Here is a 55,831-nt window from a genome sequence, read left to right as displayed (position 1 = left end):
GCCTCCCCTTATGCCGGAACGCTCAGCCCCAGGGCCTCCCGCAACTCGGCGTGGGTGTGCAGGATGCGGGACGCGCCCGCCGAGCGCAGCGCCGCCTCCCCGTCCGGGTGGATGTGACCGCCCGCCAGCAGGCCCCAGACGGTTGCGCCTGCCGCCACGCCCGCCGTTACCCCGGTCACGCTGTCCTCGACGACGAGCGCGCGGGTGGGGGAGACGCCCAGGGCCTCCGCCGCGTGCGCGTACAGGTCGGGGAGGGGCTTGCCGCGCCCGCCGACGTGGGCCGGGTCGAAGGCGCGGTCCCCCACGAGCCCGGCCAGGCCCGCCGCCTCCAACTTCAGGTGCAGGCGCGAGCGCAGGCTGTTGCTCGCCACCGCGAAGGGAATTCCGGCTGCCGCGAGGGCCCGCAGCGTGTCCTGGGCCCCCTCGATAGCTGGGGTCTCGGCAAAGGCCCGCGCCAGCCGGGCGTCAAGGTCAGTCACGAACCCCTCGGGCCTCTCCCAGCCGTAGTCCGCCCGCAGCCAGGCGAAGAGGGCCGCGTGGGTGCCCCCCACCGCCCGCGCCAGGAAGGCCGCGCGGTCGAGCGTCAGGCCGTGTTCCCCCAGCAACTCCACCCACACGGAGTTCGCCAGCAGCTCGCTGTCCACCAGCACGCCGTCGAGGTCGAAGAGGACGGCGTCGAAAGGACGATCGGTCACTGAGTATCGCTTTCCGGCCCGTTCTCCCACCCGGCGAGGATGTGGACATGGGTGTGGAAGACCATCTGCCCCCCGCCGGGGCCGCAGTTCACCAGGAGGCGGTAATCCTGGGCGTGCTGCCGGGCGACCTTGATCGCGGTCAGCCACAGCTCGCCCATCTCGGCGGGGTCGGTGATCTCGTCCACCCGGGTGGTCACCTTTTTGGGGATCACGAGGAGGTGGATGGGCGCCTTGGGGGCGATGTCACGGATGGCGATGTAGCGGTCGTCCTCGTACACCACGTCTGCGGGAATCTCGCGGGCGATGATGCGCTCAAACAGGGTGGGGGCGGCATTGTCCATGCCTTCACTCTAAGGATTCTCGGGGCGTGGGGCGGGCAGACTCGGGATATGCGACTTCCCAAGCGTCTGATCCTGGCGGCCGGACTCGGGGCGATGGCAGCCCGGAACGTCCTGAAGTCCCCCTACGACCTCGGCGGCAAGAGCGTGCTGATTACGGGCGGGTCGCGTGGGCTGGGCCTGGCCCTCACCCGCGAGTTCTCGGCCCGGGGGGCGCGGCTCATGCTCGTGGCGCGGGACACGGAGGAGCTTGACCGCGCCGCCGCCAGCCTGCGCGCCTCGGGCGCCACCGTCCACACCGTCAGCGGCGACCTGACCCTCCAGGCCGACATCGAGCGCATCGTCGAGGAGGCCGCGCGGGTGTACGGCGGCCTGGACGTACTCGTGAACAACGCGGGCCTGATCCAGGTGGGACCGCTGGAGAACATGACGGAGGCCGACTTCCGCGAGATCATGGAGATCAACGCCTTCGCGCCGCTGCGCCTCACCCGCGCCGCCCTGCCGCTGCTGCGCGCCCGCCGGGGCCGGGTCCTCATCGTCTCGTCCATCGGGGGCAAGGTGGCCGTCCCGCACCTCGCGCCGTACTCCATGAGCAAGTTCGCCGTGACCGGGCTGGGCCAGGCCCTGCGGGCCGAACTCGCCCGCGAGGGGGTGGGCGTCACCACCGTCTGCCCCTGGCTGATGCGGACGGGCAGCCCCCGCCACGCCGAGGTCAAGGGCCAGCAGGCCAAGGAGTACGCCCTCTTCGCCACGATGGACAACCTGCCCGTCCTCTCGCTGGACGCGGGGACGGCGGCCCGCCGGATGGTGACGGCCCTCGTGCGCGGCGAGGCCGAGGTGATGGTGGGCGGTTTCGCCCTGCTGCTGCGCTACGCGCAGGCGCTGGCGCCGGGGCTGACCGCGGATATGCTCGCCCTCGGGAACCGCTTCCTGCCCGGCCCCACCACAAGCAGCGGGAGCGTGAGGGGCGCTGAGGTGGAGACGCCCCTCACCCGCAACAATCCCGTCAAGCGCGCGGCGGAACAGGAGTACAACGAGGGGTGAGGCGGGGAGGAAACTTCTTTTCACCCGTGGACGACCTCAAGCCACAGAGGTCTCTTCTGGCCGAGGAGGAAGGCCCGGCTGTGTGAGGTTATCGCCAGGGAAAAGACGTCTATATCGGGAACTTGAAGTCCTGCGGTCTCAGAGGCACTGCTCAACTCGGGGGTTGTCTCCTGGGAAAAAAGGAGCCCGCCCCTCTTCACCGCCTCTCGAACTGCCGCCCGACCCCACTCACTCCCGCCACCACCCGTCGAACGGCGTTACCGGCAGCGCCCGCTTGTGCCGGGTGGCGAGGTAGAGCGCCTCGATGCGGGTCGCGGCTTCCGGTGCCACCTCCCGGCCCTCCAGGTAGGCGTCGATCTGCGCGTAGGTCACCCCCAGGGCCGCCTCGTCGGGGAGGCCGGGGCGGTTGTCCTCCAGGTCGGCGGTCGGCACCTTGCGCCAGGTGGACTCCGGGGCGCCGAGGTGCCCGAGAAGCTGCGCCCCCTGCCGTTTGGTCAGCCCGGTCAGGGGAGTGAGGTCCACGCCGCCGTCCCCGTACTTAGTGAAAAAGCCCGTCACCGCCTCCGCCGCGTGGTCGGTGCCCACCACGAGCAGGTTCTCCTGCCCGGCGAGGGCGTACTGGGCGACCATCCGCTCGCGCGCCTTGATGTTGCCCCGCACGAAGTCGCGCAGGGGGTCGTGGGGTCCGGCCTCGACATCCGGCGAGTTGTGCAGGGGCTCCCGCAGGGCCCGCGCCGCTGCCCGGGCGCTCGCGTCCGCCGCCTCCTTGATGTTCACGGTCACCGTCCGGTCGGGGCGGATGAAGGCCAGGGCCACCTGGGCGTCGGCCTCGTCGGCCTGCGCGCCGTAGGGGAGGCGGACGGCCATGAAGGTGGCCTCGCCGCCCTGCGCCCGCACCCGCTGCGCGGCGAGTTGGCACAGCCGCCCGGTCAGGGTGCTGTCCTGGCCCCCGCTGATCCCCAGGACGAAGCCTTTGGCCGGGGTGCTTCGCAGGTACTCCGCCAGGAAGGTCACGCGGCGCTCGATCTCGGCGGCGGGATCGATCTCGGGCTGAACGTGGAGGTCGCGGCGGATCTGGTCGCGGAGGGTGGGCATGGGGGGAGTATTTCACGGGGGGTGTGGAGGGATTTTGGGAGGGGCAGGGCAACTTGCTGCGGCTTGCCCCCGCCCCCCCTGCCCCCCTACCCCCACCGGGGGCGACGACTCCGCCGCGCGGGGCGGCCCACGCGTTGACGCCAAGCTCGCCTACGTGTCTCTCCTCTTGGTGGAGGGGGGAGCTTTCCGCTGCGCTCGGCAAGGGGCTCGGCCCGCCGCGCCCGTGGTCGCATCTTTCTGCGCGGAATGTTTGATCTTGTTGCTTCCCAAGCCGCGTGCCCACCGTCTCGCTGCGCGAGCCGACGTGGTGAAGGCAGTGCGAGTGCGAGCCGAGGGTAGGAATGGGCCGTCCACAATAGACGGTTTTGAAAACAGAAGCTTCGGCGTTGTTGCTCCCTCTCCCCTTGCGGGAGAGGGTTGGGGAGAGGGGTGGCAAGCAACGCTTGCCTTGTCCCCTATTGCCCGGACGTACCTATTGCCCAGGGAGAGCGGGGGACAACGTTCCTCCTGAACATGCCTTAACGCGCTTGAACCTGTGGATCGCAGCACTTCAGCTCAGTCCGGCTCCCCCCTGTTCCCCCCCAGGTTCCTCCTTCCTCGTGCCAACTCTCACGTACACTCGCCGGGTTATGACTGCGATACCACGGGCGGCTGTCCCCCTCGATGACGCGATTGACCGGCTGGGGTTGGGGCCTTTCCAGTGGCGGCTCCTGGCGATCTGCGGCCTGACGTGGGCGGCGGACGCGATGGAGGTGTTGCTCATGGGCTTCGCGCTGCCGGGCATCAGCGCCGCGTTCGGGCTGGCGCGGGGCTCGGCGGAGGCCACGCTGCTGCTCAGCGCCACCTTTGCCGGGATGCTGGTCGGCGCCCTGTTCTGGGGTTGGCTGGCCGACCAGATTGGGCGCCGGGCGGTGTTCCTGACGACGGTGAGCCTGGGGCTGATCTTTGGCCTGCTCGGCGCCTTTGCCCCCACCGCCTCACTGCTCCTGGCCGCGCGCTTCCTGACGGGCTTCGCCATCGGGGGCACCCTGCCGGTGGACTACGCGATGATGGCCGAGTTCGTGCCGACCGCGTGGCGGGGGCGCTTCCTGGTGTACCTGGAGAGCTTCTGGGCGCTGGGGACGGTGGCGGTGGCGGCGCTGGCGTGGTGGCTGAGCACCGTCTTTGAGCCCGCGGAGGCGTGGCGCTGGCTGCTGGGCCTGACCGCGCTGCCGGGGGTGATCGGGCTGATCGCCCGCTTCGGCATTCCCGACTCGCCCCGGTCGCTGCTCGTGCGGGGGCAGGAGGTACAGGCGCGGGCTGCTCTCACGCGGGTCGCGCGGGCGAACAAGACCGCGCTGTCCGACGCGCCGCTGGCTGTTCCGCCCCCCGCCCCCCGGGTCACCCCCGCCTCCCTCTTCACCGGCCTGCTGCGCCGCCGCACCGTTCTGCTCGCCCTGGTGTGGTTCGGCCTGAGCCTGGGGTACTACGGCATCTTCTCGTGGTTGCCCTCGTACCTGCGGGCGCAGGGGCTGGAGTTGGGCGCCGTGTACCGCACCTCGCTGCTGCTGGCGCTCGCGCAGATTCCGGGGTATGTGCTGGCGGCGTACCTGGTCGAGAAGGTCGGGCGCCGGGCCACGCTCGTCGGTTACCTGGTCGTCTCGGCGCTGGGCCTGGGGGCGTACCTCTTCCTGCTGGCGGGGACGCCGGGCGCGGTGCTCGTCACCTCGGCGCTGCTGTCGTTCGCGCTGCTGGGCGCGTGGGGGGCGCTGTACGCCTACACGCCGGAACTCTTCCCCACGCCGCTGCGGACGACGGGCATGGGCTTCGTGAGCGGCATGGCCCGCCTCGCCAGCGTCCTGTCGCCCAGCGTGGGGGCGCTGCTGCTCACCGGGCGGCTGGACGCGGCCCTCACCCTCTTCGCCGGGTGCTTCGCGGTGGCGGCGCTGTGCGGCTGGGCCATCGGGGTCGAGACGCGCGGGCGGAAGTTGCCGGAGACGACCCTGCCGGAGAATGGGGCGTGACCGTTTCTTCCCCCCTCTTCACCGACCTGTATCAACTCACGATGATGCAGGGCTACCACGCCCACGGCCTGCACCGGGAGGAGGCGGTCTTCGACCTCTACTTCCGCAAGCCGCCCTTTCGCGGGGGCTTCGCGGTCTGGGCGGGGCTGGAACCGGCCCTCGACCTGCTGGAGGGGCTGCACTTCTCGGAGGATGACCTCGCCTACCTGGACTCGCTGGGGCTCTTCAGGCCGGACTTTCTGGACGCCCTGCGCGGCTGGAGGTTCCGGGGCCGGGTGACGGCGTTCCGCGAGGGGAGCGTCGTCTTTCCCCATGAGCCCCTGCTGACCGTCAAGGCGCCGCTGTGGGAGGCGCAGCTTGTCGAGACGGCGCTGCTGAACGTGCTGAACTTCCAGACGCTGGTGGCGACGAAGGCGGCCCGCTGCGTCCTCGCCGCTGAGGCCAGCCCGTATGGCGGGCAGATTGTCGAGTTCGGGGCGCGGCGCGCGCAGGGACCGGATGGGGCCGTCAGCGCAGCGCGGGCAGCCTTTGTGGGGGGCGCCGTCGGCACGAGCAACGTGGAGTCGGGGCGGCTATTCGGCCTGCCCCTCACTGGAACCCACGCGCACGCCTGGGTCGAGAGTTTCCCGGACGAGCTGACTGCCTTCCGTGCCTACGCGGCCCTCTACCCCGACGCGACCACGCTGCTCCTCGACACGGTGGACACGCTGCGGAGTGGCCTGCCCAACGCGCTGAAGGTGGCGCGGGAACTGCGGGCGGCGGGGCACGAGCTGCGCGGCGTGCGGCTCGACAGCGGCGACCTCGCGTACCTGTCCTGCCGCATCCGGGCGGCCCTCGACGAGGCGGGGTTCCCGGAGGTGAAGATCGTGGCGAGCAACGACCTGTCCGAGTCCGTCATCGCCTCGGTGATCGCCGAGGGCGGGCGGGTGGACGTGTACGGGGTGGGCACCCAGCTTGCCACGGCGGGCGGGGAGGGCGGCGGGGCCCTTGGGGGCGTCTTCAAGCTCGCCCAGCTTGGCGGCGTGCCCAAAATGAAGCTGACGGGCGACCCCGCCAAGTCCAGCCTCCCCGGCGAGAAGCGGGTGTGGCGGGCGGCGGACGGGGACGGCACCTTCGCGCTCGACGTGCTGACACTGGGGGAGAAGCCCCGCGCGGGCCAGCAGGTCAGCGACCCGACCAACCCGCTGCGGTCCTCCCGGCTGCCGGAGGGCCTGACCTGGGCGGACGCGCGGGAGGTGGTGCTGGAGGACGGGCGGCGCACCGGCCCCGCCGAGACGTTGGGGGAGGCCCAGGCCCGCGCCCGCGCCGACCTCGCCCGGCTTCCGGCGGGCACCCGGCGCCCCCTCAACCCGCACCTCTACCGGGTGAGCCTGGGCGAGGACGTGGCCGCGCTGCGCGACCGGATCGCGGGCGAGCTCCGGGCCCACCTGGGCGCATGAGCGGGCCCGCCGCCGTCTACGTGGGCCGCTTCCAGCCGCCGCACGTGGCGCACGTGGGGACGGTGCTGCACGCCCTGGAACACGCCCCCCGGGTCCTCGTGCTGCTGGGGAGCGCGAACCTCGCCCGCTCGGTGCGGAACCCGTTCGGCGAGAGGGAACGGGCAGCGATGTTCGGGGCGGCCCTGCGGGAGGCGGGCGTGCGGCGCGACCGGGTCATCTTCCGCCCCCTTCCCGACCGCTTCGACGCGGACGCCTGGGCGGCGGACGTGCGGGGGGCGGCCCGCGGGGTGTTCGGGGAGGGGCCGCCCATCTCGCTCGTCGGCTTCGAGAAGGACGCCAGCACGAGCTACCTGCGCTGGTTCCCCGGCTGGGCGCGTCTGGTCACGCCCCACCGGCCCGGCCTGAACGCGACCGACCTGCGCGCGGCGTTCCTGACCGGGCGGCCCCTCCCGCAGGGTGTCCCGGGGCCCGTCCGCGCCTTCCTCACCCGTTTTGCCCTTACGCCCGCCTTCGCCCGCTTGCAGGCCGAGTGGGTGGCGGTGGAGGCGGCCCGCGCGAGCCTCCCGCCCGGCGCCCACCTGCACGAGGAACGCTGGCTGGACGTGCGGGCGGGACAGGTGTGGCTGAATACCCGGATGGGGGCGATTGGGCGCGGGCTGTGGGAGTTACCCGGACGTGTCCTGCCTCCCGGGGAACAGCCCGTTCCTGCTGGCGCCGTGTTCGACCACCCCGCCCGTGCCCTCGTCGCCCCCACCGCTGCCCACGTGGCCCTGGGTCCGCCGCCCGCCGTCTTCCCGGCCCGCCCGGTGCCCCTCGCCCGCGCGCTCGCTCTGCCGCGCCGCTTTCACGAGGATCACCACGTCATCCTCACGCGGCTGCTGCGAGGGAGCTGATGCCAAGCCTATTCCCGACGGAAGAAACGGGCCAGGGCTTTGGCGGCCCCTTCACCAAAAATTGAGCAAAGGGTTGCAATTGGGTCCCATTATGTTCTAAACTAAATCAGTCGAAGGAGATTTAAAGTCACCTAAGTTCACCCGCTTGACCTGAGCGGCACGTCGTTTTCCCCTCCGGGAGGTCTCCATGAGGAAGGGTCCCGCCGTCCTGTTCCTTTCCCACGGCGGCTCGGCCTGACCCGCGGGTGCTGAGAGGGCACCTCACGCTCTTCAACAGGGGGAGGCTCGCTGACCGGGAAGCCGCCCAGGCCCACGTCGTTGATCCAGCAGGGGGAATGGGATGAAGAACCGGCCATCTAAAGACCAGGTTTGCCAGGACAGGGCCGAGTGGTCCCCCGGCAACGCGCGCGACGAGGTTCGGCGCGGGCCCGGTGGCCCGGCAAGTGGAGGAGCAGGAGATGACGGACGGCCAGAAGGTTCCAGAGCAGGCGAGCAATTTTCCAACCGGACTGTCCCAACCCGCCCGGCGGGCGCTCCGTGCTGCGGGATTTACCTCCCTTGAGGAGCTGAGGACGGTTCGCGCGGCCGACCTCCTCCGCCTCCACGGGATGGGGCCGAAGGCCCTGGCGCAACTCCGCGCCGCCCTCGCCGAGAGAGGCCTCGCGTTGGCGGACGAGGACGGCAAGAACGACCCGAGCAGGTGAAGCCCTACCTGGCAGGAAAGAGGTCCCACGTGACGCACCCCGCCCAGCCCCATCCCCTGGCCCCCCGCGACCGCGCCGTGATCGCCATCCTGCTCGTCGCCACCTTCGTGGTCATCCTGAACGAGACGATCATGAACGTGGCCCTGCCCCGGCTGATGGCCGAACTGCGGGTGGACGCCCCCACCGTGCAGTGGCTCTCCACCGCCTTCATGCTGACCATGGCCGTGGTGATCCCCGTCACCGGGTTCCTGCTCCAGCGCCTGAGCACCCGCCGCGTGTTCTTCGCCGCCATGATCCTCTTCAGCGCCGGGACGCTGCTGGCGGGCCTGGCCCCCGGCTTCCCCGTGCTGCTGCTGGCGCGCATCGTGCAGGCCTCGGGCACGGCGATCATGCTGCCGCTGCTCATGACGACTGTTCTGACGCTCGTGCCGCCCGAGCGCCGCGGGGCCGTGATGGGCAACATCAGCATCGTGATCTCGGTCGCCCCGGCGATTGGGCCGACCCTCTCGGGCCTGATCCTCCAGGCGCTCTCCTGGCGCTTCCTGTTCCTGTTCGTGCTGCCGGTCGCGCTGGCGGTGCTGGCCTACGGGGCACGGGCGCTGGTAAACATCGGCGAGCCGCGGCGCCTGACCCTCGACGTTCTCTCTGTGCCGCTCTCCGCGCTGGGCTTCGGCGGGGTCGTGTATGCCCTGAGCCGTGTGGGGGAGACCCCGGCGGGGCTGGGGAGTCCGGCGGTCAGCGTTCCGCTGCTGGTGGGGGGCCTGTCCCTCGTGCTGTTCACCTGGCGGCAACTCGCCCTGCAACGGCGTGACGCTCCGCTGCTGGACCTCCGGGCCTTCCGCGCGCCGCAGTTCACGCTGGCCGTCCTGCTGATGATGGTCGCCATGCTGGCCCTGTTCGGCGGCGCGATCCTGCTGCCCCTCTACCTCCAGAACATTCGCGGCCTGAATTCGCTCCAGACCGGGCTGCTGCTCCTGCCGGGTGGCCTGCTGATGGGCCTGCTGGCACCCACCGTCGGGCGGCTCTTCGACCGCTACGGCCCGGCGTGGCTGGCCCCTCCCGGCGCGGCGCTGCTGACCTTCACCCTCTGGCAACTGGGCGGCATCACGGCGGATACCCCGGTCTGGACGCTGCTGACCCTGCACCTCGTGCTCAGCGTGGGCCTGGCTCTGCTCTTCACCCCCGTGTTCACCAGCGGGCTGGGCGCCCTGCCCATGTCCCTCTACTCGCACGGCAGCGCGATCCTCAGCACGCTGCAACAGGTGGCGGGTGCTGCCGGAACCGCCCTCCTGGTCACGGTGATGACGGGCCGCGCGGCTGGACTGCTGCGCGAGGGCGTCACGCCCCTGCTCGCGCAGACGGCGGGGTTGCAGGCCGCGTTCCTCGTGGGAGCGGGTATCGCCGTCCTCGCGGTCATCCTCGCCCTGTTCCTGCGCCGCCCCGCACAGGGGCCAGAAGAGGCCCCGTCCCACGCCGAAGGTGAGGCACCCGCCGCCCTCCCCACGCCCTGAAGTCGCAGCAGGCAGACGGGCCGTCCCGGGGGTGGGGCGGCCTTTTTTGGCATGGCGGTGAGAAGGCTCCCCATCACCCCCGCCGGGGCCGGTGATCCAAACGGTTCCCCACCGCATAGAGCCGGATGAACCGGTCAGAACGCCAAAACGCGCTGACCCTCACCGGAGGAATCTATGAGCGACGACCAGACCATCCACACCCCCGATGCCCAGACCCTCGACCGCCGCGCCGCGCTGGGCACCCTCGGCAAGTTCGGCCTGGGCGTCGCCGCCTTCGGCCTCGCCGGGACCCCGGCGCTCGCCGCGCCGATGAAGAACATTGACGTGGACGTGCTGAACTTCGCGCTCAACCTGGAGTACCTGGAGGCGGCCTTCTACCTCGCCGCTGTGGGCCGGGTGAACGAGCTGCGCGCCATCGGGGGCGGGGCGGAGATTCGCCTGCCCGCGGGCCTCGACCGCATGAGCGGGATGCAGTTCAAGGACTCGAACGTGCAGGCGCTGGCCCGCGACATCGCGGAGGACGAACTGGCACACGTGAAGTTCCTGCACGGGGCGCTGGGCAAGGCTGCCGCGCCGCGCCCGGTCCTCGACCTCTCGGGGGCCTTCGACGCCGCCGGGCAGGCCGCGAGCGGGGGCAAGATCAAGGGCTTCAACCCCTACGCGAACGACCTCTTCTTCCTGCACGGGGCCTTTATCTTCGAGGATGTGGGCGTCACCGCGTACAACGGCGCGGCCACCCTGATCACCAACCCCGCCTATCTCCAGGCGGCGGCGGGCATCCTGGCCGTCGAGGCGTACCACGGTGGGGCGATCCGCTCCATGCTGTTCCAGCAGCGGCAGGTCAGCGCGGCGGCCGGGCTGTACGTCGGGCAGGTCGTGCAGGCGATCAGCAACCTGCGCGGCAAGGTCGGCGGCGGCAAGGATATGGGGCTGACGGACGCGGCGGGGAACGCCGTGATCGCCCCGGCTGACAAGAACGGGGTCGCCTTCCCCCGCAGCACGCGCGAGGTGCTCAACATCGTCTACCTGGCTCCGGGCGCGCACAAGGGCGGCTTCTACCCCAACGGGCTCAACGGCAGCATTAAGTGAACTACCCCAGCCCGTGGGGGCGGGGCTTCTCGGGGCACGCAATCTCCGTTGAGATACGTTGAGCCACGAAAGCCTGTCCCAGGCTCAAGATGTTCTGCGCCGCGTTCACGTCCGCATTCTCGGTGTGCCCACAGCTCATACACCTGAAGTTCGCCTGTGTGACCCGGTTCCCCCGCTCGGTGTGTCCGCACACGCGGCACCGCTGCGAGGTGAATCGGGGGTCCACGGTGACGACTCTCCGGCCAGCCTCTGCCGCTTTGCTGGAGAGAAGTCGGAAGAACTGCCCCCAGCCCACGTCGTGAATCTGCCCGCCTAGGTTCCCCTGGGTCATGCCCTTCACGTTCAGGTTCTCGTGACAGATGAGGTCGTGATTCGTGATGAGCTTCTCCGCCTCTTCGTGATGCAGTTGAAGCCGCTGCCGTGCTGTCTTACGGTACAGCCTGGCGACCCGCTCTCTGGCCTTTCTGCGCCGATTGCTCCGCTTGTTCGGCTTGCGAGCGAGGGTACGTTGCGCCACCCGGAGTTTCTTGCTGGAACGCTGAAAGAACCTGTGGTTCTCGCAGAACTCCCCAGCCGACGTGACGTAGAACCACGTCGTCCCCACGTCAATCCCGACCTGTGAACCCGTTTCCGGCAACGGCTCCGCCTTCGGCACCTCGCAGGTCAGGACGGCGTACCACTCCTGCCCCTCCCACTTCACGGCCAGCGTCTTGAGCTTGCCTGCGAAGGGGCGGTGGAGCCTGAGGCGGACGTTGCCGATTTTCGGCAAGTACACATGCTTCCCGTCCCCGCTCACGCTGTTCTGTGAGGGCTGCGGATACGTAAGAGAGTCGTACCTGTCTCGTCCCCGGAACCTCGGGTATCCGGCGGTCTGTCCAGTCCTCACACGCCGGAAGAAGCCCTTGAAACTCTTGTCCAATCGCTTCGCCACGTCCTGCAAGACCTGAGCGTTCACCCCGGCGTATTCTGGCAGCGCGGCCTTCACTTCCGGCAGCGACTTCATCTGGTCGTAGGCCGTAAGGCTTTTGCCCGCCTTCCGGTACGCGCCCCGCCGTTCCTCCAGCATCCCGTTGTACAGGCGCTGGCAAAGTAGCAGGGTGCTTTCCAGCGCGGCAGTTTGCGCTTTGGTTGGGTACAAGCGATAGCGAAACGCCTTGAGCGTGGTACTTTCTATGGGCGTCACCTCCTCTACAGGTGATTGCCACGGCTCGGGGTGTTGCAAGCACCGCCGGGCCATTGCTCGTTTAGCCTAACACGTAACGCTTCAGCTTCGCCGCCCTGACCGGGCAGGGCCGTTATGTCTAAATCAGGGGCATTGCGGCCCCTTGGGTAGGAGACGGCAGGAAAAGGGCCGTTCCCGAGTGGGGCGGCCCTTCTCAGGGTTCCGAAGCGGGGGAGAGGAGCGCCCGCACACCCTGCACGGGCGTCAGCGTTCCGGCCAGCACCTCGGCCCGCAGCTTCCTCAACCGCCCGGCATCTACACCCGCCTGGAAGGTCCGCCACACCGCTTCCCGCAGCAATTCGTCGAACCAGAGGGCCGTCTGGGTCCGGCGCTTGGCCGCCACGTCCACGGCCTGCCGGTACTTGCCGACCGCCTCCCAGACTTCCCGAATGCCCGCCCCCGTGAGGGCCGAGGCTTGCAGGGCGCGGGGACGCCAGGGAGCCCCTTTTGGAGTCAGGAGTTTCAGGGCTGCCGTCAGTTCGGTTTGGGCACGGGTGGCGGCTTTCGGGTCCGTGTCCGCCTTGTTGACCACGCACAGGTCGGCGAGTTCCATGATCCCGCGCTTGATGCCCTGAAGCTCGTCCCCGGCGTTCGGCAGCGTCAGCAGCACGAAAAGGTCGGTCATCGCCGCCACCTGCGTCTCGCTCTGGCCCACGCCGACCGTCTCGACCAGGATCACGTCGTACCCCGCCGCCTCGCACAGGGTGATCGTCTCGCGGGTGCGCCGGGCCACCCCGCCGAGCGTGCCCCCGCTCGGGCTGGGGCGGATGTAGGCGTTCGGGTGGACCGTCAGCCGGGGCATCCGCGTCTTGTCCCCCATGATGGAGCCGCCCGTCCGCGCGGAGCTGGGGTCCACGGCGAGGACGGCGACCCGGTGCCCGGCTTCAGCCAGGTGCATCCCCAGCGCCTCGATAAAGGTGCTTTTGCCCACGCCCGGCACCCCCGTCAGGCCCACCCGGACGGAGCGGCCCGCAAAGGGCAGAACCTCGGCAAGGAGGGCTTGCGCCTGCGCCTCGTGGTCGGGGCGGGTGCTCTCGGTCAGGGTGATCGCGCGGGCGAGGGCCCGGCGGTTGCCGGAAAGGAGTGGGGCCGCGAGGGGATGGGCAGGCTCGGCGGTCACGCCCCGCAGGGTAGCAGGCGGCTCAGCAGCGCAGGTTGCCGGGCACGGCGCGCAGGTACGCCCTCAGCGGCGTCCCCATCCCCGCTGCCCGGAAGCCCGTTTCCCTCACCAGCCGCCCCCGCGCGTCGAAGGTTCCGCGCACATCCAGCACCCGCCCCGCAAAGCCCGTCTGCCGCACTGTGATCCCGGTCAGCCTCCCGGCCCGGTCGTAGCTCTGGGTCACGCTCAGGGTGTTGTCCGGGAAGCGGTGGCCGTGTTCGAGGAAGCGCACGTGGCCCCCCTCGTCGAGCTGGTAACGCGCGCCGCCCTGAACGCAGACACGAAGGCCCGCCACGCCGGGTGGAGGCGGGGCAGGCTTGAAGGTGGGGACGGGCGGCAGCTTGCCCGCGTGCGAGGAGGAAAGAACCAGGAGCAGCAGGACGGGGAGCAGGCGAACCACGCCCTGAATACGCCTGCCTCCCCGCCCCGGTTCCAAGTTCAGGACGGGCAACGGCCCAGGCGCAGCGAATTCGCGCTCAGTCCGCCCAGGTAACGCAGGTCGGCGGTGTAGCCGGGGCGGCGCGTGCCCGACTCGTAGAGCCGGATGCCCCGCGGGTCGTATTCGGCGGTGAGGTTATACAGCAGGCCCGAGAAGCCCGAGGCGCTGCCCGTCGCCAGCCGTAGCCGGCCCGCCGCGTCGTAGTAGCCGGTGAACTGCACCGAGTTGTCGGGCTGCTGACGGTTGTAGCGCACGATGCGGGGCGTGCCCCCCGGGTCCACCAGCACCGTCAGCAGCGGGCGGCCCGAGCGGTCGAGGCAGGTGGACGACACGGGCACCGACCGCAACGCCCCGCTGCGCTCCAGCAGCCGCACCTGCGCCGTCTCCCGCGCGACCTGCACCCGGGCTTCCTGAAGGGTTTCGGCCTGCCTCGTTTGCGCGTTCGTCTGGGCGAGGGCGGGGGCGAGCAGCAGGGGGACGAGGGACGCGGCCAGGGTGCGAAGATTCATAGTTCCTTGTATCGGGCGGGCGTGAGGAGGCCGGAGCGTGCGGTTAAGGACACGTTCATCCGGCCTTTTGCCTTACGGCGTCAACGGCGCCTCCCGCTGCCGCTCCCGCAGCAGCCCCAGCACCTCGCGCGCCGACTGGAGGATGGGCGTCCCCGGCCCGAAGATGCCCGCCACGCCCGCCGCTCTCAGGGCCGCGTAGTCCTGCTGCGGAATGACGCCGCCCGCGACGACCAGAATGTCGTCCGCCCCCTCGGCCCTCAGGGCCTGAACCAGTTGCGGGATGAGGGTCTTGTGCCCGGCGGCCTGGCTGCTCACGCCGATCACGTGAACGTCGTTCTCGACGGCCTGCCGCGCGGCCTCCTCGGGTGTCTGGAAGAGGGGACCCACGTCCACATCGAAGCCGAGGTCGGCGAAGCCCGTGGCGATCACCTTCGCGCCCCGGTCGTGCCCGTCCTGCCCCATCTTCACGACGAGGATGCGGGGGCGGCGGCCCTCCGTTTCCGCGAAGGCCTCGATCTCGGCTTGCAGGGCCGCGAAGCCCTCGTCGCCGTCGTAGCCCTGGGCGTACACGCCGGAGAGCGTGCGGACCTCCGCCTGATGGCGGCCCCAGACCCGCTCCAGCGCGTCGCTGACCTCGCCCACGGTGGCGCGGGCGCGCATGGCGTCCACGCTCAGGGCGAGGAGGTTGCCCTCTCCAGTGCGGGCGGCGTTCTCCAACGCGGACAGGGCCGCCCGCACCGCCTGCGGGTCCCGCTCGGCCTTCACCCGCGTAAGCCGCCTGATCTGGGCCTCCCGCACGGCGGCGTTGTCAATGTCCAGCACGTCCACATGGGTTTCGACCGTCGGGCGGTACTTGTTCACGCCCACGATCACGTCCTCGCCCCGGTCGATGCGGGCCTGCTTTCGGGCCGCCGACTCCTCGATCCGCAGCTTGGGCACGCCCGACTCGATGGCCTTCGCCATGCCGCCCAGCCCCTCGACCTCGCGCATAAGCTCGCGGGCCTTCTCCGCCAGGTCGTGCGTCAGCCGCTCCATCAGGTACGAGCCGCCCCAGGGGTCCACGACGTGCGGAATGCCCGTCTCCTCCTGAATGATGAGCTGCGTGTTGCGCGCGATGCGGGCGGAGAAGTCGGTGGGGAGGCCAATGGCCTCGTCGAAGGCGTTCGTGTGCAGGCTCTGGGTGCCGCCGAACACCGCCGCCATCGCCTCTATCGTGGTGCGGACGATGTTGTTGTAGGGGTCCTGCTCGGTCAGCGACCAGCCCGAGGTCTGGCAGTGCGTCCTCAGCGCGCGGCTCATCGGGTTCTTCGGACTAAACCTCGCCATGATCTCGTCCCACAGCAGCCGGGCGGCGCGGAGTTTGGCGACCTCGGTATAGAAGTTCATCCCGATGGCGAAGAAGAAACTCAGCCGGGGCGCGAACTCGTCCACGTCCAGCCCAGACGCCAGCGCCGCGCGCACGTACTCCAGCCCGTCCGCCAGCGTGTACGCCAGTTCCAGCGCCGCGTTCGCCCCCGCCTCCTGGAGGTGGTAGCCCGAGATCGAGATGGAGTTGAACTTCGGCATCTCCCGCGCCGTGTAGGCGATGATGTCCGCCACAATCCGCATGGAGGGCGTGGGCGGATAGATGTACGTGTTCCGCACCATGAACTCTTTCAGGATGTCGTTCTGGATGGTGCCGGAAAGCTGAGCGCGGGGCACGCCCTGCTCCTCGCCCGCCACGATGAAGGCGGCGAGGACGGGGAGGACGGCGCCGTTCATGGTCATGGAGACGGACATCTCGTCCAGCGGAATGCCGTCGAAGAGGATCTTCATGTCCTCGACGGAATCAATCGCCACGCCCGCCTTGCCCACGTCGCCCACGACGCGCGGGTGGTCGGAGTCGTAGCCCCGGTGGGTGGCGAGGTCGAAGGCGACGCTGAGGCCCTTCTGCCCGGCGGCGAGGTTGCGGCGGTAAAAGGCGTTGCTCTCCTCGGCGGTCGAGAAACCCGCGTACTGGCGGATGGTCCAGGGGCGGGCGGCGTACATGGTCGCGCGCGGCCCCCGGATGAAGGGGGGCAAGCCGGGCAGGGTGTCGGCTGGCACACCCTCCAGGTCGGCGGACGTGTACAGCGGCCTGAGGGTCAGGCCCTCGGGGGTCGTGCGGTTGAGGGTCTCGGGGTCGGCGCCGCGCAGGTCCTTGCGGGCGAGCGCCTTCCACGCGGACAGGTCGGGTGGGGTCATGGGAGGTCCTCCGTGTGCCGTCATGATGCCACGCGCGGGCCTAACGGGCGTTTGGTCTGTTCCCCGGTCTGTTTCATCCCCCCCATTGCGGCGCTGTTTCCTCTCAAAGTGAAGAATTACACTGTGGGAGTGATTCCACCAACTGAGGCTTCCGCGTCTCCCCCGGCGGGGCGGGTGAAACTGGCCCCCAGCCTGCTGGCCTGCGACTTCACGCGGCTCGGGGAGGAATTGGCCCGCATCGGGAGCGCCGACTGGGCGCACGTGGACGTGATGGACGGGCTGTTCGTGCCCAACATCTCCTTCGGGCTGCCCATCCTGGCGGCCGCCCGCCGCGCGAGCGCCCTCCCGATGGACGTTCACCTCATGATCGAGCGGCCCGAGCGGTATCTGCGCGACTTCGCCGAGGCGGGCGCGGACAGCCTGACGGTGCATGTCGAGGCCACGCCGCACGTCCACCGGGCGGTCGGGATGATCCGCGAACTCGGGAGGCGGGCGGGCGTGACCCTCAACCCCGGCACGCCGCTGGAGGCCGTGCGGCCCGTGCTGCCCGACGTGGACCTCGTCCTGGTGATGAGCGTGAATCCCGGCTTCGGCGGGCAGAGGTTCATTCCCGGGAGCGTCGAGCGGGTCCGCACCCTGCGGCGCTGGCTGGACGAGATCGGGAGCGCGGCGGACGTGCAGGTGGACGGCGGCGTGACCGCGCACAACGCCCGCGCCCTCGCCGACGCGGGCGCGACCGTTCTGGTGGCGGGGAGCAGCGTCTTCGGGCCGGATGGCCCCGAGGCGGGGCTCGCCCGGCTGCGGGAGGCCCTCGCTTGAGGGGGGTTCCGGGGCGGGCGGGCCCTTCCGGCGCTGTCCCGGGAAGGCCGGAGCGGAGCAGGCCCCGCCCCCCCGCCCGGAAGAGCCGCGTCCTTCTGCGGCCCTCCTCGGGGCCCCTATGAGGCTGCGCGTGGACCTCCTCCCGTACGGCGGCTATTCCGACGTGGTGCTCGTCGTGGACGTGCTGCGGGCGACGACCACGGCGGTCACGTACCTGGAGCGCGGGGCGGACGCGCTGCTCCTGACCGACACCCCGGAGGCCGCGCTCGCGCTGCGGGGGGAGGGGGTCGTGCTCGCCGGGGAGCGGGGCGGGCTGCCCATCCCCGGCTTCGACCTCGGCAACAGCCCGGTCGAGGCCGCCCGGCGGGACTTCGGCGGGCAGACCGTCGTGATGAACACGACCAACGGCACCGCCGCCGCCCACATCGCCGCGGGGACGGGGAAACACGTGCTGCTGGCCGCGCTCACCAACGCCCACGCCGCCGCGCGCCGCGCCCGCGCGCTCGCCCGCGAGGAGATCGCCATCGTCTGCTCGGGCACCGAGGAGCGGGTCGGGCTGGACGACGTGTACGCCGCCGGGGTCCTCGCCGAGTACCTGCTCGCGCTGGGGGGCTTTTCTATCGAGGACGGCACGCGGGTCGCGCTGACCATCCGCCGCAACGCCGGGAACCCCTTCGACACGCTGTCGAGCAGCGGCCACGGTGGGCATCTCATCGGCCTGGGGCTGGAGGAGGACGTGCACTACGCCGCGCAGATCAGCACGAGCCCCGTCGTGCCCATGCTCGACCGGGAGGGGAGCACACCCGAGGTGCTGCGCTTCGGAAGGGGGTGAGGCGCGCGAGGTGACGGTTGCCGGGCCAGGCACCCGCTACCCTGTCCCCCATGACCGTCTCCGACCTCCAGCTTCCCGCCGTGACGCCTACGGAGTCCATCGACTGGGCGGCCATCCCCAGCCCCGCCTTCGTCCTCGACGAGTCCCGGCTGAGGCGTAACCTCGCCCTGATCGGGTACGTGCAGCGCGAGAGCGGCGCGCAGATCATCGTGGCGTTCAAGGGTTTTGCGATGTGGAGCACGTTCCCCCTGCTGCGCGAGTATGGCATCACCGGCGCGACCGCCAGCAGCCTGAACGAGGCGATCCTGGCGCGCGAGGAGATGCGGGGGGAGGTTCACGTCTACGCCCCCGCCTACAGCGAGGAGGATTTTCCCCGCATCCTCGAACTCGCCGATCACCTCGTCTTCAACTCGTTCTCGCAGTGGGAGCGGTTCAGGCCGCAGGTGGAGGCTGCCCGCGCCGCCGGGAAGCAGCTCCACGTCGGCCTGCGGGTGAACCCCGAGTACGCGGAGGTCGAGACGGACCTGTACAACCCCGCCGGGCCGTTTTCCCGCCTGGGCGTCACACGGCGCGAGTTCCGCCCCGAACTGCTCGACGGCATCGACGGCCTGCACTTCCACACCCTCTGCGAGAAGGACTCCGACACGTTGGAGCGCACGCTGGAGGTCGTGGAGCGCAACTTTGGCGAGTTCCTGCCCCGCATGAAGTGGGTCAACTTCGGCGGCGGCCACCTGATGACCCGCGCGGGGTACGACATCGACCGCCTGATCCGGGTGGTGCGCGCCTTCCGGCAGAAGTGGGGCGTCCACGTGATTCTCGAACCCGGCTCGGCTTTCGGGTGGCAGACGGGCTGGCTCGTCAGCAGCGTACTCGACGTGGTGCACAACGTGAAGGACATCGCCATCCTCGACGTGTCGGTCTCCGCCCACATGCCCGACGTGCTGGAGATGCCCTACCGCCCGCGCATCCTGGGGGCCCGCGACCCCGGCGAGGGCGAGACCACCCACCGCGAGGCGAACGACTACGCCCCCGGCGATCACCCCTACATCATCGGCGGGACGACCTGCCTGGCGGGCGACGTGGTGGGCGAGTACGTCTTCGACCACGAGTTGCATGTCGGTGACCGCGTCGTGTTCGACGACATGATCCACTACACGATGGTCAAGACGACCTTTTTCAACGGCGTGAAGCACCCTGACCTCGGCATCCTGCACCTCGACGGGAGCTACGAGCGGGTGAAGACCTTCGGGTACGAGGAATTCAAGGCGAAGCTGAGCTGAGGGGCGGCCCCCGTCACTCCCCCTCGAACGAGGCGCGGGCGGACGGGGGCTGCCTGCCGTCGATGTCCGTGAAGCCGTACTCCTGAGCAAGTTCGGCGGCCACCAGTGTCTGCCCCGAGCGGGAGAGCACATCCGGGTCGGCGGCGAGGTGCGCGGCGGCCCGTCCCAGGAACTGAGGCGACTCGGAATTCGTGAAGTCGAAGGTGCCCTCCGGCGCGAGGAGCACGCCTTCGGTGCGGACGAGGCCGGGGTAGAGCGAGACGGCGCTCACCCCGTGCGGGCGGAAGTGGTTGGCGAACGCCTGCGCCATGCGGTCGTCCGCGTTCTTGGCGAGGAAGTAGGGAATGTTCTCGGTGCCCCGGTGCCGCATCCCGGCGAAGAAGCTGATGTTGACGACGAGGCCACGGGCAGCGATGAGCAGCGGCGCGGCCAGCGAGGTGGTGACGTAGTGGGCCCGCACCCCCGCCCCGAACATCTCGTCCCACAGCGAGAGGGGCTGTTCCCAGAAGGGGGCGTTCCACGTCTGCCCGCGCTCGTCCCAGAGGTGCAGGCCCTCGTAGCCGCCCCACACGTTGTTTACGAGGAGGTCGAGCTGTTCGTGATCCCCGGCGATCCGCTCGATCACCGCCCGCGTCTGCGCGTCGTCGCGGTGGTCACACTGCACGGCGACGCCTGAGCCGCCGAGCGCCGTCACGTCCGCCGCCGTCTCCTCCAGGCTGCCCGCCAGGAAGGGCATGTCGGGGCGCCGCCCGCTCAGGGTCCGGCCCGTCACGTAGACCGTCGCTCCCGCCTCGCCCAGCCCCAGGGCCACCCCCCGCCCCACGCCCCGGCTGGCCCCGGTGACCAGGGCGACCTTTCCCCCAAGTGCTGGCATGGGTCCCAGCATACCGGCCAGAACGAGAAACGCCCCCACCACTCCCGGCGGGGGCCGCTTCTCGTCGCTGATTCAAGAATTTGGGGCTGTGCGCTTGGGGGCGGGAATCACCACCCCCTCGCGCGCCGATTGGAACCCGGCCCGGGGGAAACGAAGCAAAGAGGGGCGCGGGAGGAAACAGGCCGGGGGTGGGGGAGAGGTGAGCCCAGTCACCCCCGGCGCGGGAAGTCTTACTTGCGGTACACCTTGGTCGCGCCGTTCACGGTGCGGATGCTGCCGCCCTCGAAGTCGGCGGCCCAGGCGCCATTCAGCAGGTACTGGTCACGGGTGGGGAAGCCCAGGAAGGAGCCGCTGCCGCCCAGGCCCTGATACGTCTTGAGAACATTGCCGGTCAGCCAGAAGGTGCCGTACTTCTCGGTGCCGTACAGCGCCCCGTTCTGGAAGAAGCCGTACAGGCCGCTGGTGCCGTAGCTGTTGCGGGGAATCACCTTCTCGTCGCCCGCCGCCCAGCCCAGCCGGGAGGGGGGCCGGATAGCGCCGTTCTCGGCCTGCGCCAGGGCGAGGTAACGCTCCAGCAGCATCCCGTGGACGGCGTAGGCCCGGCTGCTGCCGTTCGCATGGAGCAGCACGGCGTCCCCGTAGGCGCCCACACCCCGGAACTTCTGCCACAGGCCGTCGCCCCAGGCGGTCGCGTAGCTCGTCGCCTCGCCCAGCGACTCCTCGCCCTTCAGGCGGTCGTAGGCCTGCACCATCGCCTGGTCGAAGGCGCCGTCCTGCCGCTCGCCCGGCTGAATCCGCGTGACGGGCTGGGCGGGGGCGGGCTGCTGCGGCGCGGGCGGGCTGGGTTGTGCAGGCGTGGGCTGCCCGGGCGTCACCGTGACGGTGCCCGTCGCGCCGCCCCGGTTGGCAGGCGTGTTCCCCACCCGGAAGGTCGCCACGTCCGTCACCCAGCCGTCGGCGGGCAGCGGGTTCACCACGATGCTGAGCGCCCGGGCGAGGTTCTCCTGGCCCTGCACCTTGACGTCGGCAAAGCCCTGGTTCCCGGCGAACTCGGCGATGTCGTCGATGTTCAGCTCCCGCGTGCTGGCGAGCGCCAGGAGCTTGTCCTGCCCGTTGGGGCCGCCCACCGTCAGGGTGTACTTCGCGCCGCGGGCCGGGAACACCCGCGTCACGCCCGCCTGCACGAAGTTGCTCTCCTCGTAGTTGTTCGGGAAGAACAGGTCGATCTCGCCGTTCGCGTTCACGTTGAACAGGTACACGTAGGCGTCCTGGTTGGTCTTCAGGCCCACGCTGATGTTCTCGCCCTTGCGGTACACCGGGTTGCCGCGCCCGCTGGGGTCCCGGTTCACCCAGACCTGCACGCCCAGTTTCGTCTCGACCGGATTCACGATGATGCTCTGCGCGGTGATCTTGGCCGGACCCGCGCTCGCCGTCATGGCGGCCACGCTCAGCCCGAGCAGGGCCGTCACGGTCAACCTTCCCTTCGGATGGGTTCGCATCTGCTGCCTCCTTGTGATGGGCGCAAGGTAGGGGGCGAACCTGACGGGCCACTGACAGTGCGTCTCAGAAAACCTTGTGCTGCACGATGATGAATGCCTCTTCAAACCCTGGCGCGCAGGCTGGGCGCCGGGTGAGGCGGGCCTGATTTCGAGCTGATGGTCCGGGGGGCTGAGGAGGGGGAAGGCCGGGGTCCGGGCACTGCTTGGGGGGAAACATCCAGACTTCGGCGCTTGGCTGGGGGACCGTCGGGCCGGGCGGGCGAGGGTGGTGCGGCAGGGCTATGGACCCCTACAACCTTCCCGCCACCCACAGCACGAGCGGGGCCAGCAGCAGCGCGGGGAGCAGGCTGCCGACGCGCACCCGGCGGTCCTCCCAGCCCAGGCCCCCCAGCATCAGGTTCCACGCGATGCCCACGATGGTCAGCCCGCCCGTCCCCGTGACGAGAAGGACGTAGGGGTTGGTCTTGAGCACCCCCGGGTCCGCCCCGCCCAGCAGGCCCGAGGCGAAGGCCCCCGCCGCCAGGCTGATTCCCCCCTGAAGCAGCAGCACCGTGAGGGCGCTGAAGCCCACCCCAATTCCGTAGGCCCCCGCCAGCGCGAGCGAGGCGATCCCGTCCAGCGTGCTCTTGAGGACGTAGGTGGACGAGTCCCCGGTCAGGCCGTTCTGAATGCCTCCCACCACCGTCATCGGCCCGATGCAGAAGAGCAGGCTGGCCGCCACGAAGCCCTCGGTGAAGCGGCCCCCGCCCCGGAAGCGCCGCCTCAGTGTCTCGCCCAGGCGCGCGAGGCCCTCCTCGATGCCCAGCGCCTCGCCGATCACCGCCCCCAGCGCGAGGGCGATCAGGGCCAGGATCACGCCGGGAATGGGGCCGCCCGTCACCCGGTTCAGGTTGCCCGCCATGTCGAGCCCGATGAAGAGGGTCACCAGCGAGAGGGTCTGGAGGAGGGTGCGCTGGGTGCGCTCGGGGAGGCGTCCGCCGAGGGTGAGGCCCAGTACGGTGCCGATGAGGACGGTGGTGACGTTGATCAGGGTGCCGGAGAGTTGGGCGAGGAGGCTCATTGGGGTTTACGGTAGCGTCCATGGGATGGGGCTTGCTGCGGGTTGGCCCACCCCCAGCCCCCTCCCCCCAGAGGGGGCGACGACTCCGCCGCGCGGGGCGGCCCGCGCGTTGACGCTCAGTCCACTCACGTGTCTCTCTTCTCGGTGGAGGGGGAGCGGCGCTGCGCTGGGCAAGGGGCCCGTTCGCTGCGCCTGTGGCCGCTACTCTCCGCGCGCAAGGTTTGATCTTGCTGCATCCTGAGCTACGGGCCCACCGTCTCGCTGCGCGAGCAAGGCGGGGTGAAGGCCGTGCGCGAGCCCGTCGAGGGGTGGGAATAGGCCGTCCACAACTGACGGTTTTGAAAGAGCTAAAGCTTTGGCGCTGTTGCTCCTCCCCCCTTGCGGGGGAGGCTGGGAGGGGGGAGGCAAGCATAGCTGGGCGCCGCAGGGGGAAAACCGCAGGCCACGAGAGGCACCTGCTGCACCCTCTTAACATCCCCTCCTTCCTAACTGGGACTTGTGGGTGACTCCCCGCTTTGCCGGGCGTAGTTTCGCAGCACCATTGCATTGGCCCTCCGAAAGTCCAGGCGTTCGTAAAAGGGCACGAGGTTGTAGTCGCAGCTCAGGTCCACGGCATACAGGTGGCCAAGTTGGGCGAGCAGGTGCCGGATGAGCGCCGAGCCGATGCCTCTTCCCCGGTGGGTGGCGTGAACTTCCAGCATGGGGATAAAGGCCGTGAGGACCCCGTCGCTGATGGCCTGGGCGATGCCCACCACCCGCCCATCCTCAACGGCCAGTGAAATTCGGTACGACGCGGCGAGGAGACGGTGCAGCGTTTCTGGGCGCGGCGGGTTCGGCCAGCCCTCGAAGAAGCCCTGCAACTGCTCCGGCCGGGTGCCCTCCAGATGGTCACGCAGTTCCATGGCCGCAGTTTCCCCCCTCGCTCCTCATGAAGCGTCCGCCATCTGGCGCGGGGGGTGGCCGCTGGCTAGATTCGGTGGCATGACGCAGACGGCCTCCTCCACCCCCACCGGCGAGGGAACACCCTCCCCGCTGCTCTTCACGCCGCTGAAACTGCGGGGCCTGACCCTGCCCAACCGTGCCGTCGTGTCGCCCATGTGCATGTACAGCGCCCAGGGTGGAATGGCGAACGATTTTCACCTCACCCACCTGGGGCAGTTCGCGCTGGGCGGCGCGGGGCTGATCTTCACCGAGGCCACGGCCGTTTCGCCCGAGGGCCGCATCAGCCCCGAGGACCTGGGGCTGTGGGCCGACGAGCAGATCGTGCCGCTGGGGCACATCACCGACTTCGTTCACCGCTACGGCGGGCTGATCGGCGTGCAACTCGCGCACGCGGGCCGCAAGGCGAGCACCTACGCCCCGTGGCGCGGGCGCGGCGTGGTGCCGCCCGAGGCGGGGGGGTGGCAGGTGATCGGCCCGACCGAGGACCCCTACAACGCCGTTTTCCCGCACCCCGTCGGCATGACGGTGGACGACATCCGGCGCGTCACCTCCGACTTTGCGGCGGCGGCCCGGCGGGCACAGATCGCGGGCTTCGACGTGATTGAGATCCACGCCGCGCACGGTTACCTGCTGCACCAATTCCTCTCGCCGCTGGCGAACACCCGCACCGACGAGTACGGCGGCGCCTTCGAGAACCGGGTCCGTTTCCTGCTGGAGGTCGTGCGCGCGGTCCGGGCGGTATGGCCCATGCACCTCCCGCTCTTCGTGCGCGTCAGCGCGACCGACTGGGCCCCCGGGGGCTGGGACGTGGACCAGACCGTGGCCCTCGCGGGCCTGCTGCGCTTTGAGGGGGTGGACGTGCTCGACGTGAGCAGTGGCGGCCTGACCCCCGCCCAGCAGATCACCCCCGGGCCGCTGTACCAGGTGCCCTTCGCGGCCCGCGTCCGGCAGGAGGTGCCCGACCTCCGGGTGATGGCCGTCGGCATGATCGACACGCCCGCCCAGGCCGAGGAGGTCCTGGCGGAGGGGAGCGCCGACCTGATCGCCCTGGCCCGCGCCTTCCTGCGCGACCCCCACTGGCCCCAGCGCGCGGCGCGCGAATTCGGCCTGACGCCCACCCTGCCCGACGTGTACGCGCGGGCGGGGTGGTGAGGGAGGAAGGCCAGGGCATTGGACGAAGGAACCGGGTCATGCTGAGCGAAGCGAAGCATCCCACAGCGTCAACTGAGGGACCCCTCGCTTCGCTCAGGGTGACACGTCTTCTGTCTGGTGCTCCAGTGCTTGCTGGCGGCAAAGAACTGTGGGCTAACGGCTGACTGCTTCCTCCACAATCCGCCCGTCCAGCAGGTGCAGCGCCCGGTCGGTCTGCTCGGCCAGGCGCTCCTCGTGGGTAACGAGGAGTACGCCCGCCCGCTCCTCGCGGGCAAGGTCCAGCAGCAGGCCCGCGACGACCTCCGCGTTGGCCCGGTCCAGGCTGCCGGTGGGCTCATCGGCGAGAACCACCGCGGGGCGGGTGATCAGCGCGCGGGCGACGGCGACGCGCTGACGCTCACCGCCGCTGAGCACGCGCGGCAACTCCCGCCCGCGTCCGGCCAGGCCCACCCGGGCGAGGAGTCCCCGCGCCCGCTCCGTCTCGTCCCGCCCGGTGAGCAGGGCGGGCACGAGGATGTTCTGTTCCACCGTCAGGTCCTCCAGCAGGTAGTGGTGCTGGAAGACCAGCCCGACCCGGCCCGCCCGCCGCCGCGCCCGCGCCTGGGTGCCGAGCAGGTCCACCCGCTCGCCCGCCCACCACACCTCGCCCTGCTGCGGGGTGTCCAGCCCGCCCAGCAGGTGCAGCAGGGTGCTCTTGCCGCTGCCGCTGGGGCCGGTGACGGCGACAACCTCGCCCGCGCCAACCTCCAGGCTGACCCCGTGCAGCACCACCGTCTCCCCGAAGCCGTGGCGCAGGTTCCGGGCGGAAAGTGCGGTCGCGGTGAGGGCCGCGGTGGGCGCGGGGGCGCGGGTCGTCACGCGGGGCACTGTAGCGCAGCCCGTCTGCTCCCGCTCAGGGCGAGGGGACAGCGGGTTTAGCCCTGGCAGCGCTTTCTGCCTCGGCGCGCATCAGGCGGGGGAAGTCTTCCCGGGTAAAGACCCGCACGGCGGCCTCCACAACCTCGGGGTCGAACTGGGTGCCGGCCTGCCGCCGCAGCTCCGCCAGCGCGTCGCCCTGGGTCCACGCCTGCTTGTAGGGCCGCTCGCTCGTCAGGGCGTCGAACACGTCCGCGACCGACACGATGCGCCCGGTCACCGGGATGTTGTGCCCGGCCTTGCCCAGCGGGTAGCCGCCGCCGTCCCAACGCTCGTGGTGCGAGAGGGCGATCTCCTCGGCCATGCGGAGCAGGCGCGAGTGCCCGCCCGAGAGAATGCGCGCGCCGATCAGGGTATGCGCCTTCATGCGCTCCTGCTCCTCGGGGGTAAATTTCCCCGGCTTGAGCAGGATGGCGTCAGGAATGCCGATCTTGCCCACGTCGTGGAGCCGCGCCGCGATTCGCAGCAGGGCCACGTCCCCCTCGGGCAGGCCCAGCTCGCGCGCGATGAGGGCGCTGACATGCCCCACCCGCCAGGTATGCTCGCCCGTCAGGTCGTCGCGGTACTCGGCCGCCACCGCCAGCCGGGTGACGATCTCGACCTGCGCCTGCTCCAGCTCGTGGGTGCGCTCCCGGACCAGGGCCTCGGCCTCCTCGCGCGCCGTCTCGGCCATCTCGCGTTGCAGGCGCTGCACCTCGGCCTCGTGGCGGGCGCGCTCCACGTCGAACTGCGCGCTCAGCTCGCGCGTCTTCTTGTCACTCTCCTCGTTGAACAGCGCCCGCTCGGCCTCGTGGTACTGCTCGTGGTGGTGCAGTGCCCGCTCGAAATCGCCCGCCCGCTTGTACACGCCTGCCAGGGCGCGGTGGGCCTCGTACACGGTCTTCTTGTGGTCGGCCTCCCGCGCCAGCGTCAGCGCCCGCTCCAGCGAGGCGAGGGCGGCGGGAAAGTCCCCCAGCTCCGCCTGCACCTGTCCCAGGTGGTTGAGGGCGTCGAGTTCGCCCTCCAGGTCCTCGATCTCCTGGGCGATGGCGGCGGCCTCGGCGTGGGCGGCGGCGGCCTCATGCAACTGACCGCGCTGAGCAAGAATATTGCCCAGGCCATCGAGGGCAGAAACCTCACCGGGACGGTATTGAATCTCGCGGGAGATGTTAAGGGCATCTCGGAAGGCAGGCTCTGCGTCGATGTAGCTTCCGGCTTGGTTTCGTGCTACGCCAATGTTCAAGGTTGCTGTTAACACCGTTAGGCGATCGTTGCGCTGATCTGCTAAGCGCAGGGCTTCCTGAAAGTGAGGAATTGATTTCAAAGGCTCATTCATATATAAGTATAGATGGCCTAGGTTAAGCAGTATTATTCCTTGTGTAAATTCACCGTGCCCACCGTCTCTCAATATTCTGTGAGCATGAGTTAAATTTGAGAGTGCATCTGAGTAATTGCCTAGACTTGTATGTAGGATGCCTATATTAGCGAGGACGTTTGCTGTTTGCGACTCGTTATTTAGAGCTTCGTGAATCTTAAGTGATTTTTCGAGAAATGATAGGGATAATAAATAGTTACCGTTTCTGTGATGCACTCCTGCCATCAAATTAAGGACTTGTGCTTTTATAAGACCATCTTCTTGAATTAACTCAAGTGCTAGATGAAGATGTTTTTCTGCTGAGGATATTTCTCCCAACTTGAGTTGGATACGCCCAAGAGCCTCTAAAGCCTCCCCTTGTCCCTTTCGGTCAAAAGCGATTTGAAAACCTAGTAAGGATTTTTGTAGGTATTGCAAGGCAAGTTCATTATCGCCACGCTCTGAATGAGCTAGGCCCTGAACAAGTTGAGCTCGTGCAGCGCCGTTTAGATAGGTGCCGCTTGCCAGCTCGTTGGCTGTTTGAGCAAGCTCCAGTACGCGGGCATCGTCCGTCTTCAGGAGCGCAAACGCCGCCTCATTCAACGAGTCCACCCTCGCCCGGAGGTCTGCATCACCAACGCTTCCCGTACCGTCGAGGGTCTCTGACACGCGCCCATGTTTTCCCTTCGGGGCTTTCCGCGCTCTTACAAGGGCGAGGACGGGGAACTCTCCCCGTCCTCGCTCCTCCTGGTGCTCAGTACCTGATGGTGCTTTTGAGGAACAGTTCCAGGTCCAGGCGCCGCTTGCCCAGCTTGTCCTTGTACGCGGAGTTCAAGCCGCTGCTATACAGGTCGAAGCCGTTCTCGGCCATTTTCCTGGTGACATCCTTGATGTCCACTGCCAGCGTCTGACCGAGGGCCAGCGCCAGACCTCCGGCCGCCATGGGCGCGGCCATCGAGGTGCCGCTCCAGGCCACCAGCAGGTTGCCGGGACCCGCCGCGAAGATGTTCTCGCCAGGGGCGCTGAGTTCGAGGTCGGGGGAATAGTTGGAGAACGAGGACTTGAGGTTAAGGCTGTTGACGCTGCCCACGCTGAGGCTGCGCTCGCCCAACGGCCCCTTGTCGTCGGCCGTTACCGCCGGGTAGGTGATGGTGGGCGTGTTGTCGTTGCCCGCCGAGGACACGACGAGAACACCAGCGGTCGTGGCCGCCTGGATGGCGCTTTGCACGGCGTCTGACTTGGTGGTGCTGCCCAAGCTCAGGTTGATAACCCTCGCCTTCTGGGCAACGGCGTACTTGATGGCGTTGGCGACCTGAAGGGTATCGCCTTCACCATTTGGACCCAGGACGCGCAGGGGCAGGATCGTGGCCTTGGGGGCGACCTGCAAGATAATACTGGCAACCGCTGTGCCGTGGCCGTAGCCGCCGACGCCGAGTATGCCTTCCTCCTGCGGCAGGTTGTCGTTGCCGTAGAAGTCCTTCCACTCGGTAGACGGTGCCAGCGCCCCCGCGAAGGCCGGGTGGTTCAGGTCGATCCCCGTGTCGATCACGGCGACCTTCACGCCCGCGGCAAGGTTAGGTGCGAGTTTTTGGGCGTTCTCCAGCTTGATCTGTTGGAGGGATTGAGTGTTCTGGACGAGGGGCGCGTATTGACCACCCATCCAGATGCTACGTGATCCACCAGCCCACGCCTGCCACTCACCACCCATCCAGATACTCCGGCTTCCCGCCATCAACGCCAATGCCCCTCCCTGGAACTGGTTGAGGTTGGGTTCGGCGACAGGGCCGTCGCCCAGCGCCTGGGCACGCAGGTTCTGGGTCTTCGCCGCCGCCTGATCGAGCCCCAGGACGGCGTATCCCTCCTGGGTGTTCAGCTCCACGACCTTGCCGCCGTAGCGCCCCTCCAGCTCCTGCGTCGTGTCCTGCGCCGTAACAGGGACCTGGAGGATGTAGGCGGGACGGTACGCCTGCGCCGCTGGCGTCCCCGGCGACTGCGAACACCCCGCGATCAGCGCCGCCGTACACAGGCCGAGGGCGCCCTGAACGAGACTTCTTGGCTTCATGCTGCTCCTTTCGGGGAGGAGGCAGGTCAGCCTGGCGCGGCGTGACCTACCCTCCCCGAGCCATGTTCGGCGGTCAGATTTGAATACTTTCTTACATCTGGGGGTTCTCCCCCCAATGTCTGAGGGAACCCCCCCCATCGCCGTCCCCCTGTCTGCTGCTCAGCCGGGAAGAGGCCCGGAACTCTGGGCACGGCACGCGGCCGCCCCGTCGTGGCCCCCGTCCCATATGACGGCCCATACCAGGCGCTAGCATGCGCCCCGATGGCCCATCTGGACGATCTGAAACTCTCCCCCCTCTTCCAGAACGTCCCGGAGGAGGCCCTGCATGAGGCGCTGAAGGTGGTGACCGAGCGGAGCTTCGCGCCGGGCGAACTCCTCGTGGCGCAGGACGACCCGGGCGAGGCGCTGCACCTGATCACGTCGGGGGCGGTGCGGGTCAGCCGCGTCAGCCTGGGCAGCCGCGAGCGGGTGCTGGGCGACCTCTACGCCCCCGGGGTCGTGGGCGAGACCGCCGTGCTGGCCCGCCAGGACCGCAGCGCGTCGGTGCGGGCGCTCACCCCGGTCCGCACGCTGATGCTGCACCGCGAGCACTTCGAACTCATCCTGCGCCGCCATCCCGGCGTGCTGTGGAACCTCGCCGAGATGCTCGCCCGGCGGGTCACCCTGCTCAACGATGAACTCATCGCCTTCGGGCAGAACACCGAGGCCGCGCTCGCCCACGTGTTCTCCAGCCTGTACGCGCAGCGCGTGGCGGCGGGCGTACCCCACCCCGAGGTGCTGCCGCTGGGCACGGCGGACATCATGGCCCGCACGAGCAGCAGCCGCGAGACGGTTTCAAGAGTCCTGAAGAAGCTGGAGGCGCAGGGCGTCGTGCGGGCCGCGGCCCAGACGGTGACCCTGCTGAGCCCCGGAGCGTTGGAGGAAGTCTCGCTGGAGGCGGCGGAGTCGGAGTAAGGGGGCGCGGGGAAAAGCCCCTCATACCGACTGGCGGCGATGGAAGACCTTACGGCGCTTTCCCGGATGGTCTGGAATCAGAGCCAGTCGGTCTTCTTTGCCACTCGCGCCGCTCGCCCCTCGTCTTCGACTCACCGCAAGTTCGTATCACCCCTCCTTGCGCAGCAGGATGCTCTTCAGGTAGAGGCTCTCGGGCACGCTGAGCAGGTGGGGATGGTCGGCGGGCTGGTAGGTCACGGCCACAACCTCCGCGTCGCACTCGGCCTCGCCCGCCGCCACGCGGGCCGCGTCGAGCAGGTCGTCCACCCGGATGTAGTGGGCGCAGGTGCTGATGAGCAGGTGCCCGCCCGGGCGCAGCATCCGCAGGGCGCGGGCCGCCCCATCGGTAAAGATGCGCTTGGCGCGCGGCACGTCCTCCTTGCGCTTGGCGAGGGTGGGCGGGTCGAGGACCGCCGCGCCGAAGGTGCGCTTTTCCCGCTCCAGCGCCGTCAGCGTCTCCAGCGCGTCGCCCCAGCGCACGCCGACATTCACGCCGTTCTCGCGCGCCTCGCGTTCCAGCACGCCGAGGGCTTTCTCATCCTTGTCGAGCGCGACGGGTTTCGCCCCCGCCCGCGCCGCGTGGAGGCTGAATCCGCCCGTGTACGAGTACACGTCCAGGAAACCCTCGCCCGGCGTCGCCAGCGAGCGCATCAGGCGGCGGTTGTCGCGCTGGTCGAGGAAGAAGCCCGTCTTCTGGGCGTCGAAGGGGCCAAAGTGCAGGGTCAGGTCGTCCTCGAAGAAGGTCACGCGCCCCGGCACGTCGCCCCACAGCGCACCCGTCCGCAGCTCCAGGCCCTCGCGGCGGCGCTCGCCCGTGTCGCTGCGCTCGAAGGCGGAGGCCGCGCCCGTCTCCTCGCGCAGCGCCCGCAGGATCAGGTCGCGGTGGCGCTCGGCGCCCGCGTTGCGGAGCTGCACGCCCAGCACGTCCCCGAAGCGGTCGGCGACCACGCCCGGCAGCCCGTCCGCCTCGGCGTACACCGCGCGCACCCCGTCCGTCCCGGTGATGCGGCCCGCCCGCCGCGCCAGGGCCACCCGCACCCGCGAGCGGTAGAAGTCCAGGTTGATGTCCTCGCGGTTCCAGGTCAGCATCCGCAGGGGGGTCGCGCCCTGCGGGTTGAAGTAGCCGCGCCCGATCACCGCCCCGTCCGGCGCCCGGACCTCCACCACGTCGCCCGGCGTGATGCCCGGCGCCGCCTCCGCGATGTCCCCCGCGTGGCCGAAGGGGTAGCGCCCGGCGACGCGCCGCACTGCCCCCGCCTTCAGCGTCACGCCCGCCAGCCTGCTCGCCCTCGTCATCCGTGCAGGGTAGCGCGGCTGTCAGAGTTTCGTGGGACGGCCGCTGCTACCTTTCCCGCGTGGCGGAGGAAACCCTCGTGGGCCGGGTGGTCGCGGTGACCGGGGCGAGCCGGGGCATCGGACGCGCCGTCGTCGAGGCGCTGCTTGCCCGGGGCGCGCGGGTGGTCGCCGGGGCGAGGAACGTGGAAGGTCTGGAGGGGGCGGAGGTTCATCCCCTGGACGTGACCGACGAGGCCAGCGTGAGTGCGTTCGCGGGGGTGGCCGTGCGCGCCGGGGTGGACACGCTGGTGAACAACGCCGGGGTCGGCTCCTTCGCCCCCGTTGAGGAGATCACCGTGGCCGAGTACCGCCGCGTGATGGACACGAACGTGCTCGGAACGCTCCTCGTGACCCGCGCCCTGATCCCTCATTTCCGCGGGCGGCACGCGCGGGGCGAGGGGTCGCAGGTCGTGAACGTCACGAGCGACGTGTCGGACCGGACTTTCCCGAACGGCGCCCTCTACACCGCCAGCAAGCACGCGGGGCGGGCCGTCACCCGGGCGCTCGCCTTCGAGGGGCAGGCGTACGGCCTGCGCGTCACCGAGGTCCGCCCGGGGAGGGTGGACACCACCTTTGGGGGCAGGGTTCGCGGCGAGGCCGACCGCGCCGCCCGGTTGCCCCCCGCCGACGTGGCCGCCGCTGTCATGTACGCCCTTTCCGCCCCTCCCCATGCCCGCATTGACGAAGTGGTGCTCCATCCCGTAACCCAGGAGGTCGTGTTTTGAACCGCACATTGCTCACCGGACTCGCCGCTGCCCTGACCCTCTCCGCGTGCGGCGTGATCCCCACCCCGCCCGTCAACATCCCCGACGTGACCCTGGACCTCCAGTCCAGCGCCGCCTCGCGGGGCCGGGTCATCTACGTGCGCCAGGATGCCTTCGGGGGCGCGTCCATCCCCAAGATCCTCCAGGGCCTCAGCATCTCCGGCGACGCGAGGTACACGGCGCTGACCGGCAACCTGAGCGAGGTGGCCGTGTACGTGCGGACCAGCATGCCCCCCGGCTGCCAGGACCTCACCGCCGATGTCGCGGCCTGCGACCCGGCGGGGGAGAGCGCCCAGGCCATCGGGACCATCTCGCTCCAGCCGGGGGCGAGCAAGGGCTTCACCCTCTCCGGCCCGGCGCTCGACGAGGCGGGCAGGGCCGGGCACGGCTACTTCGGGGTGCGGGCGGTGCGCGGGGACAGCCTGACGGGCGAACAGCTCCGCCTGACGAGCATGAAGGCCCGCGCGAGGTTCTGAGCGGCCCGGGCCGTGAAACCTGACCTGACCCCATTCCTGGGGCAGACCGTCCGCGTGGTGGTGGACCGCCCGCTGGGAAGCGTCCACCCCCGTTGGCCGGACCTGGTGTACCCGGTGAACTACGGCGAGGTGCCCGGCACGCTGGGCGGCGACGGCCAGCCCATAGACGCCTACCTCCTCGGCTGGGAGGTGCCCGTGCGCGAGGCGGAGGGCGTGGTCACGGCGGTCATCCTGCGTGAGGACGACGTGGAGGACAAGCTCATCGTCGTCCGCCCGGGCCCGCGCCCGTCGGATGCAGAGATCATGAAGGCCATTTGGTTTCAGGAACAGCATTTCCGGTCGCGCCTGGTGCGTTAGCCTCCGCGAATGACGGATTCGGCAAGACCCGTGACGCTCATCACCGGGGCGGCGGGCGGGATCGGCGCGGCGCTCGCGCGGGCGCTGGCGGGCACGCACGACCTCATCCTCCAGGGGCGGGACGAGGGGCGGCTCTCGGCGTTGTGTTCCGAGGTGGGCGGTGCCAGGCCCCTCGTGCTGGATCTCACCCGGCCCGGGACGTTCGGGGAAGCGGTGGCGGGGCTGGGCCGCGTGACGAACGTGGTCCACAACGCGGGCGTCGTCGAACTCGGCGCGGTGGCCGAACAGCCGCCCGAGGTCTGGACGCACACCCTCGCGGTGAACGTGGTCGCCCCCGCCGCCCTGACCAGAGTTCTCCTGCCCACGGTGCGGGCGGAACGCGGCACCCTCGTCTTTGTCAACAGCGGGGCGGGGCTGCGGGCCAACCCCGGCTGGGCGAGCTACGCGGCGAGCAAGTTCGCCCTGCGGGCATTGGCCGACGCGCTCAGGGACGAGGAGGCCCCGCACGGGGTCCGCGTCTCCACCGTGTACCCGGGCCGCACCGCCACCCCCATGCAGCAGAAGGTCCGCGCGCAGGAGGGCGGGGAGTACGACCCGGCAGACTTTATTGACCCCGCGACGGTCGCCGCCACCATTCGCTTCGTGCTGGACGCCCCCCGCGACGCCACCCTCCCGGACGTGAGCGTGCGTCCCGGCCCCCGGGGAGCGTGAACATGCAGGAATTTGACGCTGTTGTGGTGGGTGCTGGTCCGGCCGGACTCAACGCCGCGCTCGTGCTGGGAGGCGCGGGGCGGCGGGTGCTGCTCCTCGATGGCGGACCCCCCCGCAATGCCAAGGCGACTGCCGCCCACGGCGTTTTTACCCGGGACGGAACTCCCCCCACCGGGCTCAAGACGCTGGGGCTGGCGGACCTGGAGCCCTACCCGGTGACCGTGTGTCCCGACATGGCCCGCGAGGCCCGCTGTCTCCCGGACGGGTTCGCGGTGCGGCACGACGGCGGCTGGGTGCGGGCCCGGCGGTTGCTGCTCGCCACGGGGGTGCGCGACGTGCTGCCCAACGTGCCCGGCCTGCGCGAACGCTGGGGCCACACCGTCCACCACTGCCCGTACTGCGACGGCTGGCCCAACCGCGAACATCTCCTGGGCGTGCTGGGGTCCGGGCAGGAGGGCCACCACCTCGCCCTGAGCGTGCGGGCGTGGTCCCACCGGGTCGTGCTGCTCACCGACGGCCCCGACGAGTTGACGGACGAGCAGCGGGAGGACCTGCGGCGGCTGAACGTCCGGGTCCACACGGCGCCCATCCTGCGCTTGGGGGGGCAGGACACGGTGCGGGTGAAGTTTCGCGGGGGCGAGCAGATCACGCTGCACGCCATCTTCCTGAACCCCACCCAGGTCCAGAACAGCACCCTGCCCGCCGCCCTGGGGTGCGAGCTGAACGGGAAGAGCCGGGTGGTCGTGAACGAGCACGGCATGACGAGCGTGCGCGGCGTGTGGGCGGCGGGCGACATGACGGGCGCCCCCCAGTACGTCATGAGCGCCGCCGCGAGCGGCATGCTCGCCGCCGTCTCGCTGAACACCACCCTGATCCACGAGGACGTGCGGAAGCTGGGCGCCGCCTTCCACAAGTCCCCGGGCGAGGAGGCGGGCGAGCCGCCAAGCGGGGGTGAGGCGTCGTGACTGGTGTTCCTCGTTGAGAGGAAGCCCTGCCAGATCTGGTGAAATGCAAAAGTGACACAGGATGTATACATGGTGCGGGGGGCGCAGTGGCGCAGGGAGTGGGTGGAAGGGAAGCGACAAGAGATGGCCGAGGACCCTTTCACATACAAATCTGGGGCAGAGGTCGCACAGCAGGTAAGTGACCGCCAAATCGTGCGGTGGTTCGCCTTAGACGATGAGTACCGGACGAGCTACCTCTACCTACCAACCCCCCCTGCATCAACCTTTTTGGGTGCAATCGCCCTCCCGTACCTTCTTCAATTTGCCATGCTTATGCAAGAGCTGGAGCCTGATGTACCGGTACAAATAGATATTCACCCCTTCTGTGATGACTTCACAGATATAAGTATTAACGACTTGAGCCTTATGATCTACCCAATGTATGAACGGTTGGCGAGTCCGGCCCATGCACGCTTCTACGACAATGCGGTGCGAGCCTTTCTGGTACTCCTTGGATCAGACGCTGACGAAGCACCGTAAGTTGGCCCCGCGGCTCCCCACCCCTTCCCCTTTCCCGCTACCATGCCCCGCGTGAAGTTCCCCGACCTCCCCATCGCCGAGGTGCTGCCCGAGGTGCGCGCGGCGCTCGCGGCTCACCCGCTGGTGGTGCTTCAGGCGCCGCCCGGGGCGGGCAAGAGTACCGTGCTGCCCCTGGCGCTGCTGGACCAGCCCTGGCTGGCCGGGCAGGCCATCGTCATGCTGCAACCCCGCCGGGTGGCGGCCCGCGCCGTCGCCGCGCGGCTGGCGGAGGGCCTGGGCGAGGAGGTGGGCGGAACCGTGGGCTCGCGCGTGCGCTTCGAGGCGCGCGTCTCGGCCCGCACCCGCATCGAGGTCGTGACCGAGGGCATCCTCACCCGTCGGCTGCAACGCGACCCGGAGTTGAGTGGCGTCGGCCTCGTCATCCTCGACGAGTTTCACGAGCGGTCCCTGAATGCCGACCTCGCCCTCGCCCTGCTGCGGGAGGTGCAGGGGGCGCTGCGGGACGACCTGCGCGTGCTCGTGATGAGCGCGACCCTCGACCCGGCCCTTCCTGGGCGGCTGGACGCACCGCTGGTGCAGAGCGCGGGCCGGGCCTACCCGGTGGACGTGCAGTACCTGCCCACCGACCCGGCCGGACGGGTGGAGGACGCGGTGGCCCGTTCCGTCCGCGAAGCCCTCGCCGCCCACCCCGAGGGGGACATCCTCGCCTTCCTGCCCGGCGTCCGCGAGATTCGGGGGGCGATGAGCGCCCTTGCTGATGTGCAGGCCGTCGTCCTGCCCCTCTACGGGGACCTGCCCCTGGCCGAGCAGCGGCGGGCGATCCTTCCCGACCCCGGTGGGCGGCGCCGGGTGGTGCTGGCAACTTCTATCGCGGAAACCTCGCTCACGCTGGCGGGAGTGCGGGTCGTGGTGGACGGAGGCCTTAGCCGCACGCAGCGGTTCGACCCCGGCACTGGTCTCACCCGCATGGTGACGACCCGCGTGACCCGGGATGCCGCCGATCAGCGGGCCGGACGGGCCGGACGTACTGCCCCCGGCACCGCCTACCGCCTGTGGAGCGAGCGCACCCACGCCGCCCTCGCCGCCGCCCGACCGCCGGAAATCCTGGAGGCCGACCTCGCGCCCCTCACGCTGGAACTCGCCGGATGGGGCGCCCCCGATCCCGCCGCGCTCGCCTGGCTGGACGAGCCGCCCGCCCCGCGTGTCGAGTCGGCCCGGGCCTTGCTGCGCGACCTCGACGCGCTGGACGGGGAGAACCGCATCACCCCGCGCGGCGCGGCCCTGCTGGAGTTGCCGACCCACCCCCGCCTCGCGCACCTGCTCCACGACGGGGTGGCGCTCGGTCTGGGGGCGCTCGCCGCTGACGTGGCCGCCCTGCTGGAGGAACGCGACCCGCTGGGGAGTGGGGCGGGAACGGACCTCACCGACCGGGTAGCGGCCCTCCGCGCGTGGCGGCGGGGCGAGCGCGGTAGGGGAGAAGCCGCCGTCCTGGAACGGATCGGGCGCCTGTCGGGGCAGTGGCGGAGGCTGCTCCGGCTCCCGTCCGACGACACGCCCCCCGACCCCTTCGCCGTGGGGCAACTCGTCGCCCTCGCCTACCCCGAGCGGGTGGCCCTGGGCCGGGAGGGGGGAGGGGGCCGCTTCCTGCTGGCGGGCGGTCAGGGGGCGCGGTTGCCGGAGGGGGACCCGCTCGCGGCGAGTCCCGCCCTCGCCGTCGCCCACCTCGATGCGGGCAGTGGGGAAGGCCGCATCCACCTCGCCGCGCCGCTCGACCCCGCCCTGCTGGAGGACCGGGCCACCACCCGGGACACCGTGCGCTGGGATGCCCGGACCGGAACCCTCGTCGCCCAACGCGAGCGGCATGTGGGGGCGCTGGTGCTGGAGGCTCGCCCCCTGCGCGACCTGCCGCATGAGGCAAGGGTCAAAGCCCTTGCGGACGCCATCCGCGAGGGGGGCCCGCACCTCCTGACCTTCAGCCCGGAGGCTGAGAACTTGCGTGCCCGGGTCGAATCCCTGCGCCACTGGCGCCCCGAGGAATCCGAGTGGCCCGACCTGTCCGACGCGGCGCTCCTGGACACGCTAGAGGACTGGCTCGGCCCTCATCTGGAAGGCGTCCGCACCCGCGACGACCTGCGGCGCGTGAACCTCCTCCCCGCCCTGGGGGCCCTCTTGCCCTGGCCGCTGCCCGCCCGTCTCGACGACCTCGCCCCCACCCACCTGACGGTCCCCAGCGGATCGCGCGTCCGGCTCGGGTACACGCTTGACGGCTCGCCGCCCATCCTGGCCGTGAAGCTCCAGGAACTCTTTGGGCTGTCCGAGACGCCGACCGTCAACGGGGGCCGCACACCCGTGCTGCTGCACCTGCTCTCGCCCGCCGGGCGGCCCGTGCAGGTGACCCAGGACCTGCGTTCCTTCTGGAACTCCTCCTATTTCGAGGTTCGCAAGGACCTGCGGGGCCGCTACCCCAAGCACCCCTGGCCGGACGATCCCTGGTCGCACGCCCCGACCCGGCACGTCAAGAAACGGCTGTGACAGGGGCGCGGGAACTCCCACAAGGAGGCCACGGCCCAGGGGTATCGCCTGAGCCGTGGCCGGGAGGAAGTTCGATTTACAGCAGCTTCGCCAGCGCGCCGCCCAGCAGGGTCAGGGTCAGGACGACGAGCATCACGGCGGCGAGGTGCCGGGGGCTGACGGGGCTCACGCGGCCCGCCCGTGCCCGCCCTGGGGGGTGGGGTGCAGGCTGCTCAGGGCCGCCTTGAGGTGCTTGTACACCTCGCGCTGGAGGTCCAGGTCCTCGGGCAGCTCGTACTTGAGCTGCTCCATCGCCTGCACGAGGTGGGCGCCGCCGGGGCTGCGCTCGTGGTCGGGCCGCGCCCACTCGGGGAGTTCGGGGGTCACGGCGGGCTCGCGCCTGGCGTCGTTCCACTCGACCCACTGCTTGGGCAGGTCGTACAGGTAGCGCCCGATGCCGAACTGCACCGCGCACCGCTTGAGGGCGTCCGAGGAGGCGGCCTTGAGGGTCGCGTACTCGCCGTCGCCGCCCGCCTCGCCGATGTCCTCGCGCGTCACGCCCAGAACGGTCAGGCGGCCCTTGACGGTGGGGGTGGAGGTGCCGGGCACCACCTCGATCTCGAAGCTCCAGGCGTCGGGGCAGATGGCGTCCAGGCGGTCCTGAACGGCGCGCGCGTCCACATACGCGAGTAACAGGGCACGGCTTCGATCCTTGGTGAACGCCTGGGGCTTCCAGCCCACAAGATGAGCGGGAAACGGGGCTTGGAGTCGTTTCTGAACATCGCTCAACTTCATGGATTTAGTTTATAACAGAACGCGATTACGGTCAAGGCGTAATTGGGGCGCTGTTCCCCGACTCTTACCGAATTCTTTCTGATGAACGGCAAAACGCCCCCGGCGCGGGCCAGGGGCGAGGGCGGGACGCGGGTTACTGCGCGGCAATTCCTGTCTGCTGGTAGATCCAGTTGATGTACCCGTTCACGCGGGTGTAGACCCCGTATCCGCGGCACTCGCTGGGACCGTAGCTCACGATGCCCAGCACGTAGTATTTGCCGTTGTACGGCGCGGCAAGGGGACCGCCGCTGTCCCCGTTGCAACTGTCCTTGCCGCTGGCGTACTTGCCGCAGATCGTGTTGCTCGGGCGGCTGCCGCAGTCGCTGCCCGTGGGAGTAATAGGGATGGTGACCTCACGCAGCGCCGTGTTGCTGTACGCGCCCGTCTCGGTCTTGCCCCAGCCGCTCACGGTGGCGCTCTTGCCGTTCACGTCAAGCGCGGACTCGGCGCTGTTCCCGGGCAGGGCGGCCGTCTGGACGGTGCTGCCCAGCGTGAAGGCCGTGCTGACCTTGATGAGCGCGATATCGTAGCCGCTGCTGGCCCCGCCATAGTACGGGTGGATGATGATCTGGCTCGGCGTGCGGAGCTGCCCGCTCGTGGTGGTCAGATTGTTGATGCCTGCGCGCACCCGCATGTTGCTCGTGCTCTGGCCATCCACGCAGTGGGCCGCCGTCATCACCCAGTTCGGGCTGATCAGGGTGCCGCCGCACCAGCCGCCGCTCATCTGGTTGCTGGGCGTCACGCTGACCTGGTAGGGACGGTTCGTCACGCTCGTCACCGTGCCGTAGACGATCTGGCCGCTCAGCTCGCCGAACGCCTTCTCGGTGCCGGTCGTGGTCATGCTCTCCTCGGGGAGGGACTGGGCGGCCTGGGGCGTGATGGTGCCGCAGGCGGTGAAGACCAGCGAACCGAGCAGGGCGAGCGGGGCGAGAAACTTCTTCATGCGGACCTCCTGAAGGATGCGGAAAGTGGGCAGAGAAGAACCCGGCCTCCCCCTGTGCGGAGGGCCGGGTTGGCGGCGGTTACTTCGTCTCGGTCAGGGTGTAGGAGCCGCTGCCGGAGTAGGCGTAGACCTCCCAGCGGTAGGAGCCGCTCCCCGCCGCGTAGTTGATGCTCTCGCTGCTCGTGCCGCCCTCGCTGGCGGCCACGTCGGCCCAGGCGCTGCCGTTCCACTTCTGGAGGTAGAGGTCGAAATCGGTGCCGCTCGGGCCGCTGAGCGAGCCCCGCAGCGTGCCGCCCGCGTAGGAAAAGCCGCTCGTGCTCGGCTTCCAACTGCTGCTCCCCTGGCTCACCGAACCCGTGTAGGTCGTCGTGGTGCCGCTGGGGGGCGTGGTCGTGCCGCCCGTGCCCGTGTACAGCAGGCGGTTGGGGCTGCCCGTGCCCGCGTTCGTGACCTTGCCGGTCGTCGCGCCATTCACCAGCGCGCTCGTGACCTGGGCGGTCGTGTACGAGGGGTTATTCGCCAGGATCAGGGCCGCCGCGCCCGCCACGTGGGGCGTCGCCATGCTCGTGCCGCTGATCGTATTCGTGGCGGTCGTCGAGCCGATCCAGGCGGAAGTGATGCCCGTGCCCGGCGCGAAGATGTCCAGGCACGAGCCGTAGTTGCTGTAGCCCGTGTCGCGGCTGTCGGTCCTGGTGGTGGCGCCCACTGTAATGGCGTTGGCGGCGCGGGCGGGGGAGACGTTGCAGGCGTTCTGGTTCTCGTTGCCCGCCGCGACGGCCATCACGAGGTTCTTGCTCGCCGCGTTGTTCACCGCGTCGTCCACGGCCTGGCTCGCGCCGCCCCCCAGGCTCATGTTCGCCACGGCGGGGCCGGTCTTGTTGCTCACGGCCCAGTTGATCCCCGCGATCACGCCGGAGTTCGTGCCGCTGCCGCTGCAGTCCAGCACCTTGACTGCCACAAGTTTCACGCCCTTGGCGACGCCCCAGGTGCTCCCGCCCACCGTGCCCGCCACATGGGTGCCGTGCCCCTGGCAGTCGCTGTTGTTCCCGTCGCCCGTCTGGTTCGTGCCCCATACGGCCCGCCCGCCAAAGTCGGTATGCGACGTGTTGATGCCCGTGTCGATGATGTAGGCGGTGACGTTGCTGGCCGTCGTGGTGTAGGTGTAGTTGCCGTCCAACGGCAGGTTGCGCTGGTCGATGCGGTCGATCCCCCAGGTCGCCCCGCTCTGGGTGGCGCTGGCCCTCACCACGCCGTCCTGCTCGATGTACTTCACCCGCTTGTCGGCCCGCAGGGTGGCGAGGTTCTGGGCGCTGAGCTTGGCCGCGAAGCCGCTGAGTGCCTGCGTGTAGAGGTGCTGCACGGTGATGCCCTGCGGATCGAGGCCCAGCGACCGCACCAGGCCCCCCGTATCCTGCGCCCCCAGATTCGACGGCATGGCCCCCTCACTGAGGACCACGATGTACTGCCCGGGAATGGCGTCGGGGTTGCTCGTCCCCAGCAGCGGCGCGGAGGTCCGGGTCCCACGCTCCGGCGTGGCGGCCTGCGTGTTGTCCGCAGGTCCACTCGCCATCTGCTGACCGCAGGCGGCGAAGAGGAGCGTGAGGCCGAGCGTGAGAGGAGCAATACGTGAGTTCATCCTGAACCTCCAGGTGGGGTTGGACCGGGGAACGCGCTGAATTTGCCGACGCGCAAGGTTTACCACAGGCGTGGAAAAGGCCTTCATAAAAACATCTAGGCAGGTGCCTGATGGGCAATTTTTCTCTAAGAGAGGACCCTTTTTTACTACTGAGGAGATGTGCTCTCCTTCTAGTACTCTCTGATATTGCTGATCCTGCGGGGACATCACGAAATGATTGAAAGATGTGATGAGCCTGTGTTGCAGGCGTGATAGGTATGTGTTTTCACATACCTGGGGTGACGAAGAGCGACCACCATCATCGTTCCGGCGCGTTGCACACCCTAGGGGATTGCAGTTCTCAGATGCCAAGAGCCGTAGCATGCCCCGTATGGCCCGCACCGCCACCACCCGCACCGCCACGGTTCGCCGCACCACCAGCGAGACGGACATCACCGTGACCCTCGATCTGGACGAGACGGCCTCCACCCCGCCCGCGACCGGGCACGGGTTCCTCGACCACATGCTCGACGCTCTTGCCCGGCACGCCCGGATTGGCCTGAGCGTGCGGGCGGCGGGCGACCTGCACATCGAGCCGCACCACCTGATCGAGGACGTGGGGATCACGCTGGGGCAGGCACTGGGGCAGGCGCTCGGCGACCGCCGGGGGATCGAGCGGTACGGCAGCGCCTTCGTGCCCATGGACGAGACGCTGGCCCACGTGGTCCTCGACCTGTCGGGCCGGGCGCACCTCGCCTTCGAGCCGGAGCGGCTGGACGTGTGGGGGGACGCGGGCGGCATGACCCACTACCACCTGCGCGAGTTCCTGCGGGGGTTGTGCAACCACGCGGGCGTCACCCTGCATGTCCGCCTGCTCGCGGGCCGCGAGGCGCACCACGTCATCGAGGCGGTCATGAAGGCGTTGGCCCGTGCCCTACGCGACGCGGTGCGGGTCACGTCGGACGAACTGGCGAGTACGAAGGGGGTGTTGTGAGGCCCGCCGCTCACCGCCCGTCAGGGCCGCGCGGCCAGACTGCCGGGGTGAAGCAAGTGCTGATGCTGACTCTTCTGCCCATGACCTCGGCGGGCCTGGCTGTCTCAGGCCCCAGCGAGAGCCGCGTGCCCCGCGCCGCCGAAGGGGACGCCATCATCCGCGCCGTGTGCGATCCCCGGGCCGCCCTGGGTCGGCTGAAGGGGTGCAAGCAGGTTTCCTACGGGGGCCGCCCCATCCCCGAAATCCTCGGTCCCCAGACGCGCCTGACGCTCTCCACCGTGTTTCCAGGCTCCTTCACGGCGGCCAATCGGCAGGAGTTGCTCGCCACCTTCTGCACGGAAACGGAATCCTGCTCCGGCGAGACGGTCCTGCTCCGGCACACGCGGGGGCAGTGGCAGGCCATTGGACTCGTGCCCGGCCTGATCGCCACGAACTGCCTCACTTACCCCCGACCCGGCGGAACTCAGGCGGTGGTCTGCCTGAGCGAGAGCGCGCGGAACGAGCCGATAGGCAGCGCCCTCAAAACCGCGTCGTGGACGGGCGCTAGGGTGAAGGTGGAGACGGTGGCGCTATTCCCGCTGCTCGCTTTCCGCGACTTCTTCAATCCCGGTTCCGCCCAGTGCGCGGGCCGCTGGCAACTTGACCCCTTCTCGTGGGATGACCGCGACCGCAACGCCGACCGGGTGCCTGACCTGACCATCCTGGCGGCCCGGACGACGTATCAGGGCGGCCCGGACCTCTGCCGGGCAGGGCAGGGGTTCAACGCGCAGGCGAGCGGCTCCGTTCGCAACGACCTCACCTTCGTCTGGACGGGTGAAACCTTGCGGCCCACCGGAAACACCACTGCCATCCTCGACAGGTACGCTAAGGGGCGGTAATTGATGAACAAGCCCCTGGCACTCCTGACCCTGACCACCCTTGCCACCGCTCAGGCCCAGTTCTCCGGTCCTAACGAGGCCCGGGTACCCCGGAGCGCCGAGGGACAGGCCCTGGCCCGTGCGGTGTGTGCCGCTCCCGTGCCGCTGGGTAACCTGAGCGGCTGCACCGTGACGAACCGTTATCCTTCCTCGCCGCTGCCCGACTTGCGGGTGCCGGTCAAGCCACAGGAGGGAAAGGGCGAGTGGGCCTACGTCCCCGTGCGGGTGCTGTACGGCTCGTTCACCCGTCCGAACGCCCGGGACGTGCTCGCGCAGTTTTGCACCGAGACCGACACCTGCCGCGCGGATGCCGTGCTGCTGACCCGGCAGGGCGCGGGCTGGAGGGCAGTGGGAGTGGTGCCGGGCTTCGACCTGGATGTGTGCCTCACCTACCCCGTGAAGGGCGGCACCGACGCCGCCACCTGCCTGGCGCGGGACGAGCAGCGCCTGAGCCGGGTGCAGGTCTTCCGGTGGGTCGGGGGCAAGGCCCAGGTGCAGCAAGTGGCCGCGTTCCGTCCCCTGTCCCTGACCCGGCCCGATTCGGCGCAGTGTCGGGGGGGCTGGGAGGCGGAACCCCTCCAGTGGCACGACCGCGACCGCGACGCCGACGGGTGGCCCGATCTCACCCTGACGGTGTCGCTCACCCGCTACCCCCTGGACGACAAGACCTGCACCATGCTGCGCGGCAGCGGCATTCTGAACCGCCGCATTCCCGACCTCGCCTTCTCCTGGGACGGCGTGAAGTTCAACCCCTCGGCCCAGACCCGCGATTTCCTCAAGAACTACGGAGAACCCCAGTGACCCCCGAAGTCCTCCTCCTCGACTACGGCGCGGGTAATGTCCGCAGCGCCGCCAAAGCCCTGGAACGTGCCGGGATGACCGTCCGCCTCTCCGACAACCCCGCCGACGTGCCGTACGCGCCCGCCCTCGTGGTGCCCGGACAGGGCCACTTCCGGCAGGTGATGGAGGCGTTCGACCGCCACGGCTTCCACGGCCCGGTGCTGGACGCGGCAAACGGCGGTACCCCGATTCTGGGTATCTGTGTGGGGATGCAGATGCTCCTCACCGACTCGGAGGAGGCCCCCGGCCTACCCGGCCTGAACCTCGTGCCCGGCACGGTGCGCCGCTTCACGCCCGTGCCCGGGCGCAAGGTGCCGCAGATGGGCTGGAACAGCCTGGACAAGGTGGGCGACTCGCCGCTGCTGCGGGACCTCGCCTGCCCGGCCTACGCCTACTTCGTCCACTCGTACTACGTGCCGATTGACGTGGACGTGGACGCCGGGGCGCTCACCGAGTACGGCGTGCCCTTCTGGTCGGCCTTCAGCCGGGGCACTATCCACGCCACGCAGTTCCACCCCGAAAAGAGCGGCGCCGTGGGCCTCGCCATCCTGGAACGGTTCCGGCGGCACGTGCTGGGGGGCTGAGGGAGGACGCCCCGCACCGCTCCCTCGGGGACAGCCTTCCCCCTCTTCACGTTGTATTTGCAGTCCGTATATGGGACCCGCCTCACCGGTCCCCGCCCGGTAGACTCGGTTTCATGAGTTCCCTGCCCCTGCCGCTCGACCACGGGCACCTTCAAAAACTGGTGACCGCCGACCTCGTGCGCCCGGACCACCTGCTGGGCGCCCATCCCGTCACCCAGGATGGGGTGGAGGGGGTGCGCTTCGCCGTGTGGGCGCCGAACGCGCGGCACGTCAGCGTGGTGGGGGACTTCAACGGCTGGAACGGCCTTGACCACCCCATGCAGCGCCTCGACTTCGGCTTCTGGGGGGCCTTTGTGCCGGGGGCGCAGCACGGGCAGCGGTACAAGTTCCGGGTCACGGGCGCGGACGGGCGCACCGTGGACAAGATGGACCCCTACGGCACTTTCACGGAGGTGAGGCCGGGCACCGCGAGCATCATCTGGCGACAACCCTTCGAGTGGACGGACGAGAAATGGATGGCCAGTCGTGGCCCCGGCTTCGACCGACCCGTGAGCGTTTACGAGGTCCACGTGGGCTCCTGGGCCCGGCGCGACGACGGCTGGTTCCTGAACTACCGCGACCTCGCGCACCGTCTGGCCGACTACGTGACCCACATGGGTTATACCCACGTCGAGCTGCTGGGCGTGATGGAGCACCCCTTCGACGGCTCGTGGGGCTATCAGGTCACCGGCTACTACGCCCCGACGAGCCGCCTGGGTGCCCCCGAGGACTTCGCCTACCTCGTCAACCACCTGCACGAGCGCGGGATCGGGGTCTTTCTCGACTGGGTGCCGGGGCACTTCCCCACCGACGAGGCGGGGCTGGCGCACTTCGACGGCGGGCCGCTGTACGAGTACGCCGATCCCCGCAAGGGTTACCACCACGACTGGAACACCTACATCTTCGACTACGGGCGCAACGAGGTCGTGATGTTCCTGGTCGGCTCGGCCCTGAAGTGGGTGCAGGATTTCCACGTGGACGGCCTGCGGGTGGACGCGGTGGCCTCCATGCTGTACCTCGACTTCTCGCGCACGGAGTGGGTGCCGAATATCCACGGCGGGCGCGAGAATCTGGAGGCCATCGCCTTCCTCAAGCGGCTCAACGAGGTCATTCACCATATGGCTCCCGGCGTGACGATGGTGGCGGAGGAGAGCACCGCCTTTCCCGGCGTCACCTCCCCGACGCCCTTCGGCCTGGGCTTCGACTACAAGTGGGCGATGGGCTGGATGAACGACACCCTGCACTACTTCGAGCAGGACCCGATCTACCGCAAGTACGAGCACCACAAGCTGACCTTTTTCAACGTGTACCGCACGACCGAGAAGTACGTGCTGGCGATCAGCCACGACGAGGTGGTGCACGGGAAGAAGTCGCTCGTCTCCAAGATGCCGGGCGACTGGTACGGGCAGCGAGCGGGCTACCGGGCCTTCCTCGCCATGATGTGGACCACGCCGGGCAAGAAGCTGCTCTTCATGGGCCAGGAGTTCGCCCAGGGGACCGAGTGGAACGAGGCGCAGGAACTGCCGTGGTACGTCACCGACATTCCCGAGCACCGCGGGGTCATGAACCTCGTGCGGCGGCTGAACGCCCTCTACACCGAGCGACCCGACCTGCACGTGGGCGACACCTGGGCCGAGGGCCAGCTCTGGGTCATCGGGGACGACAGCGACAACAGCGTGTACGCCTACATCCGCCGCGACCCGCGCCCCACGGCGGAGGGGGGAGGCACCTGGAGCCTGACCGTCGCCAACCTGACCCCGGTGTACCGCGAGGGCTACCACGTCGGCGTGCCCCAGGGCGGCGAGTACCGGGTGCTCCTCTCGACCGACGACGGCGAGTACGGCGGCTTCGGCACCCAGCAACCCGACCTGACGGCCAGGGAGGAGGGCTGGAACGGGCAGACGTGGCACCTGCGCCTGAACCTGCCCCCCATGAGCGTGCTGATCCTCGACCACGTGGGCGAGACGCCCCGAAGTGAGGAGCGGTGACCGCCCCCCGTTCCCGGCCCGACGGCCTGACCCTCCTGAGCCTCGTGCTGCTCGCCGTGGTCGCCGTGCTGCTCCTCGTGCCGCTGCTGGGCGGCCCGCTGCCCGACCCAGTCCTGATCGCCGTGCTGCTCATCGCCCGGCTGCTCGTGCAGTTCCTGCGCGCCCGCCGCAATCCGGGCCTCAAGCGCCCCGCCGCCTGGGCCCTCGACCTGATCCTGATTGGGCTGCTGCTGTGGACGACGGCGAACAGGTCGTGATGAGGGCAGTGGGAAGTGGCCCGTGGTGAGTGGGGAAAGACGGACGGTTGAGCCCCGGGGGGCGGGATGGCCGCGCTCCCCTTGAATCGCCTGTGGCGGGGCCTGAAGCGCCCCCACCGCCTCCGCAGCATCTACGAGCGGATGCTGGGCACCGAGATGGAGATTCAGGTCGTCGCGGATGGGCGGGCGCAGGCCGGGGCCGCCGAGCGCGCCGCCCTGAACGAGACGGGGCGCCTGACCCGAATTCTCAACCGCTTCGACCCGGAAAGCGAGCTGTCACGCTGGGCGGGGACGCGGGAGGAGGCCGTGCCGATCAGCCCGGACCTGTGGGCCGTTCTCCGGGCGGCGGACGAGTGGCGTGGCCGGACGGGCGGGGCCTTTCACCCCGGGGCGGATGCGCTGGGGGCGATCTGGAAGGCGGCGGCGGAAAGGGACAGGCTTCCCGATGAGGCGGCCCTGGCGGAAGTGGTCACTCAATTGCGCGAGCCCCTCTGGACATTGCACCCGGATGGAACGGCCACCCGTCACGGCGCCCTGCCCCTCGGCTTGAATGCCCTGGCCAAGGGCTACATCGTGGACCGGGCGGCGGAGGCGGCCTTCCGTGCACCCAGCGTGCGGGCCGTGCTCGTCAACGTGGGGGGCGACCTGCGGACGCTGGGCGGGAATGGCCTGACGGTGGCGGTTGCCGACCCCTTCACCGCCCGGGACGACGCGCCGCCCCTGGCCCGAGTTCATGTGCGGGACGGGGCGCTGGCCACGAGCGGCGGGGCTCACCGGGGCTACCGAATCGGGGGCGCCTGGTACTCCCATGTCCTCGACCCCCGAACGGGACGGCCCGTGACGCGGGTGCCCGGCGTGACCGTCACTGCCCCCGACTGCCTGACTGCCGACGCGCTCGCCACGGCCCTGAGCGTGCTGGACGTGTCCGAAGGGCTCGCGCTGGTGGAGGCCGTGCCCGGCGCCGCCGCCCTGATCTTGACCCGGGACGGCGGGCAGCACGCGAGCGGGCGCTGGCCCCGTTAACTCCCGCCTAACCGTGCCGGGTGAGCCTGTCGGGCAACCCGGCGCGGGATAGCCTGCCCGGCAACCCTACCCCGGAGGTTTCCCCATGCCCGACACCCGCCGCGCCTTCCTCGGCAAGCTGGCCGCCACCACCGCCTTCCTGACCCTGAACCGTTTTCTTCCCGCACGGGCTGCCGCCGCCGCTCCGGCCTGGGTGAGCGGCATGGCCCTCGACATCACCTTCAGCGTCGCCACCCAGGCGGGCGGCCGGGTGAAGCGCCCCTACGTCGCCGTGTGGATCGAGGACGCGCAGGGCAACCCGGTGCGCACCCTCACCGTGTGGGCGCAGACCACCGGGCGCGGCCCGCGCTGGATTCCCGACCTGCGCCGCTGGTACCGCGAGAACGCGGGGCTGCTGGACACCGTGAGCAGCGCCACCCGCAACCCCGGCACCTACGCGGTCGCCTGGGACGGCAAGACCGACAAGGGCACGCTGGCCCCGCGCGGCGACTACTACGTGTGCATCGAGACCGCCCGCGAACACGGCCCCTACAGCCTGGTCCGCGAGAAGGTGACCGTCGGCGCCACGGCCTTCAAGCGCAGCCTGGGTGCGGATGGAGACATCGAGGCCACCAGTGTCAATTACGCAAAGGCCTGAGGCCGCCACGCGCCCGGCCCGGCGTCCCCGGACGCTCAAGGCCCGCACCCACGTCCTGGCCCGGACGCTGCACACCTACACGAGCATGATCAGCCTGCTCGTCGTCCTGTTCTTCGCCCTCACCGGGATCACCCTCAACCACCCCGACTGGGCCTTCGGGAGCGCCGAGACCCGCCGCGAGATGACGGGCACCCTTCCGGCAGGCTGGATCGTGAGCGGGCAGGTCAACTGGCTCAGCGTCGCCGAGGAGTTGCGCGCCCGCTACAGCCTGCACGGCCGCGTCGAGGACACCCGGGTGGACGGGAACGAGGCGAGCCTGAGCTTCAAGGCGCCGGGCTACGGAGCCGACGCCTTTATCGACACGGGGACCGGGAAGTACACCCTGACGATTGACGCGCAGGGGGCCGTTGCCGTGCTCAACGACCTGCACCGGGGCCGCGACTCGGGCGGCGCCTGGGCGTGGTTGATCGACCTCAGCGGCGCTTTCCTCGCTTTCGTGGCCCTGACTGGCCTGGCGATCCTGCTCTACCTCAAGAAGACGCGGGTGAAGGCCCTGGTCACGATGGTCGCCGCGAGCGTCCTCGTCCTGCTGCTCATGAAGGCGGCGATGGGCTGAGGAGCAGGCTGGCGGATAACCTGCGGTGCCCGCCCGGCACAAAGGGAAGGGTGACGGCTCTCCGGCTGGCCTCTGGACGCCCCGCCCGTTCACCCTCACCCGGCCTTTCCCTCAAGGGGGAGGAGTTTTTTTGCCGTATGGGCCGCTCTTTCTCGGAAAAACTGTATGGCCGTATCCCTCAATCCTTCACGGCTAATCCTCCCCGTGAACCGCCCGCCCCACCACCGCGTACAGCGGGTCCGAGCGGCGGGGTCGCGGGCTGCGGTCCAGGCCCTGGATGTCGGTGAAGTTGCCCGCCGCGCGCAGCAGTTCCTGAACGAGGGCGACATGTCCCGCGTCATCGAGCGCGTGCCAGATGGCAATGGCCTTCGTCGGAAAGCAGCGGTTGGAGAAGGTGATAACGACGGGCGCCCCCGGCTGTAGCACGCGGCCCACCTCGCGCAGTACCGTCACGGGGTCGGTGAGATAGTCGATGGACACGCAGATGCCGCAGCCGTCGAAGCTGGCGGGCTCGAAGGGCAGGTGCGGATCGGTGTTGAGATTCTGGACCACGTGCCGGGTCAGCCGGGGGTTGCGCGCGAGTTCGGCGGCGTTCAGGCCCAGACCCGTCACCCCCGCGTACTCGACCTCCGGCAGCAGGTGGCTGACCCAGGAACTCATCAGGTCGAGGATGTGTCCACCCGGCGGGAAGAACTCGCGGTAGAGCCCCGTGACGGCGGCGATGGCGGGGTCGTCGATATGGGTCACGAAACGCGGCTGCGTGTAAAAGAGTTCGTCGGGTGTCTCGTCCATCCGGCGAAAGGCTTGCGCCGGGAGCGTGGAACCGGGCTTGTCATCCATGCGCCCATGCTCCCAGGACCGCCCGGCGCTGACTGCAAGCGGGAGCCCAGCCTCTCACCGAACGGGTTGTGTAAACGAGTGTGCGAGTTGGGGGCTGGTGTGGCGCCTCACCGCCGCGCTATCCTGCCCCCATGACCGTCAACGGTGCGTGGTGGTGGCCCAGCTTCGCCTGGGTTTGACGCGCCGTTTGTCCCGCACGCCGGACGCGCCCAGGTGGAACCTCCCACCGGGCGCGTTTTCCATTGCCATCCTCTGCCCCACAGGAGCCGCATGACGCACCCCGCCCCTTCCCCCACCCGACCCGCCACTCACGTCGCCGTCCGCGAGCTGAACGCCGACCTCGACACGCCCGTGACCGCTTACCTGAAAGTCGCGCGGGGTCACCCGGTTTCCTTCCTGCTGGAGAGCGTGGAGGCGGGCGAGCGGCTGGGCCGCTACTCCTTCATCGGGGTGGGCGAGCAGGGGCGCTTCACCTACCGGGCAGGGCGCGTGACGAGCAGCGGCACGTTCGGCAGCTTCGACGGCCCGGAAGCCGACCCCCTCGCGCGGCTGTACGGGACGACCACGAGGCCAGTCTCCCTTCCGGCGGGCCTCCCCGCCTTTATCGGCGGGGCGGTGGGCTACGCCGCCTACGACCTGATCCGCGCCTACGAGCGACTCCCCGACGCCAACCCCGACGAGCTGAACCTCCCCGACGCGCTCTTCATCGCCCCCGAGGGCATGGTGATCTACGACCACCTCCGGCACCGCCTGATCGCCGTCGCCACCGCCGAGGCGCAGCAGCAGGCAGACCGCGTGGTGGAGACCCTCGCCGCCCGGCTGCGCGGCCCCCTGCCGGAGGACGTGCCGGGCCGCGAACAGGCAACTGCGCCGACCTTCACCAGCAACTTCACCCCCGAGGGCTATATGGCGGCGGTGGAGAGGAGCCTGGAGTACATCCGCGCCGGGGACATCTTCCAGGTCGTGCCCTCCCAGCGGTTCAGTGCGGACCTGACGGTGCATCCCTTCGCGCTGTACCGGGCGCTGCGCCGGGTGAACCCCAGCCCTTACCTCGGCTACCTCGCGCTGGGGGAGGTCACGCTCGTCGCCTCCAGCCCAGAAAGTCTGCTGCGGAGTGACGGGCATACAGTTGTCACTCGACCCATCGCGGGCACGCGGCGACGGGGCGCGACCCCCGAGGAGGACGAGCTGCTGGCCGCCGAACTCCTCGCCGACGAGAAGGAGCGGGCCGAACACCTCATGCTGGTGGACCTGGGCCGCAACGACCTGGGGCGGGTGAGCCGCTACGGCTCCGTGCGGGTGCAGGACGCCTTCTCGGTCGAACGGTACAGCCACGTCATGCACATTGTCTCCACCGTGACGGGCGAGTTGCGGGAGGGGCAGACGCCGCTGCACGCCCTCGCCTCCGTGTTGCCAATGGGCACGGTCAGCGGGGCCCCCAAGATCCGCGCGATGGAGATCATCGACGAACTCGAACCCGTCCGGCGCGGGCCCTACGGCGGCTCCTTCGGCTACATCGCCCTCGACGGCAGCCTCGACATGGCCCTGACCCTGCGGACGATGGTGATTGCGAATGGGAGAGTGCATATCCAGGCAGGAGCGGGGATCGTGGCGGACAGCGATCCGGAGAGCGAGGAGCAGGAGACGCGGAGCAAGGCGGCGGCGCTCATGCGAGCGGTGGAGATGGCGGCGGGGGGGTTGTAGTGACGCGAAGGGCTCGTATTCAGGAGATGTTGGACTCGCCGGACCCGTTAAAGTGGCTTCAGGGCTGGTATTACGCGATGTGCGATGGGGACTGGGAGCACGGGTTTGGGCCTAGAATTTCTTGTCTTGACAATCCTGACTGGAGCCTCGAGGTCGTACTCTCTGGTACAGGCTTAGACAAGTTGTCTTTTGAGCGCGTGTTCATCGAACGTCACGAACACGATTGGATTGCCTGTTGGGTTGAAAACAACAGTTTTCATGGTGCTGGAGGTCCACTAAATCTCGGCGAGTTAATTGCGGTTTTTAGAGCTTGGGCTGAGCCAGTCCTTGAAATCAAAGATTCTCCGTGGGCTGACATGATTGAGGGAGAAGAATGACGCGAATCCTCCTGATCGACAACTACGACTCCTTCACCTACAACCTCGTCCAATATTTCGGCGAACTCGGCTGCGACCTTACCGTCTGGCGCAACGATCAATTCACCCTCGACGATGTGCGGAAGCTCAACCCTGACGCCATTGTCGTTTCTCCCGGTCCCTGCACGCCGCGGGAAGCGGGGCTCAGCGTCGAGGTCATCCGCGAATTGGGGCCGCAGTTCCCGACGCTCGGCGTCTGCCTCGGCCACCAGAGCATCGGGGAAGCGTTCGGGGCGACGGTGGGGCGAGCCATTTTGCCCGTCCATGGCAAGACGAGCGCCGTGCGGCACGACGGCAGCGGCCTCTTCGCCGGGCTGGGGGACGAGGTGCGCGTGACCCGCTACCACTCCCTCGTCGTGCGCGACCTGCCGCCCGAACTCGTGCCCGTGGCCTGGACGACCGACCCGGGGGAAGAGGTGCTGATGGCGCTGCGCCACCGCGACTACCCGGTGTTCGGCGTGCAGTTCCACCCCGAGAGCATCGCCACCCAGGGCGGCCTGACGATGCTGCGGAACTTCCTGACCCTGGTGCGGGAGTATCGGGCCCCCCGGGAAGAGGTGCGGGCATGACTCAGACCTCCTCTCCGGCGACCTCCCCGGATGGCCGCACCATGCACGTCCGGCTGATGAACGGCGACATCCTGACCCAGGCCGAGGCCGCCGCCTTCATGCGCGAGGTGATGGAGGGGAACGTGAGCGGGGTGCGCCTCGCCGCTGCTCTGGCCGCCCTGCGCGTGCGCGGCGAAACGCCGGAGGAGATCGCGGGCTTCGCCCAGGCCATGCGCGAGAATGCCGTCCACGTGGAGGTCGAGCCGCGCGACGTGCTGCTCGACGTGGTGGGCACGGGCGGCGACGGCGCTCACACCTTCAACATCAGCACGACGACGGCCTTCGTGGTGGCGGCCGCCGGGGTGCCCGTCGCCAAGCACGGCAACCGCGCCGCGAGCAGCCGGGCCGGGAGTGCGGACGTGCTGGAGGCCCTGGGCGTGAACCTCGACGCCCCGCCGCAGGTCGTGGCCGACGGGGTGAACAGCCTCGGCATCGGCTTCATGTTCGCGCGCAACTACCACCCGGCCCTGCGTCACGCCGCGCCCGTCCGCGCCGACCTCGCCGCCCGGACGGTGTTCAATATCCTGGGGCCGCTCTCCAACCCGGCGGGGGCGACCCATCTGGTGGTGGGCGTCTTCAAGCCGGAACTGACGCGCACGCTCGCGGAAGTGCTGCGCCTGCTGGGGGCGCGGGGGGCGACGGTCGTTCACGGGAGCGGTCTGGACGAGTTCACCGTCTGCGGCCCGAACACCGTGACCGGCCTGCGGGACGGCGAGGTGATCGACCGCACCCTGCACCCCGAGGAGGTCGGTGTGAGCCTCCACCCCAGGGAAAGCATCGTGGGCGGCACCCCCGCCGAGAACGCGGAGATCACCCGCGCGCTGCTGACTGGGGCCGGAACTGCCGCTCAGCGCGACATCGTGGCGCTGAATGCCGGGGCCGCCCTGCGGACGGCGGGCCGCGTGGAACGCATCGCCGACGGCGTCGCCCAGGCCCGCGAGGTCATGGCGAGCGGGGCGGGTTGGGACTTGCTGGAGCGGTACGCGGCGCACACAAGGGGGCAGAAGGCTTAAGGCAGAGGGCCAGAAGTGCGCCGGGTTTTGCCATCTGCCTACCCCGGCGGCAGCAACAGTTTCCCCTCCAGCGGTGTACTCAGCACGATGCTCGTGTCGCAGGTAAAGCCCATGGCGATCAGTTCCCCGAGCAGGTTCTCCAGCGCGCCCACGTCGGGCACGGCGACCTTCAGGATGCACGAGTTGTCGCCCGTCACGCTGTGGCACTCCAGCACGCCGTCATGCCTCTTCGCCCAGCGGATCAGGGTGGGGTCGTTGCGCCCGCTGTCCTGCACCCCGATAAAGGCGGTGATGGTGCGCCCCAGCGGCTTGGACGCCACCCGCACGCCATAGCCCAGGATCACGCCCGCGTCCTCCAGCCGCCGCACCCGCTCGGTGACGGCGGGGGCGGAGAGACCGACGCGGCGGCCCAGTTCCCGCATGCTCAGGCGCGAGTCGGTTTGCAGTTCCTCCAGAATGCGGTGGTCGAGGGGGTCGAGGGAGCCGCCGTGCTGCTTCATAACTCCAGCTTAACATTTGACAGGTCAGGGGTGGCGTTTGCCAGTTTCGTGTGCGCGGGAAGAAGCGGTCGCGCGTGCTGCGCGCCTTCCAAACCGGCTTTGGGGCGGTGAGAATAAAGGGAATTATTTTCACGTTTTCCCATCAGGAGGTCCCATGAACCGCACCCACCTGCACCCGCAGGCCACCGTCCGGTCCCAGCAGATGCTGCCCCGCAACCACCGCGCCCCCAAGTGGCAGGATGTGCCCGACGAGCAGTGGTACGACTGGAAGTGGCAGCTCAAGAACCGCATCAACTCTGTCGAGGAGCTGGAGGAAGTCATCCGCCTCACCGAGAGCGAGCGGGCGGGCGCGAGCGCCAAGGGCATCTTCCGCCTGGACATCACCCCGTACTTCGCCTCGCTGATGGACCCTGAGGACCCCACCTGCCCGGTGCGGCGCCAGGTCATCCCCACCCATCACGAGCTGGAGCCCTTTACGGCGATGATGGAGGACTCGCTCGCCGAGGACAAGCACAGCCCCGTGCCCGGCCTGGTCCACCGTTACCCCGACCGGGTCCTCATGCTGGTCACGACCCAGTGCGCCTCCTACTGCCGCTACTGCACGCGCAGCCGCATCGTGGGCGACCCCACCGAGACCTTCAACCCCGCCGAGTACGAGGCGCAGCTCAACTACCTGCGGAACACGCCCCAGGTGCGCGACGTGCTGCTCTCGGGTGGCGATCCGCTGACCCTCGCGCCCAAGGTGCTGGGCCGCCTCCTCGCCGAGCTCCGCAAGATCGAGCATATCGAGATCATCCGCATCGGCACGCGCGTGCCCGTGTTCATGCCCATGCGCGTAACTCAGGAACTGTGCGACGTGCTGGCCGAGAACCACCCGCTGTGGATGAACATCCACGTCAACCACCCCAAGGAGATCACGCCGGAGGTGGCCGAGGCGTGTGACCGCCTCACCCGGGCGGGCGTGCCGCTGGGCAACCAGAGCGTGCTACTGCGTGGCGTGAACGATCACCCGGTCATCATGCAGAAGCTGCTGCGCGAACTCGTCAAGATTCGGGTGCGGCCCTACTACATCTACCAGTGCGACCTCGTGCACGGGGCGGGGCACCTGCGGACGACCGTGAGCAAGGGCCTGGAGATTATGGAGAGCTTGCGCGGGCACACCTCCGGCTACTCGGTGCCGACCTACGTGGTGGACGCGCCCGGCGGCGGCGGCAAGATTCCCGTCGCGCCCAACTACGTGCTCAGCCACAGCCCCGAGAAACTGATCCTCCGCAACTTCGAGGGCTACATCGCCGCCTACTCCGAGCCCACTGACTACACCGGCCCCGACATGGCCGTGCCTGCCGAGTGGCAGCGCAAGGAACCCGGCCAGACCGGCATCTACGGCCTGATGGAGGGCGAGCGCATCTCCATCGAGCCCAAGGAGTTCAGCGAGAGCCGCGTGCGGCCCGGCGCAACCCAGCACCGCCTGAACAGCCGCGAAGACAAGTGGGCGGCGTATGGGGTAGGCGGCGTGAACAGTGGTCCGCTTACGCACGACACGGTGGTGACGGACACGGCGCCGGACGGGATGATGCAGACGCCGCAGCCGGTGAGCGGGGATTGAGTCGCGTACAACCCCTCAGTCAGCTTCGCTGACAGCTCCCCTCAAGGGGAGCCGGGGTGTCACTTGCCTCCCTTCAAGGGGAGGTGGCCCGTAGG

General features: G+C 69.5%; 53 protein-coding genes. 32 read left to right on the top strand and 21 right to left on the bottom strand.

Annotated features, from left to right (window positions below; all coding sequences use genetic code 11):
* Positions 1–8 precede the first annotated feature (8 nt).
* Both DAERI_RS07110 and DAERI_RS07105 read right to left on the bottom strand, forming a co-directional pair.
* Positions 9–695, bottom strand: coding sequence for an HAD family hydrolase (locus DAERI_RS07110; protein ID WP_103128743.1), 687 nt, complete (start codon positions 693–695; stop codon positions 9–11).
* A complete protein-coding gene (locus tag DAERI_RS07105) occupies positions 692–1,036 on the bottom strand; it encodes a histidine triad nucleotide-binding protein (RefSeq protein WP_103128742.1) in 345 nt (114 codons plus the stop codon). The genes DAERI_RS07110 and DAERI_RS07105 overlap by 4 nt, the downstream gene beginning before the upstream one ends.
* A 48-nt stretch (positions 1,037–1,084) precedes the next feature.
* Between DAERI_RS07105 and DAERI_RS07100 the strand changes: the two genes are divergently transcribed.
* Positions 1,085–2,077: an SDR family NAD(P)-dependent oxidoreductase gene (locus tag DAERI_RS07100; protein WP_103128741.1), complete on the top strand. Its 993-nt coding sequence runs from the start codon at positions 1,085–1,087 to the stop codon at positions 2,075–2,077.
* Positions 2,078–2,305: 228 nt separating this feature from the next.
* Here DAERI_RS07100 and nadE read toward each other — a convergent pair whose 3' ends face one another.
* Entirely contained in the window at positions 2,306–3,172 is an 867-nt protein-coding gene (nadE, locus tag DAERI_RS07095; protein ID WP_103128740.1) for an NAD(+) synthase, read from the bottom strand.
* 629 nt (positions 3,173–3,801) lie between these two features.
* Between nadE and DAERI_RS07090 the strand changes: the two genes are divergently transcribed.
* The 6 genes from DAERI_RS07090 to DAERI_RS07065 all read left to right on the top strand — a co-directional run bounded on the left by DAERI_RS07090 (position 3,802) and on the right by DAERI_RS07065 (position 10,811).
* Positions 3,802–5,175 carry an MFS transporter gene (locus DAERI_RS07090; RefSeq protein ID WP_103128739.1) on the top strand — a complete coding sequence of 458 codons (1,374 nt, stop codon included), beginning with the start codon at positions 3,802–3,804 and terminating at the stop codon, positions 5,173–5,175.
* Positions 5,172–6,614: a nicotinate phosphoribosyltransferase gene (locus tag DAERI_RS07085; protein ID WP_103128738.1), complete on the top strand. Its 1,443-nt coding sequence runs from the start codon at positions 5,172–5,174 to the stop codon at positions 6,612–6,614. Before DAERI_RS07090 ends, DAERI_RS07085 begins: the two co-directional genes overlap by 4 nt.
* Positions 6,611–7,507, top strand: a complete 897-nt coding sequence (locus tag DAERI_RS07080) for an ADP-ribose pyrophosphatase (protein WP_103128737.1) — start codon at positions 6,611–6,613, stop codon at positions 7,505–7,507. The genes DAERI_RS07085 and DAERI_RS07080 overlap by 4 nt, the downstream gene beginning before the upstream one ends.
* Before the next feature lie 458 nt (positions 7,508–7,965).
* Positions 7,966–8,211 (top strand): helix-hairpin-helix domain-containing protein, encoded by a 246-nt coding sequence (locus tag DAERI_RS07075; protein ID WP_103128914.1) that lies wholly within the window; start codon positions 7,966–7,968, stop codon positions 8,209–8,211.
* Positions 8,212–8,240: 29 nt separating this feature from the next.
* The gene (locus DAERI_RS07070; protein WP_103128736.1) at positions 8,241–9,722 is read left to right on the top strand and encodes an MDR family MFS transporter; all 1,482 of its coding nucleotides are present in this window, start codon (positions 8,241–8,243) and stop codon (positions 9,720–9,722) included.
* Between the two features lie 174 nt (positions 9,723–9,896).
* Positions 9,897–10,811 (top strand): ferritin-like domain-containing protein, encoded by a 915-nt coding sequence (locus tag DAERI_RS07065; RefSeq protein ID WP_103128735.1) that lies wholly within the window; start codon positions 9,897–9,899, stop codon positions 10,809–10,811.
* Between the two features lies 1 nt (position 10,812).
* Here DAERI_RS07065 and DAERI_RS07060 read toward each other — a convergent pair whose 3' ends face one another.
* From DAERI_RS07060 to scpA, 5 genes are all read right to left on the bottom strand, one after another.
* The gene (locus DAERI_RS07060; RefSeq protein ID WP_235610302.1) at positions 10,813–11,994 is read right to left on the bottom strand and encodes an RNA-guided endonuclease InsQ/TnpB family protein; all 1,182 of its coding nucleotides are present in this window, start codon (positions 11,992–11,994) and stop codon (positions 10,813–10,815) included.
* Positions 11,995–12,187: 193 nt separating this feature from the next.
* Complete coding sequence (meaB, locus tag DAERI_RS07055; RefSeq protein ID WP_165794115.1) at positions 12,188–13,153, bottom strand: methylmalonyl Co-A mutase-associated GTPase MeaB; 966 nt, start codon at positions 13,151–13,153, stop codon at positions 12,188–12,190.
* Positions 13,154–13,175: 22 nt separating this feature from the next.
* Positions 13,176–13,592, bottom strand: a complete 417-nt coding sequence (locus DAERI_RS07050) for a hypothetical protein (protein WP_103128734.1) — start codon at positions 13,590–13,592, stop codon at positions 13,176–13,178.
* A gap of 38 nt (positions 13,593–13,630) precedes the next feature.
* Positions 13,631–14,140 (bottom strand): hypothetical protein, encoded by a 510-nt coding sequence (locus DAERI_RS07045; protein ID WP_103128733.1) that lies wholly within the window; start codon positions 14,138–14,140, stop codon positions 13,631–13,633.
* Between the two features lie 72 nt (positions 14,141–14,212).
* On the bottom strand, positions 14,213–16,363 hold the full coding sequence (gene scpA / locus DAERI_RS07040; RefSeq protein ID WP_103128732.1) for a methylmalonyl-CoA mutase: 2,151 nt from the start codon (positions 16,361–16,363) through the stop codon (positions 14,213–14,215).
* 129 nt (positions 16,364–16,492) lie between these two features.
* Here scpA and rpe point away from each other — a divergent pair, with 129 nt between their 5' ends.
* The 3 genes from rpe to nspC all read left to right on the top strand — a co-directional run bounded on the left by rpe (position 16,493) and on the right by nspC (position 19,294).
* Positions 16,493–17,182: a ribulose-phosphate 3-epimerase gene (rpe, locus tag DAERI_RS07035; protein WP_235610287.1), complete on the top strand. Its 690-nt coding sequence runs from the start codon at positions 16,493–16,495 to the stop codon at positions 17,180–17,182.
* Positions 17,183–17,300: 118 nt separating this feature from the next.
* Positions 17,301–18,014: a 2-phosphosulfolactate phosphatase gene (locus tag DAERI_RS07030; RefSeq protein ID WP_103128730.1), complete on the top strand. Its 714-nt coding sequence runs from the start codon at positions 17,301–17,303 to the stop codon at positions 18,012–18,014.
* Positions 18,015–18,064: 50 nt separating this feature from the next.
* Complete coding sequence (gene nspC / locus DAERI_RS07025) at positions 18,065–19,294, top strand: carboxynorspermidine decarboxylase (RefSeq protein ID WP_165794114.1); 1,230 nt, start codon at positions 18,065–18,067, stop codon at positions 19,292–19,294.
* 13 nt (positions 19,295–19,307) lie between these two features.
* On the opposite strand, the gene DAERI_RS07020 is transcribed toward nspC, so the two are convergent.
* The 4 genes from DAERI_RS07020 to DAERI_RS07005 form a co-directional block, all read right to left on the bottom strand.
* Positions 19,308–20,168 (bottom strand): SDR family NAD(P)-dependent oxidoreductase, encoded by an 861-nt coding sequence (locus DAERI_RS07020; protein WP_103128912.1) that lies wholly within the window; start codon positions 20,166–20,168, stop codon positions 19,308–19,310.
* A gap of 230 nt (positions 20,169–20,398) precedes the next feature.
* Complete coding sequence (locus DAERI_RS07015) at positions 20,399–21,667, bottom strand: DUF4384 domain-containing protein (RefSeq protein ID WP_103128728.1); 1,269 nt, start codon at positions 21,665–21,667, stop codon at positions 20,399–20,401.
* 289 nt (positions 21,668–21,956) lie between these two features.
* Complete coding sequence (locus DAERI_RS07010) at positions 21,957–22,727, bottom strand: DUF554 domain-containing protein (RefSeq protein ID WP_103128727.1); 771 nt, start codon at positions 22,725–22,727, stop codon at positions 21,957–21,959.
* 485 nt (positions 22,728–23,212) lie between these two features.
* Entirely contained in the window at positions 23,213–23,629 is a 417-nt protein-coding gene (locus DAERI_RS07005; protein ID WP_103128726.1) for a GNAT family N-acetyltransferase, read from the bottom strand.
* A gap of 79 nt (positions 23,630–23,708) precedes the next feature.
* Between DAERI_RS07005 and DAERI_RS07000 the strand changes: the two genes are divergently transcribed.
* Positions 23,709–24,821: an NADH:flavin oxidoreductase/NADH oxidase gene (locus DAERI_RS07000; RefSeq protein WP_103128725.1), complete on the top strand. Its 1,113-nt coding sequence runs from the start codon at positions 23,709–23,711 to the stop codon at positions 24,819–24,821.
* Between the two features lie 153 nt (positions 24,822–24,974).
* Here DAERI_RS07000 and DAERI_RS06995 read toward each other — a convergent pair whose 3' ends face one another.
* From DAERI_RS06995 to DAERI_RS06985, 3 genes are all read right to left on the bottom strand, one after another.
* Complete coding sequence (locus DAERI_RS06995) at positions 24,975–25,679, bottom strand: ABC transporter ATP-binding protein (RefSeq protein WP_103128724.1); 705 nt, start codon at positions 25,677–25,679, stop codon at positions 24,975–24,977.
* A gap of 34 nt (positions 25,680–25,713) precedes the next feature.
* Complete coding sequence (locus DAERI_RS06990) at positions 25,714–27,681, bottom strand: tetratricopeptide repeat protein (protein WP_369689450.1); 1,968 nt, start codon at positions 27,679–27,681, stop codon at positions 25,714–25,716.
* A 142-nt stretch (positions 27,682–27,823) separates the two neighbouring features.
* On the bottom strand, positions 27,824–29,131 hold the full coding sequence (locus DAERI_RS06985) for a S8 family serine peptidase (RefSeq protein WP_103128722.1): 1,308 nt from the start codon (positions 29,129–29,131) through the stop codon (positions 27,824–27,826).
* Positions 29,132–29,392: 261 nt separating this feature from the next.
* Between DAERI_RS06985 and DAERI_RS06980 the strand changes: the two genes are divergently transcribed.
* Positions 29,393–30,085: a Crp/Fnr family transcriptional regulator gene (locus DAERI_RS06980; RefSeq protein ID WP_103128721.1), complete on the top strand. Its 693-nt coding sequence runs from the start codon at positions 29,393–29,395 to the stop codon at positions 30,083–30,085.
* A 147-nt stretch (positions 30,086–30,232) separates the two neighbouring features.
* On the opposite strand, the gene DAERI_RS06975 is transcribed toward DAERI_RS06980, so the two are convergent.
* A complete protein-coding gene (locus tag DAERI_RS06975; RefSeq protein WP_165794113.1) occupies positions 30,233–31,420 on the bottom strand; it encodes a class I SAM-dependent rRNA methyltransferase in 1,188 nt (395 codons plus the stop codon).
* Between the two features lie 59 nt (positions 31,421–31,479).
* Between DAERI_RS06975 and DAERI_RS06970 the strand changes: the two genes are divergently transcribed.
* The 6 genes from DAERI_RS06970 (at position 31,480) to hrpB (ending at position 37,783) form a co-directional block, all read left to right on the top strand.
* Positions 31,480–32,184 (top strand): SDR family oxidoreductase, encoded by a 705-nt coding sequence (locus DAERI_RS06970; RefSeq protein ID WP_103128720.1) that lies wholly within the window; start codon positions 31,480–31,482, stop codon positions 32,182–32,184.
* Positions 32,181–32,699, top strand: a complete 519-nt coding sequence (locus tag DAERI_RS06965; protein WP_103128719.1) for a hypothetical protein — start codon at positions 32,181–32,183, stop codon at positions 32,697–32,699. Before DAERI_RS06970 ends, DAERI_RS06965 begins: the two co-directional genes overlap by 4 nt.
* 12 nt (positions 32,700–32,711) lie before the next feature.
* Complete coding sequence (locus tag DAERI_RS06960) at positions 32,712–33,056, top strand: inorganic diphosphatase (protein WP_103128718.1); 345 nt, start codon at positions 32,712–32,714, stop codon at positions 33,054–33,056.
* A 9-nt stretch (positions 33,057–33,065) separates the two neighbouring features.
* Entirely contained in the window at positions 33,066–33,767 is a 702-nt protein-coding gene (locus DAERI_RS06955) for an SDR family oxidoreductase (RefSeq protein ID WP_103128717.1), read from the top strand.
* A gap of 2 nt (positions 33,768–33,769) precedes the next feature.
* The gene (locus tag DAERI_RS06950; protein ID WP_103128716.1) at positions 33,770–34,732 is read left to right on the top strand and encodes an NAD(P)/FAD-dependent oxidoreductase; all 963 of its coding nucleotides are present in this window, start codon (positions 33,770–33,772) and stop codon (positions 34,730–34,732) included.
* 561 nt (positions 34,733–35,293) lie between these two features.
* Entirely contained in the window at positions 35,294–37,783 is a 2,490-nt protein-coding gene (gene hrpB / locus DAERI_RS06945) for an ATP-dependent helicase HrpB (RefSeq protein WP_103128715.1), read from the top strand.
* A 165-nt stretch (positions 37,784–37,948) separates the two neighbouring features.
* Here the strand turns inward: hrpB and ddrA are convergent, their stop codons facing one another.
* The 3 genes from ddrA to DAERI_RS06930 all read right to left on the bottom strand — a co-directional run bounded on the left by ddrA (position 37,949) and on the right by DAERI_RS06930 (position 41,175).
* Positions 37,949–38,557: a single-stranded DNA-binding protein DdrA gene (gene ddrA / locus DAERI_RS06940; protein ID WP_103128714.1), complete on the bottom strand. Its 609-nt coding sequence runs from the start codon at positions 38,555–38,557 to the stop codon at positions 37,949–37,951.
* Positions 38,558–38,690: 133 nt separating this feature from the next.
* Positions 38,691–39,539, bottom strand: a complete 849-nt coding sequence (locus DAERI_RS06935) for a serine protease (protein WP_103128713.1) — start codon at positions 39,537–39,539, stop codon at positions 38,691–38,693.
* Between the two features lie 79 nt (positions 39,540–39,618).
* Positions 39,619–41,175, bottom strand: a complete 1,557-nt coding sequence (locus tag DAERI_RS06930) for a S8 family peptidase (RefSeq protein ID WP_103128712.1) — start codon at positions 41,173–41,175, stop codon at positions 39,619–39,621.
* Between the two features lie 370 nt (positions 41,176–41,545).
* On the opposite strand from DAERI_RS06930, the gene hisB reads away from it, so the two are divergent.
* The 9 genes from hisB to DAERI_RS06885 all read left to right on the top strand — a co-directional run bounded on the left by hisB (position 41,546) and on the right by DAERI_RS06885 (position 49,049).
* The gene (gene hisB, locus DAERI_RS06925) at positions 41,546–42,148 is read left to right on the top strand and encodes an imidazoleglycerol-phosphate dehydratase HisB (protein WP_103128711.1); all 603 of its coding nucleotides are present in this window, start codon (positions 41,546–41,548) and stop codon (positions 42,146–42,148) included.
* Positions 42,149–42,195: 47 nt separating this feature from the next.
* Positions 42,196–43,026 carry a hypothetical protein gene (locus DAERI_RS06920; protein WP_103128710.1) on the top strand — a complete coding sequence of 277 codons (831 nt, stop codon included), beginning with the start codon at positions 42,196–42,198 and terminating at the stop codon, positions 43,024–43,026.
* Positions 43,027–43,029: 3 nt separating this feature from the next.
* Complete coding sequence (locus DAERI_RS06915; protein ID WP_133161977.1) at positions 43,030–43,866, top strand: hypothetical protein; 837 nt, start codon at positions 43,030–43,032, stop codon at positions 43,864–43,866.
* A complete protein-coding gene (hisH, locus tag DAERI_RS06910) occupies positions 43,863–44,489 on the top strand; it encodes an imidazole glycerol phosphate synthase subunit HisH (RefSeq protein WP_165794112.1) in 627 nt (208 codons plus the stop codon). Before DAERI_RS06915 ends, hisH begins: the two co-directional genes overlap by 4 nt.
* A gap of 113 nt (positions 44,490–44,602) precedes the next feature.
* On the top strand, positions 44,603–46,516 hold the full coding sequence (locus DAERI_RS06905) for a 1,4-alpha-glucan branching enzyme (RefSeq protein ID WP_103128708.1): 1,914 nt from the start codon (positions 44,603–44,605) through the stop codon (positions 46,514–46,516).
* Positions 46,513–46,773: a hypothetical protein gene (locus DAERI_RS06900; protein ID WP_103128707.1), complete on the top strand. Its 261-nt coding sequence runs from the start codon at positions 46,513–46,515 to the stop codon at positions 46,771–46,773. The genes DAERI_RS06905 and DAERI_RS06900 overlap by 4 nt, the downstream gene beginning before the upstream one ends.
* Before the next feature lie 66 nt (positions 46,774–46,839).
* Positions 46,840–47,796 carry an FAD:protein FMN transferase gene (locus tag DAERI_RS06895; RefSeq protein ID WP_103128706.1) on the top strand — a complete coding sequence of 319 codons (957 nt, stop codon included), beginning with the start codon at positions 46,840–46,842 and terminating at the stop codon, positions 47,794–47,796.
* 85 nt (positions 47,797–47,881) lie between these two features.
* Positions 47,882–48,433, top strand: coding sequence for a DUF2271 domain-containing protein (locus tag DAERI_RS06890; protein ID WP_103128705.1), 552 nt, complete (start codon positions 47,882–47,884; stop codon positions 48,431–48,433).
* A complete protein-coding gene (locus tag DAERI_RS06885; protein WP_235610285.1) occupies positions 48,411–49,049 on the top strand; it encodes a PepSY-associated TM helix domain-containing protein in 639 nt (212 codons plus the stop codon). Before DAERI_RS06890 ends, DAERI_RS06885 begins: the two co-directional genes overlap by 23 nt.
* Positions 49,050–49,241: 192 nt before the next feature.
* Here the strand turns inward: DAERI_RS06885 and DAERI_RS06880 are convergent, their stop codons facing one another.
* Positions 49,242–49,889, bottom strand: coding sequence for a class I SAM-dependent methyltransferase (locus DAERI_RS06880; protein ID WP_103128704.1), 648 nt, complete (start codon positions 49,887–49,889; stop codon positions 49,242–49,244).
* Between the two features lie 270 nt (positions 49,890–50,159).
* Between DAERI_RS06880 and trpE the strand changes: the two genes are divergently transcribed.
* From trpE to trpD, 4 genes are read left to right on the top strand one after another with little or no spacing between them, the layout of a single operon-like run.
* Positions 50,160–51,593 carry an anthranilate synthase component I gene (gene trpE, locus DAERI_RS06875; RefSeq protein WP_103128703.1) on the top strand — a complete coding sequence of 478 codons (1,434 nt, stop codon included), beginning with the start codon at positions 50,160–50,162 and terminating at the stop codon, positions 51,591–51,593.
* Between the two features lie 26 nt (positions 51,594–51,619).
* A complete protein-coding gene (locus tag DAERI_RS06870; RefSeq protein ID WP_103128908.1) occupies positions 51,620–51,970 on the top strand; it encodes an immunity 53 family protein in 351 nt (116 codons plus the stop codon).
* Positions 51,967–52,578, top strand: a complete 612-nt coding sequence (locus DAERI_RS06865) for an anthranilate synthase component II (protein WP_103128702.1) — start codon at positions 51,967–51,969, stop codon at positions 52,576–52,578. Before DAERI_RS06870 ends, DAERI_RS06865 begins: the two co-directional genes overlap by 4 nt.
* Positions 52,575–53,630 carry an anthranilate phosphoribosyltransferase gene (gene trpD / locus DAERI_RS06860; RefSeq protein ID WP_103128701.1) on the top strand — a complete coding sequence of 352 codons (1,056 nt, stop codon included), beginning with the start codon at positions 52,575–52,577 and terminating at the stop codon, positions 53,628–53,630. The genes DAERI_RS06865 and trpD overlap by 4 nt, the downstream gene beginning before the upstream one ends.
* A 38-nt stretch (positions 53,631–53,668) precedes the next feature.
* On the opposite strand, the gene DAERI_RS06855 is transcribed toward trpD, so the two are convergent.
* Positions 53,669–54,130 carry an Lrp/AsnC family transcriptional regulator gene (locus DAERI_RS06855; protein WP_103128700.1) on the bottom strand — a complete coding sequence of 154 codons (462 nt, stop codon included), beginning with the start codon at positions 54,128–54,130 and terminating at the stop codon, positions 53,669–53,671.
* Positions 54,131–54,284: 154 nt separating this feature from the next.
* Between DAERI_RS06855 and kamA the strand changes: the two genes are divergently transcribed.
* The gene (gene kamA, locus DAERI_RS06850; RefSeq protein ID WP_103128699.1) at positions 54,285–55,736 is read left to right on the top strand and encodes a lysine 2,3-aminomutase; all 1,452 of its coding nucleotides are present in this window, start codon (positions 54,285–54,287) and stop codon (positions 55,734–55,736) included.
* The last annotated feature ends 95 nt before the right edge of the window (positions 55,737–55,831 follow it).

The sequence above is a fragment of the Deinococcus aerius genome, assembly GCF_002897375.1.
In the GTDB taxonomy this organism is placed as follows: domain Bacteria; phylum Deinococcota; class Deinococci; order Deinococcales; family Deinococcaceae; genus Deinococcus; species Deinococcus aerius.
The sequence above is the reverse complement of the archived record's forward strand: the minus strand, read 5'-3'. Positions and strand labels throughout refer to the sequence as shown.

Bases quoted from the DNA above. Each gene is read 5' to 3' on its own strand.
- trpE (WP_103128703.1), top strand. From the start codon at position 50,160: ATGACGCACCCCGCCCCTTCCCCCACCCGACCCGCCACTCACGTCGCC.
- DAERI_RS06880 (WP_103128704.1), bottom strand. From the start codon at position 49,889: ATGGATGACAAGCCCGGTTCCACGCTCCCGGCGCAAGCCTTTCGCCGG.
- DAERI_RS06935 (WP_103128713.1), bottom strand. From the start codon at position 39,539: ATGAAGAAGTTTCTCGCCCCGCTCGCCCTGCTCGGTTCGCTGGTCTTC.
- hrpB (WP_103128715.1), top strand. From the start codon at position 35,294: ATGCCCCGCGTGAAGTTCCCCGACCTCCCCATCGCCGAGGTGCTGCCC.
- trpD (WP_103128701.1), top strand. From the start codon at position 52,575: ATGACTCAGACCTCCTCTCCGGCGACCTCCCCGGATGGCCGCACCATG.
- DAERI_RS07045 (WP_103128733.1), bottom strand. From the start codon at position 14,140: ATGAATCTTCGCACCCTGGCCGCGTCCCTCGTCCCCCTGCTGCTCGCC.
- DAERI_RS07015 (WP_103128728.1), bottom strand. From the start codon at position 21,667: ATGCGAACCCATCCGAAGGGAAGGTTGACCGTGACGGCCCTGCTCGGG.
- DAERI_RS06985 (WP_103128722.1), bottom strand. From the start codon at position 29,131: ATGAAGCCAAGAAGTCTCGTTCAGGGCGCCCTCGGCCTGTGTACGGCG.
- DAERI_RS06870 (WP_103128908.1), top strand. From the start codon at position 51,620: ATGTTGGACTCGCCGGACCCGTTAAAGTGGCTTCAGGGCTGGTATTAC.
- scpA (WP_103128732.1), bottom strand. From the start codon at position 16,363: ATGACCCCACCCGACCTGTCCGCGTGGAAGGCGCTCGCCCGCAAGGAC.
- DAERI_RS07000 (WP_103128725.1), top strand. From the start codon at position 23,709: ATGACGCAGACGGCCTCCTCCACCCCCACCGGCGAGGGAACACCCTCC.
- DAERI_RS06895 (WP_103128706.1), top strand. From the start codon at position 46,840: ATGGCCGCGCTCCCCTTGAATCGCCTGTGGCGGGGCCTGAAGCGCCCC.
- DAERI_RS06930 (WP_103128712.1), bottom strand. From the start codon at position 41,175: ATGAACTCACGTATTGCTCCTCTCACGCTCGGCCTCACGCTCCTCTTC.
- DAERI_RS07090 (WP_103128739.1), top strand. From the start codon at position 3,802: ATGACTGCGATACCACGGGCGGCTGTCCCCCTCGATGACGCGATTGAC.
- DAERI_RS06890 (WP_103128705.1), top strand. From the start codon at position 47,882: ATGCCCGACACCCGCCGCGCCTTCCTCGGCAAGCTGGCCGCCACCACC.
- nspC (WP_165794114.1), top strand. From the start codon at position 18,065: ATGACCGTCTCCGACCTCCAGCTTCCCGCCGTGACGCCTACGGAGTCC.
- DAERI_RS07065 (WP_103128735.1), top strand. From the start codon at position 9,897: ATGAGCGACGACCAGACCATCCACACCCCCGATGCCCAGACCCTCGAC.
- DAERI_RS06905 (WP_103128708.1), top strand. From the start codon at position 44,603: ATGAGTTCCCTGCCCCTGCCGCTCGACCACGGGCACCTTCAAAAACTG.
- DAERI_RS06855 (WP_103128700.1), bottom strand. From the start codon at position 54,130: ATGAAGCAGCACGGCGGCTCCCTCGACCCCCTCGACCACCGCATTCTG.
- ddrA (WP_103128714.1), bottom strand. From the start codon at position 38,557: ATGAAGTTGAGCGATGTTCAGAAACGACTCCAAGCCCCGTTTCCCGCT.
- DAERI_RS07030 (WP_103128730.1), top strand. From the start codon at position 17,301: ATGAGGCTGCGCGTGGACCTCCTCCCGTACGGCGGCTATTCCGACGTG.
- DAERI_RS07100 (WP_103128741.1), top strand. From the start codon at position 1,085: ATGCGACTTCCCAAGCGTCTGATCCTGGCGGCCGGACTCGGGGCGATG.
- DAERI_RS07075 (WP_103128914.1), top strand. From the start codon at position 7,966: ATGACGGACGGCCAGAAGGTTCCAGAGCAGGCGAGCAATTTTCCAACC.
- nadE (WP_103128740.1), bottom strand. From the start codon at position 3,172: ATGCCCACCCTCCGCGACCAGATCCGCCGCGACCTCCACGTTCAGCCC.
- DAERI_RS07010 (WP_103128727.1), bottom strand. From the start codon at position 22,727: ATGAGCCTCCTCGCCCAACTCTCCGGCACCCTGATCAACGTCACCACC.
- hisB (WP_103128711.1), top strand. From the start codon at position 41,546: ATGGCCCGCACCGCCACCACCCGCACCGCCACGGTTCGCCGCACCACC.
- DAERI_RS07105 (WP_103128742.1), bottom strand. From the start codon at position 1,036: ATGGACAATGCCGCCCCCACCCTGTTTGAGCGCATCATCGCCCGCGAG.
- DAERI_RS07020 (WP_103128912.1), bottom strand. From the start codon at position 20,168: ATGCCAGCACTTGGGGGAAAGGTCGCCCTGGTCACCGGGGCCAGCCGG.
- DAERI_RS07005 (WP_103128726.1), bottom strand. From the start codon at position 23,629: ATGGAACTGCGTGACCATCTGGAGGGCACCCGGCCGGAGCAGTTGCAG.
- DAERI_RS06915 (WP_133161977.1), top strand. From the start codon at position 43,030: ATGAACAAGCCCCTGGCACTCCTGACCCTGACCACCCTTGCCACCGCT.
- DAERI_RS06980 (WP_103128721.1), top strand. From the start codon at position 29,393: ATGGCCCATCTGGACGATCTGAAACTCTCCCCCCTCTTCCAGAACGTC.
- DAERI_RS06955 (WP_103128717.1), top strand. From the start codon at position 33,066: ATGACGGATTCGGCAAGACCCGTGACGCTCATCACCGGGGCGGCGGGC.
- DAERI_RS06950 (WP_103128716.1), top strand. From the start codon at position 33,770: ATGCAGGAATTTGACGCTGTTGTGGTGGGTGCTGGTCCGGCCGGACTC.
- DAERI_RS07080 (WP_103128737.1), top strand. From the start codon at position 6,611: ATGAGCGGGCCCGCCGCCGTCTACGTGGGCCGCTTCCAGCCGCCGCAC.
- DAERI_RS06975 (WP_165794113.1), bottom strand. From the start codon at position 31,420: ATGACGAGGGCGAGCAGGCTGGCGGGCGTGACGCTGAAGGCGGGGGCA.
- kamA (WP_103128699.1), top strand. From the start codon at position 54,285: ATGAACCGCACCCACCTGCACCCGCAGGCCACCGTCCGGTCCCAGCAG.
- DAERI_RS06865 (WP_103128702.1), top strand. From the start codon at position 51,967: ATGACGCGAATCCTCCTGATCGACAACTACGACTCCTTCACCTACAAC.